The 55,379-nt window shown below is 46.2% G+C and carries 70 protein-coding genes, 1 rRNA gene and 2 other annotated features (1 of these 73 running past the window's edge); of the genes, 2 read left to right on the top strand and 69 right to left on the bottom strand.

Annotation, left to right across the window (positions count from 1 at the left end):
* On the top strand, positions 1-424 hold the 3' portion of the coding sequence (locus tag ACXAJH_RS19260; protein WP_474994934.1) for a helix-turn-helix domain-containing protein. Its footprint begins 92 nt before the window's first position; only the last 424 of its 516 coding nucleotides appear in the window; the start codon falls outside the window, past its left edge; its stop codon occupies positions 422-424.
* 53 nt (positions 425-477) lie between these two features.
* Positions 478-1,656: a site-specific integrase gene (locus ACXAJH_RS19255; RefSeq protein WP_474994933.1), complete on the top strand. Its 1,179-nt coding sequence runs from the start codon at positions 478-480 to the stop codon at positions 1,654-1,656.
* Between the two features lie 101 nt (positions 1,657-1,757).
* Here the strand turns inward: ACXAJH_RS19255 and rpsI are convergent, their stop codons facing one another.
* The 69 genes from rpsI to rrf form a co-directional block, all read right to left on the bottom strand.
* Complete coding sequence (gene rpsI, locus ACXAJH_RS19250; RefSeq protein WP_027953389.1) at positions 1,758-2,150, bottom strand: 30S ribosomal protein S9; 393 nt, start codon at positions 2,148-2,150, stop codon at positions 1,758-1,760.
* Positions 2,151-2,167: 17 nt separating this feature from the next.
* On the bottom strand, positions 2,168-2,605 hold the full coding sequence (gene rplM / locus ACXAJH_RS19245) for a 50S ribosomal protein L13 (RefSeq protein ID WP_474970253.1): 438 nt from the start codon (positions 2,603-2,605) through the stop codon (positions 2,168-2,170).
* A gap of 225 nt (positions 2,606-2,830) precedes the next feature.
* Positions 2,831-3,571, bottom strand: a complete 741-nt coding sequence (truA, locus tag ACXAJH_RS19240; protein WP_474970252.1) for a tRNA pseudouridine(38-40) synthase TruA — start codon at positions 3,569-3,571, stop codon at positions 2,831-2,833.
* Between the two features lie 15 nt (positions 3,572-3,586).
* On the bottom strand, positions 3,587-4,384 hold the full coding sequence (locus ACXAJH_RS19235; protein WP_474970251.1) for an energy-coupling factor transporter transmembrane component T family protein: 798 nt from the start codon (positions 4,382-4,384) through the stop codon (positions 3,587-3,589).
* The gene (locus ACXAJH_RS19230; RefSeq protein ID WP_474970250.1) at positions 4,377-5,246 is read right to left on the bottom strand and encodes an energy-coupling factor ABC transporter ATP-binding protein; all 870 of its coding nucleotides are present in this window, start codon (positions 5,244-5,246) and stop codon (positions 4,377-4,379) included. The genes ACXAJH_RS19235 and ACXAJH_RS19230 overlap by 8 nt, the downstream gene beginning before the upstream one ends.
* A complete protein-coding gene (locus ACXAJH_RS19225; protein WP_474970249.1) occupies positions 5,222-6,061 on the bottom strand; it encodes an energy-coupling factor ABC transporter ATP-binding protein in 840 nt (279 codons plus the stop codon). The genes ACXAJH_RS19230 and ACXAJH_RS19225 overlap by 25 nt, the downstream gene beginning before the upstream one ends.
* 183 nt (positions 6,062-6,244) lie before the next feature.
* Positions 6,245-6,604: a 50S ribosomal protein L17 gene (gene rplQ, locus ACXAJH_RS19220; protein WP_027953395.1), complete on the bottom strand. Its 360-nt coding sequence runs from the start codon at positions 6,602-6,604 to the stop codon at positions 6,245-6,247.
* Positions 6,605-6,645: 41 nt separating this feature from the next.
* Positions 6,646-7,590 (bottom strand): DNA-directed RNA polymerase subunit alpha, encoded by a 945-nt coding sequence (locus ACXAJH_RS19215; RefSeq protein ID WP_474970248.1) that lies wholly within the window; start codon positions 7,588-7,590, stop codon positions 6,646-6,648.
* Positions 7,591-7,770: 180 nt separating this feature from the next.
* Entirely contained in the window at positions 7,771-8,166 is a 396-nt protein-coding gene (gene rpsK / locus ACXAJH_RS19210) for a 30S ribosomal protein S11 (RefSeq protein WP_027953397.1), read from the bottom strand.
* 30 nt (positions 8,167-8,196) lie between these two features.
* A complete protein-coding gene (rpsM, locus tag ACXAJH_RS19205; protein ID WP_474970247.1) occupies positions 8,197-8,562 on the bottom strand; it encodes a 30S ribosomal protein S13 in 366 nt (121 codons plus the stop codon).
* A 24-nt stretch (positions 8,563-8,586) separates the two neighbouring features.
* Positions 8,587-8,700: a 50S ribosomal protein L36 gene (gene rpmJ / locus ACXAJH_RS19200; protein ID WP_002509257.1), complete on the bottom strand. Its 114-nt coding sequence runs from the start codon at positions 8,698-8,700 to the stop codon at positions 8,587-8,589.
* A 28-nt stretch (positions 8,701-8,728) separates the two neighbouring features.
* Positions 8,729-8,947 (bottom strand): translation initiation factor IF-1, encoded by a 219-nt coding sequence (gene infA / locus ACXAJH_RS19195; RefSeq protein WP_027953399.1) that lies wholly within the window; start codon positions 8,945-8,947, stop codon positions 8,729-8,731.
* Positions 8,925-9,260 (bottom strand): KOW domain-containing RNA-binding protein, encoded by a 336-nt coding sequence (locus ACXAJH_RS19190; RefSeq protein WP_027953400.1) that lies wholly within the window; start codon positions 9,258-9,260, stop codon positions 8,925-8,927. The genes infA and ACXAJH_RS19190 overlap by 23 nt, the downstream gene beginning before the upstream one ends.
* 16 nt (positions 9,261-9,276) lie before the next feature.
* Positions 9,277-10,023: a type I methionyl aminopeptidase gene (gene map / locus ACXAJH_RS19185; RefSeq protein ID WP_474994932.1), complete on the bottom strand. Its 747-nt coding sequence runs from the start codon at positions 10,021-10,023 to the stop codon at positions 9,277-9,279.
* On the bottom strand, positions 10,020-10,673 hold the full coding sequence (locus ACXAJH_RS19180) for an adenylate kinase (RefSeq protein ID WP_027953402.1): 654 nt from the start codon (positions 10,671-10,673) through the stop codon (positions 10,020-10,022). Before ACXAJH_RS19180 ends, map begins: the two co-directional genes overlap by 4 nt.
* Positions 10,674-10,715: 42 nt before the next feature.
* A complete protein-coding gene (gene secY, locus ACXAJH_RS19175; protein WP_027953403.1) occupies positions 10,716-12,008 on the bottom strand; it encodes a preprotein translocase subunit SecY in 1,293 nt (430 codons plus the stop codon).
* Positions 12,008-12,448, bottom strand: a complete 441-nt coding sequence (gene rplO, locus ACXAJH_RS19170) for a 50S ribosomal protein L15 (protein ID WP_027953404.1) — start codon at positions 12,446-12,448, stop codon at positions 12,008-12,010. Before rplO ends, secY begins: the two co-directional genes overlap by 1 nt.
* Before the next feature lie 30 nt (positions 12,449-12,478).
* Positions 12,479-12,661: a 50S ribosomal protein L30 gene (gene rpmD / locus ACXAJH_RS19165; RefSeq protein ID WP_027953405.1), complete on the bottom strand. Its 183-nt coding sequence runs from the start codon at positions 12,659-12,661 to the stop codon at positions 12,479-12,481.
* Between the two features lie 13 nt (positions 12,662-12,674).
* A complete protein-coding gene (gene rpsE / locus ACXAJH_RS19160) occupies positions 12,675-13,175 on the bottom strand; it encodes a 30S ribosomal protein S5 (RefSeq protein WP_027953406.1) in 501 nt (166 codons plus the stop codon).
* Between the two features lie 20 nt (positions 13,176-13,195).
* Positions 13,196-13,558, bottom strand: a complete 363-nt coding sequence (gene rplR / locus ACXAJH_RS19155; RefSeq protein WP_206936248.1) for a 50S ribosomal protein L18 — start codon at positions 13,556-13,558, stop codon at positions 13,196-13,198.
* A gap of 35 nt (positions 13,559-13,593) precedes the next feature.
* A complete protein-coding gene (gene rplF, locus ACXAJH_RS19150) occupies positions 13,594-14,130 on the bottom strand; it encodes a 50S ribosomal protein L6 (protein WP_474970244.1) in 537 nt (178 codons plus the stop codon).
* 30 nt (positions 14,131-14,160) lie between these two features.
* Positions 14,161-14,559 carry a 30S ribosomal protein S8 gene (rpsH, locus tag ACXAJH_RS19145; RefSeq protein ID WP_027953409.1) on the bottom strand — a complete coding sequence of 133 codons (399 nt, stop codon included), beginning with the start codon at positions 14,557-14,559 and terminating at the stop codon, positions 14,161-14,163.
* 30 nt (positions 14,560-14,589) lie between these two features.
* Complete coding sequence (locus ACXAJH_RS19140) at positions 14,590-14,775, bottom strand: type Z 30S ribosomal protein S14 (protein ID WP_027953410.1); 186 nt, start codon at positions 14,773-14,775, stop codon at positions 14,590-14,592.
* Positions 14,776-14,801: 26 nt separating this feature from the next.
* Complete coding sequence (rplE, locus tag ACXAJH_RS19135) at positions 14,802-15,341, bottom strand: 50S ribosomal protein L5 (protein WP_027953411.1); 540 nt, start codon at positions 15,339-15,341, stop codon at positions 14,802-14,804.
* Between the two features lie 26 nt (positions 15,342-15,367).
* The gene (rplX, locus tag ACXAJH_RS19130) at positions 15,368-15,679 is read right to left on the bottom strand and encodes a 50S ribosomal protein L24 (protein ID WP_027953412.1); all 312 of its coding nucleotides are present in this window, start codon (positions 15,677-15,679) and stop codon (positions 15,368-15,370) included.
* A 40-nt stretch (positions 15,680-15,719) separates the two neighbouring features.
* A complete protein-coding gene (gene rplN / locus ACXAJH_RS19125; protein ID WP_027953413.1) occupies positions 15,720-16,088 on the bottom strand; it encodes a 50S ribosomal protein L14 in 369 nt (122 codons plus the stop codon).
* Between the two features lie 42 nt (positions 16,089-16,130).
* Positions 16,131-16,394 (bottom strand): 30S ribosomal protein S17, encoded by a 264-nt coding sequence (gene rpsQ / locus ACXAJH_RS19120; protein WP_027953414.1) that lies wholly within the window; start codon positions 16,392-16,394, stop codon positions 16,131-16,133.
* 24 nt (positions 16,395-16,418) lie between these two features.
* Positions 16,419-16,619 (bottom strand): 50S ribosomal protein L29, encoded by a 201-nt coding sequence (gene rpmC / locus ACXAJH_RS19115; protein WP_027953415.1) that lies wholly within the window; start codon positions 16,617-16,619, stop codon positions 16,419-16,421.
* Positions 16,609-17,043 carry a 50S ribosomal protein L16 gene (gene rplP / locus ACXAJH_RS19110; protein ID WP_027953416.1) on the bottom strand — a complete coding sequence of 145 codons (435 nt, stop codon included), beginning with the start codon at positions 17,041-17,043 and terminating at the stop codon, positions 16,609-16,611. Before rplP ends, rpmC begins: the two co-directional genes overlap by 11 nt.
* Before the next feature lie 18 nt (positions 17,044-17,061).
* Positions 17,062-17,703: a 30S ribosomal protein S3 gene (gene rpsC, locus ACXAJH_RS19105; RefSeq protein ID WP_027953417.1), complete on the bottom strand. Its 642-nt coding sequence runs from the start codon at positions 17,701-17,703 to the stop codon at positions 17,062-17,064.
* Positions 17,704-17,706: 3 nt separating this feature from the next.
* Positions 17,707-18,048 (bottom strand): 50S ribosomal protein L22, encoded by a 342-nt coding sequence (gene rplV / locus ACXAJH_RS19100; protein WP_027953418.1) that lies wholly within the window; start codon positions 18,046-18,048, stop codon positions 17,707-17,709.
* Between the two features lie 20 nt (positions 18,049-18,068).
* Complete coding sequence (rpsS, locus tag ACXAJH_RS19095; protein WP_027953419.1) at positions 18,069-18,347, bottom strand: 30S ribosomal protein S19; 279 nt, start codon at positions 18,345-18,347, stop codon at positions 18,069-18,071.
* 57 nt (positions 18,348-18,404) lie between these two features.
* Positions 18,405-19,238 (bottom strand): 50S ribosomal protein L2, encoded by an 834-nt coding sequence (rplB, locus tag ACXAJH_RS19090; RefSeq protein WP_474970243.1) that lies wholly within the window; start codon positions 19,236-19,238, stop codon positions 18,405-18,407.
* A 33-nt stretch (positions 19,239-19,271) separates the two neighbouring features.
* Positions 19,272-19,559, bottom strand: coding sequence for a 50S ribosomal protein L23 (gene rplW, locus ACXAJH_RS19085; protein ID WP_474970242.1), 288 nt, complete (start codon positions 19,557-19,559; stop codon positions 19,272-19,274).
* Positions 19,559-20,182, bottom strand: a complete 624-nt coding sequence (gene rplD / locus ACXAJH_RS19080) for a 50S ribosomal protein L4 (protein WP_474994931.1) — start codon at positions 20,180-20,182, stop codon at positions 19,559-19,561. The genes rplW and rplD overlap by 1 nt, the downstream gene beginning before the upstream one ends.
* A gap of 21 nt (positions 20,183-20,203) precedes the next feature.
* Complete coding sequence (gene rplC / locus ACXAJH_RS19075; RefSeq protein ID WP_027953423.1) at positions 20,204-20,839, bottom strand: 50S ribosomal protein L3; 636 nt, start codon at positions 20,837-20,839, stop codon at positions 20,204-20,206.
* 31 nt (positions 20,840-20,870) lie between these two features.
* A complete protein-coding gene (rpsJ, locus tag ACXAJH_RS19070) occupies positions 20,871-21,179 on the bottom strand; it encodes a 30S ribosomal protein S10 (protein ID WP_027953424.1) in 309 nt (102 codons plus the stop codon).
* 371 nt (positions 21,180-21,550) lie between these two features.
* Positions 21,551-22,741, bottom strand: coding sequence for an elongation factor Tu (gene tuf, locus ACXAJH_RS19065; protein ID WP_474970604.1), 1,191 nt, complete (start codon positions 22,739-22,741; stop codon positions 21,551-21,553).
* A 121-nt stretch (positions 22,742-22,862) separates the two neighbouring features.
* Positions 22,863-24,941, bottom strand: a complete 2,079-nt coding sequence (gene fusA, locus ACXAJH_RS19060) for an elongation factor G (RefSeq protein ID WP_474970240.1) — start codon at positions 24,939-24,941, stop codon at positions 22,863-22,865.
* A 42-nt stretch (positions 24,942-24,983) separates the two neighbouring features.
* Positions 24,984-25,454, bottom strand: a complete 471-nt coding sequence (gene rpsG, locus ACXAJH_RS19055; protein ID WP_474970239.1) for a 30S ribosomal protein S7 — start codon at positions 25,452-25,454, stop codon at positions 24,984-24,986.
* Between the two features lie 58 nt (positions 25,455-25,512).
* Positions 25,513-25,932 (bottom strand): 30S ribosomal protein S12, encoded by a 420-nt coding sequence (gene rpsL / locus ACXAJH_RS19050; RefSeq protein WP_027953428.1) that lies wholly within the window; start codon positions 25,930-25,932, stop codon positions 25,513-25,515.
* A gap of 92 nt (positions 25,933-26,024) precedes the next feature.
* Entirely contained in the window at positions 26,025-26,276 is a 252-nt protein-coding gene (locus ACXAJH_RS19045) for a 50S ribosomal protein L7ae-like protein (protein ID WP_474970467.1), read from the bottom strand.
* A gap of 141 nt (positions 26,277-26,417) precedes the next feature.
* On the bottom strand, positions 26,418-30,029 hold the full coding sequence (gene rpoC, locus ACXAJH_RS19040) for a DNA-directed RNA polymerase subunit beta' (RefSeq protein WP_474970238.1): 3,612 nt from the start codon (positions 30,027-30,029) through the stop codon (positions 26,418-26,420).
* Between the two features lie 72 nt (positions 30,030-30,101).
* On the bottom strand, positions 30,102-33,629 hold the full coding sequence (rpoB, locus tag ACXAJH_RS19035; RefSeq protein WP_474970237.1) for a DNA-directed RNA polymerase subunit beta: 3,528 nt from the start codon (positions 33,627-33,629) through the stop codon (positions 30,102-30,104).
* A 312-nt stretch (positions 33,630-33,941) separates the two neighbouring features.
* On the bottom strand, positions 33,942-34,547 hold the full coding sequence (locus ACXAJH_RS19030) for a class I SAM-dependent methyltransferase (RefSeq protein ID WP_474970236.1): 606 nt from the start codon (positions 34,545-34,547) through the stop codon (positions 33,942-33,944).
* Between the two features lie 102 nt (positions 34,548-34,649).
* Positions 34,650-35,015: a 50S ribosomal protein L7/L12 gene (gene rplL, locus ACXAJH_RS19025; RefSeq protein ID WP_474970235.1), complete on the bottom strand. Its 366-nt coding sequence runs from the start codon at positions 35,013-35,015 to the stop codon at positions 34,650-34,652.
* Positions 35,016-35,064: 49 nt separating this feature from the next.
* Complete coding sequence (gene rplJ / locus ACXAJH_RS19020; protein WP_474970466.1) at positions 35,065-35,565, bottom strand: 50S ribosomal protein L10; 501 nt, start codon at positions 35,563-35,565, stop codon at positions 35,065-35,067.
* A gap of 45 nt (positions 35,566-35,610) precedes the next feature.
* Positions 35,611-35,759, bottom strand: a sequence feature (ribosomal protein L10 leader region).
* Between the two features lie 51 nt (positions 35,760-35,810).
* A complete protein-coding gene (rplA, locus tag ACXAJH_RS19015) occupies positions 35,811-36,506 on the bottom strand; it encodes a 50S ribosomal protein L1 (protein ID WP_027953435.1) in 696 nt (231 codons plus the stop codon).
* Positions 36,507-36,621: 115 nt separating this feature from the next.
* Positions 36,622-37,047, bottom strand: coding sequence for a 50S ribosomal protein L11 (gene rplK / locus ACXAJH_RS19010; RefSeq protein ID WP_027953436.1), 426 nt, complete (start codon positions 37,045-37,047; stop codon positions 36,622-36,624).
* Between the two features lie 151 nt (positions 37,048-37,198).
* Positions 37,199-37,735, bottom strand: a complete 537-nt coding sequence (gene nusG / locus ACXAJH_RS19005) for a transcription termination/antitermination protein NusG (protein ID WP_027953437.1) — start codon at positions 37,733-37,735, stop codon at positions 37,199-37,201.
* 128 nt (positions 37,736-37,863) lie between these two features.
* Entirely contained in the window at positions 37,864-38,040 is a 177-nt protein-coding gene (gene secE, locus ACXAJH_RS19000; RefSeq protein ID WP_027953438.1) for a preprotein translocase subunit SecE, read from the bottom strand.
* A gap of 39 nt (positions 38,041-38,079) precedes the next feature.
* Positions 38,080-38,229: a 50S ribosomal protein L33 gene (gene rpmG, locus ACXAJH_RS18995; protein WP_084162932.1), complete on the bottom strand. Its 150-nt coding sequence runs from the start codon at positions 38,227-38,229 to the stop codon at positions 38,080-38,082.
* A 78-nt stretch (positions 38,230-38,307) separates the two neighbouring features.
* On the bottom strand, positions 38,308-38,964 hold the full coding sequence (gene sigH, locus ACXAJH_RS18990; protein ID WP_474994930.1) for an RNA polymerase sporulation sigma factor SigH: 657 nt from the start codon (positions 38,962-38,964) through the stop codon (positions 38,308-38,310).
* A gap of 81 nt (positions 38,965-39,045) precedes the next feature.
* Positions 39,046-39,555 carry an NYN domain-containing protein gene (locus ACXAJH_RS18985; RefSeq protein ID WP_474970234.1) on the bottom strand — a complete coding sequence of 170 codons (510 nt, stop codon included), beginning with the start codon at positions 39,553-39,555 and terminating at the stop codon, positions 39,046-39,048.
* A 3-nt stretch (positions 39,556-39,558) separates the two neighbouring features.
* Positions 39,559-40,305 (bottom strand): 23S rRNA (guanosine(2251)-2'-O)-methyltransferase RlmB, encoded by a 747-nt coding sequence (gene rlmB, locus ACXAJH_RS18980; RefSeq protein WP_474990747.1) that lies wholly within the window; start codon positions 40,303-40,305, stop codon positions 39,559-39,561.
* Entirely contained in the window at positions 40,302-40,703 is a 402-nt protein-coding gene (locus ACXAJH_RS18975; protein WP_474970232.1) for a Mini-ribonuclease 3, read from the bottom strand. The genes rlmB and ACXAJH_RS18975 overlap by 4 nt, the downstream gene beginning before the upstream one ends.
* A gap of 5 nt (positions 40,704-40,708) precedes the next feature.
* On the bottom strand, positions 40,709-42,109 hold the full coding sequence (cysS, locus tag ACXAJH_RS18970; protein ID WP_474970231.1) for a cysteine--tRNA ligase: 1,401 nt from the start codon (positions 42,107-42,109) through the stop codon (positions 40,709-40,711).
* A complete protein-coding gene (gene cysE, locus ACXAJH_RS18965) occupies positions 42,099-42,758 on the bottom strand; it encodes a serine O-acetyltransferase (protein ID WP_474970230.1) in 660 nt (219 codons plus the stop codon). Before cysE ends, cysS begins: the two co-directional genes overlap by 11 nt.
* A gap of 57 nt (positions 42,759-42,815) precedes the next feature.
* Positions 42,816-43,033 (bottom strand) — a binding site (T-box leader).
* A gap of 44 nt (positions 43,034-43,077) precedes the next feature.
* Positions 43,078-44,547: a glutamate--tRNA ligase gene (gene gltX / locus ACXAJH_RS18960; protein ID WP_474970605.1), complete on the bottom strand. Its 1,470-nt coding sequence runs from the start codon at positions 44,545-44,547 to the stop codon at positions 43,078-43,080.
* Positions 44,548-44,605: 58 nt separating this feature from the next.
* On the bottom strand, positions 44,606-45,790 hold the full coding sequence (locus ACXAJH_RS18955) for a bifunctional 2-C-methyl-D-erythritol 4-phosphate cytidylyltransferase/2-C-methyl-D-erythritol 2,4-cyclodiphosphate synthase (protein ID WP_474994929.1): 1,185 nt from the start codon (positions 45,788-45,790) through the stop codon (positions 44,606-44,608).
* Between the two features lie 107 nt (positions 45,791-45,897).
* Positions 45,898-46,998 (bottom strand): PIN/TRAM domain-containing protein, encoded by a 1,101-nt coding sequence (locus ACXAJH_RS18950; protein WP_474970227.1) that lies wholly within the window; start codon positions 46,996-46,998, stop codon positions 45,898-45,900.
* A 153-nt stretch (positions 46,999-47,151) separates the two neighbouring features.
* Positions 47,152-48,225: a DNA integrity scanning diadenylate cyclase DisA gene (disA, locus tag ACXAJH_RS18945; RefSeq protein WP_027953448.1), complete on the bottom strand. Its 1,074-nt coding sequence runs from the start codon at positions 48,223-48,225 to the stop codon at positions 47,152-47,154.
* Positions 48,226-49,605: a DNA repair protein RadA gene (gene radA, locus ACXAJH_RS18940; RefSeq protein WP_474970607.1), complete on the bottom strand. Its 1,380-nt coding sequence runs from the start codon at positions 49,603-49,605 to the stop codon at positions 48,226-48,228.
* A gap of 153 nt (positions 49,606-49,758) precedes the next feature.
* Positions 49,759-52,221 (bottom strand): ATP-dependent protease ATP-binding subunit ClpC, encoded by a 2,463-nt coding sequence (gene clpC / locus ACXAJH_RS18935; RefSeq protein WP_474970225.1) that lies wholly within the window; start codon positions 52,219-52,221, stop codon positions 49,759-49,761.
* Positions 52,222-52,239: 18 nt separating this feature from the next.
* A complete protein-coding gene (locus ACXAJH_RS18930) occupies positions 52,240-53,310 on the bottom strand; it encodes a protein arginine kinase (RefSeq protein WP_474970224.1) in 1,071 nt (356 codons plus the stop codon).
* On the bottom strand, positions 53,310-53,858 hold the full coding sequence (locus ACXAJH_RS18925; RefSeq protein WP_474970609.1) for a UvrB/UvrC motif-containing protein: 549 nt from the start codon (positions 53,856-53,858) through the stop codon (positions 53,310-53,312). Before ACXAJH_RS18925 ends, ACXAJH_RS18930 begins: the two co-directional genes overlap by 1 nt.
* Positions 53,859-53,876: 18 nt before the next feature.
* Positions 53,877-54,341 (bottom strand): CtsR family transcriptional regulator, encoded by a 465-nt coding sequence (locus ACXAJH_RS18920; protein WP_474970222.1) that lies wholly within the window; start codon positions 54,339-54,341, stop codon positions 53,877-53,879.
* Between the two features lie 164 nt (positions 54,342-54,505).
* Positions 54,506-55,195: an MgtC/SapB family protein gene (locus tag ACXAJH_RS18915; protein WP_474970221.1), complete on the bottom strand. Its 690-nt coding sequence runs from the start codon at positions 55,193-55,195 to the stop codon at positions 54,506-54,508.
* A gap of 75 nt (positions 55,196-55,270) precedes the next feature.
* Positions 55,271-55,379: ribosomal RNA gene (rrf, locus tag ACXAJH_RS18910) — 5S ribosomal RNA — on the bottom strand; the annotation flags it as partial.

Raw genomic sequence — 55,379 nt, 5'->3', positions numbered from 1 at the left:
TGATTCATATTTATCTCAAATCGAGAATGGTTATAAAGATTTACCTAAACCTGCATTATTAAGAAAGCTCGCTATAGGGTTAGACGTTTCTCCTATTTATCTAATGAATTTAGCTGGCTACGCTGATTCTTACATAGATGTGGAGAATGGTTCTATAAAATATGAAAGAACTGACCGAGCTAGAGACGAAAAAACGTTACAAGAAATGAGGAATATAAATATTAATATTCCTTGTACTGAAGAAATAGAAGTTGGTTACGGGGAACAAGCTATCAAAGAATTATCGGATGACGAATTAAGAAGAAGGCTATTTGACCTTCACGATCTTCTAAATATGAATATTGACTTGTACTATAAGAATGCATTTTTAACAGATGAGAAACGCCAAAAAGTTATAACTATACTTGAATTAATTTTTGATTAAAGTACTTCCCTTTCCTATATATAGCCTGCCAGCGTATTGGAAAGGAAACTAATATGACAAATATTAAAAAGTACACTAAGAAAGACGGCACCACCGCTTATATGTTTAATGCGTACCTCGGCAAAGATTTGCTTACTGGAAAGAAAAAACGTACTACACGGCGGGGCTTCAAGACTAAAAAAGAAGCAAAGGTTGCGCTCTCTAAATTATTGGTGGAAGTCGATGAACTCGGGCTCCGCCAAAATGATCAGATGACCTTCCAGGAAGTTTTTGAGGAATGGTTTAAGCAGCACCGCAGAGAAGTAAAACCAACAACGGTTTATGCAATGGAGAGTAAATTCAACCGCAGAATCCTCCCAGTCTTCGGTTCATACAAAATAAAAGATATATCCCGCTCGCATTGCCAAAGAGTTATTAACGATTGGGCTCAGGAGCTTAAAACCTTCAATGATTATAAGATACAAGCGAACCTGGTTTTTCGATATGCCATGAAGATGGATATTATTAAAAGCAATCCGATGGAATATGTCACACTACCAAAACTAAAACATGAAATGGAATATGATCCGGAACTAGAAGAGAAGAAGTATTACTACACGCGAGAAGAGCTCAGGAGCTTCTTGGAGTCGATTCAGGATGATGACATGGCTTATACCATGTTTCGGCTACTCGCCTTCACAGGAGCTCGTAAGGGCGAACTGTGCGCCCTTCATTGGTCGGATGTAGACTTTAATCAAAAGAAAATCAGTTTTAAAAAGACACTGATCCACACGAGTGGTAAAAAACAGCTTCAGACATCAAAAACAAAGGCCTCTCGGCGTGTTGTTAGCGTAGATGATGAAACCCTAGCAATTTTAAAAAAATGGCGTAGCAATCAAATACAGCGCTATTTGACGTTAGATCTTCTCGATCCATTTAAATCTGATGAAAAACAACCCATTTTCACAGTCTATAATCACATAAAACAAGAAATGGATTATTGCCGACTGGCTTACTTGAATGAAAAGTTGGAGCGAATTTATCAAAAGAACCCGAAACTGCCTCAAATAAACGTGCACGCATTCAGGCATACACATGCTAGTTTGTTGTTTGTAGCCGGTGCCTCCATTAAAGATGTACAAGTTCGTCTCGGCCATACAGATATTCAAACCACGATGGATATTTACACTCATGTGACTGATGAAGCGAAGGAAAAGACAGCGGAGATGTTTCAGGAGTACATGAAATTTTAGCGTGGGGTATTCAATGGGTATTCAAATCCATATTTGGACATTAAAAAACCCTCTCTGCTCTATAAGAGCAAAGAGGGTAAACACTTGAGATACAAGGTTTATTAACGCTTGGAGAATTGTGGCGCGCGACGGGCACCTTTAAGACCGTATTTCTTACGCTCTTTCATACGTGCGTCACGAGTCAATAGACCTGCGCGTTTAAGTGGTGTACGGTATTCTGGGTCAGCTTTAAGCAATGCACGGGCGATACCGTGACGGATTGCTCCTGCTTGTCCTGTGAATCCACCGCCGTCTACGTTTACGTAGACATCATAGTTACCTTCAGTTTCTGTTACAGCAAGAGGCTGTTTAAGAATCATACGAAGGGTTTCATATGGGAAAAAGTCTTCAGCATCACGTTTGTTAACTACTACACGACCAGTTCCTGGAACAAGACGTACACGAGCTGTTGAGCTCTTACGACGACCAGTACCGGAGTATTGTACTTGTGCCACTAGATTACCTCCTTTAATTATCCGCGAAGTTCGTAAACTTCTGGTTGTTGTGCTTCATGTTTGTGCTCAGATCCTGCAAATACATGAAGTTTCTTGCCCATTTTACGTCCAAGACTTCCTTTTGGAAGCATGCCTTTAACAGCAAGTTCAAGCATCTGCTCTGGATATTTCGTACGCATTTCGTTAGCCGTACGGGACTTCAGACCACCAGGGTGGTTGGAGTGACGATAGTAAACCTTATCGTTGATTTTGTTACCTGTTAGTTCGATCTCACCAGCATTGATGATGATGACGTGGTCACCAGTGTCAACGTGTGGTGTGTATGTTGGTTTGTTCTTACCGCGAAGGATCGCAGCAACTTCGCTCGCTAAACGGCCGAGTGTCTGCCCTGCAGCATCCACAACATACCATTTACGTTCAACGTTGTTTTCATTTGCCATGAAAGTTGTGCGCATATCGGTTTCCCTCCTGAAATGTTTTATTATCACATAGACTGATTAACTGCTTTATCATTTATCTCAAAGTACGATTAGTTTTCCGGGGCTAACCGTGGTACAGAAATAAAATGCCATAGAATATAATATAACACTCTATATTCATGTGTCAAGGGAATGCACACCTGGATTCGTTGTTTTTTTCTGAGACAGAGGACCCAATGAATGGAAATTGTTCAGAACCTCTTAATAATCGACCTTCCATAGGAACAACCCTTGAGGAGGAGCCGTCCGGCCTGCCGCTTCCCGTGTGCGGGCTTTTAAGATAACAGGAATATCCTCCGGGGCACGCTCTCCTTTTCCTATTTCGAGAAGTGTGCCGACAAGAATCCTTACCATATTATATAAAAATCCGGATCCCTTAAAGGTGAACACCACTTCTTCTCCACGACTTTCTACATCCGCTTTGAAAATCGTGCGTACCTTGCTCCCCTTCAGATCTGTCTTCGGTGAACAGAAGGATGTAAAATCATGCTCTCCTTCGATATAGCCGCACGCCTTTTTCATAGCTGTGATGTCAAGGGGAGCTTTGACGTGAGAAGTGTAGTGACGGCGGAAAAGATCTGGATCAGGGTGATTCCTCACAAAATACCGGTATTCTTTTCCGGTTGTATCATACCTGGCATGAAAACCACCGGACGGCTGCTCAGCTTCTTTCACCTGAATGTCATCCGGCAGCATGGAGTTCAGCGCCCGCCGCCAGTTACTGACGGGAATCTCAAGCGGTGTATCAAAATGAATCACCTGCCCGACAGCATGCACACGGGCATCGGTTCTGCCCGAAGCCGTCACCTTTACGGTATTTCCTTTATGAATCTTTTTTAAAGCCTTCTCAAGCTCTGCCTGAATCGTGCCGCCATTCGGCTGAACCTGATAGCCTGCGTAACCGGTGCCATCATAGGCGATGGTCATACGTATACGATTCATACCCAGCACCTCCGATCATGAACGGGTCAGGAAGAGAGCTGCGGCCAGCAGAATGAAAACAGCAAAGAGCAGCCAGTCCCTCCGCTCCAGTTTTAATTCTCTCAGCTTCGTTCTTCCTTCGCCCCCTTGATACCCACGCGCTTCCATCGCCATAGCGAGCTCCTCTGCGCGTTTAAAGGCACTGACGAACAAAGGGACCAGCAGAGGTACAACGGCCTTCACACGGTCTTTAAAAGCGCCTGTGCGGAAGTCTACACCTCTTGAGGCCTGTGCCTTGGATATCTTTTCTGTCTCCTGCATCAATGTTGGGATGAAACGCAGGGAGATCGACATCATCAGCGCCAGTTCATGGACAGGGAATTTCACTTTTTTCAAAGGACCCAGCAGCTCCTCAATGGCATCGGTAATCTCAATCGGCGTCGTCGTCAACGTCAACAGGGAGGTAACGAGAATCAACAGGAAGAACCTCAGGGAAATCGCTGCCCCCTGGATCAACCCTTCCTCATAAACCGCCCAGCCGAACAGGCTGAACGCAACCTCCCCTTCCCTTGTCACGAACAAGTGAAGGAGAAACGTGAAGATGACCAGGAACCAGACCGGCTTCAATCCCTTCATGATGTAGGAAAATGGAACTTTCGATAAAACAGCACTCGACAGAGCGAACAAGGCGAGCACCCCATAACTCATAACAGAGTTAGCAAAAAAGACGATCACGACATAAAAAAAGATGACAGCGATTTTGGAGCGGGGATCCAGGCGGTGAATAACAGAATCCGATGGAATGTATTGACCGATAATCAGGGAACTACTCATGATCGCCGCCCCCCTTCACTTTCAGGGCTATTTCCTTTGCTAACTCCGCTATCGTCTGGCCTTCGTATTCAAGATCAAGGCCGTAATCCCGGGCCATTTTCAAAAAGGAAACGACTTCAGGTACATCCAGCTGCACATCTTCCAGTGCCTGCTGCTGCTTAAAAATCTCCAGCGGGGACCCTTCCCTGTAAACCTTCCCTTGATTCATGATGATAATATGATCGGCATAGGCAAGAGCATCCTCCATACTGTGGGTTACAAGCACGGTTGTAAGACCCTTATCCTGATGCAGGTGATAAAACATATCCATGATTTCCTTACGCCCGTTCGGATCAAGTCCGGCGGTCGGTTCATCCAACACAAGCACTTCAGGAGCCATGGCGAGAACACCGGATATGGCAACGCGGCGCATCTGTCCTCCGCTTAAATCAAAGGGAGAGCGTTCCAGAAGCTCTTCCGGCAGTTTTACCGCCTGGACCGCTTCTTTCGTCCGGCGTTTGATTTCGTCCTGTCCAACTCCGAAATTCTGCGGACCGAAGCCGATGTCTTTTTCCACAGTTTCTTCAAACAACTGGTGCTCAGGATACTGGAACACGACGCCGACGTTTTCCCGAAGCTTCATCAGCTGTTTGTTTTTCTGCCCGGCTGCCATCGTATACGGGCCCACCTGCACCTGCCCTTCTGTCGGCTGAAGCAGCCCGTTCAGGTGTTGAATCAATGTGGATTTACCTGACCCGGTGTGACCGATGACCGCTACAAAAGAACCGGATTGGATGGTAAAGGACAAATCATCCAAAGCTCTGTGTTCGAATGGTGTATTCGGCTGGTACGTATAACTTACATGATCGAACGTGATGTCCATAATTCCTCCAACAACTCCTGGTGATTCAATGGCTCACGGGTAAGCGGCACACCCTCTGCTTTCAGGTGGTCGGCCAATTTACTAACAAATGGAGTATCCAAGCCAATTTCTTGTAAGTGTTCTTTTTTGGAAAATACGTCTCTAGGAGATCCCTGCATCCAAACCTCTCCCTTATTCATGACAATCACCCTGGAAGACTGAGTAACCTCATGCAGATCATGAGTGATGGTAATCAGGGACAGGTCCCGTTCTTCCTGAACGCGGTGGACCGTGTTCATAATTTCCTTGCGCCCTTTCGGGTCGAGCATAGCAGTGGCCTCATCAAGAATGATGAACTTCGGTGACACGGCAAGGACACTCGCGATAGCTACCCGCTGCTTCTGTCCGCCTGACAGACGGTGCGGTTCCTGCTGCTCATAATCAGCCATCCCTACGGCTGAGAGGCTCTCTTTGATCCTTTCAAGCATCAACTCCCTGGGCATGCCGTGATTCTCCATACCAAAAGCGACATCATCTTTCACAGTAGTCCCGACAAACTGGTTGTCCGGATTTTGAAAGACCATGCCTACCTGTTTTCTAACATCCCAGATGGTTTCTTCGTTGACGGGCATCCCATCTACCAGGATTTCCCCTTCCTGTGGAAACAGCAGTCCATTCATTAATTTCGCTATGGTCGACTTTCCTGAGCCGTTATGACCGATTACAGCCACCCATTCATCCGGTCCGATTGTAAAGCTTACGTTCCTCAACACCCAGGGCATGTCCTCCTGGTAGCGAAAAGATACGTTCCGGAACTCGACTTGTCTCTCTCCCATCTCTGTTCCTCCTCTGCTCAGCTGACGATTTCCCGGGAAATATGACACCATTCCCCGTTATAAAGAGAATTTCCCTTTCATAACGGGAGGTATTCCCGCATCGGTATAAAAAAGTATAAAAAAAGGGCTGGATGTAACCTCATAATGAGATTCACTCCTGCCCTTTTACCCCGATGGTAATCATTATACTAGTTCGATGATTGCCATTTTAGCTCCATCACCTTTACGCTCGCCAAGCTTCAATACGCGAGTGTAACCACCTTGACGGTCCTCGTAGCGTGGGCCGATGTCAGAGAATAGCTTCTGCAGTGCAGTCTGCTCTCCTTCCTCATCAGCTTGTGCATTATATAGGAATGCTTCCGCTTGACGACGGGCATGAAGATCGCCGCGTTTACCTAGTGTAATCATTTTTTCTACAACAGACTTAAGCTCTTTCGCTTTAGCTTCTGTTGTTTCCAAACGTTCGTGTACGATCAGGTCAGTTGCCAAGCCGCGAAGCAAAGCCATGCGCTGATCTGTAGTACGTCCTAGTTTTCTAGCCATTGATAATCCCTCCCTTAACTGGATCTCTTAGATGTGTTCTATCAATCGTCTTTTCTTAGTCCAAGACCTAGTTCGTTCAGTTTATGCTTCACTTCTTCAAGTGACTTGCGGCCAAGGTTGCGCACCTTCATCATGTCTTCTTCAGACTTGTTGGCAAGCTCCTGCACAGTGTTGATACCTGCGCGCTTCAAGCAGTTGTAGGAACGAACGGAAAGGTCAAGTTCCTCGATCGTCATTTCAAGAACTTTTTCTTTTTGGTCCTCTTCTTTCTCGACCATGATTTCAGCTTTTTGAGCTTCATCAGTAAGGCCGACGAAAATATTGAGGTGCTCCATATAAATTTTAGCTCCAAGAGAGATCGCCTCTTCTGGACGAATGCTGCCATCCGTCCAAACATCCAATGTCAATTTATCAAAATTAGATGTTTGACCGATTCGAGTATTCTCTACTTGATACGTCACACGGGAAACCGGTGTGAAAATAGAGTCAACGGGAATCACGCCGATGGGTAGATCCTCATGGTTATTTCCTTCAGCCGGACGATATCCTCGACCGCGTTCTGCTGTAATGCGAGCACGGAAGCTGGAATTGCTGTCGAGTGTAGCGATATGAAGATCTGGATTTAGAACTTCAACGTCACTATCATGCGTAATATCAGCCGCGGTAACCTTGCCTTCACCCTGCACATCAATTTCTAAAGTCTTCTCTTCGTCAGAATAAACTTTCAAAGCTAGTTTCTTCAGGTTCAAAATAACAGTTGTTACGTCTTCAACGACGCCTTCAATCGTGGAAAACTCATGAAGTACACCGTCAATTTGAACAGAAGTGACAGCAGATCCGGGAAGTGAGGATAATAGGATACGACGCAAGGAGTTCCCTAGAGTTGTACCATATCCACGTTCTAGCGGTTCTACGACGAACTTACCAAAAGTAGACTCATCGCTGATCTCGACCGTTTCAATCTTTGGCTTTTCAATTTCGATCATTTACTCAAAACCCTCCTTCAAAACGTCGAAACCCCGGTTAGACGACAGGTCTAACCGAAATTCCTCAGGTAGGCAGTCCCGATATAAGATAACTGCTTAATGGCTCTGTCTACTGCGGTGCTGATTTAAAAGCTATCATAACCCATTATAGACAGGGTGACAAATTCTATTCAGAACTTATTATACGCGACGACGTTTTGGTGGGCGGCAACCATTGTGTGGTACTGGAGTTACGTCACGGATTGCCGTAATATCAAGACCTGCTGCCTGTAGTGAACGGATCGCAGCTTCACGACCTGCACCAGGACCTTTTACTGTAACTTCAAGAGTTTTCATGCCGTTGTCCATAGCATCTTTCGCTGCTGCTTCGGAAGCCATTTGTGCAGCGAATGGAGTAGATTTACGGGAACCTTTGAAACCAAGAGAACCTGCACTGCTCCAGCTGATAACATTACCTTGGACATCAGTGATCGTTACGATTGTGTTGTTGAATGTAGAACGGATATGAGCCATACCCGTCTCTATATTCTTTTTCACGCGGCGTTTACGACTGCGAGTGTTTCCTTTACGTGCCATAGGATGAGTTTACCTCCTTTGTATTAATTATTATTTACGTTTGTTAGCTACTGTACGACGTGGACCTTTACGTGTACGGGAGTTGTTCTTCGTCTTTTGTCCGCGAAGTGGAAGACCACGACGGTGACGGATTCCACGGTAAGAACCGATTTCAATCAGACGCTTAATGTTTAGAGAGTTCTCACGACGAAGATCACCCTCTACGTTGTGCTGTTCAACAGCTTGACGGATCTTACCTAGTTCGTCTTCTGTAAGATCGCGAACGCGGGTACTCTCAGATACACCAGCATCAGCCAGGATGTCTGCAGCAAGGGATTTACCGATACCATAGACATAAGTTAATGAAACAACCACGCGCTTGTCGCGGGGAATATCTACACCTGCAATACGTGCCATAAGTTACGTGCACCTCCTTTAAGATTAACCTTGTTTTTGTTTATGCTTAGGGTTTTCACAGATAACCATGACTTTACCTTTACGTTTGATGACTTTGCATTTTTCGCAAATTGGTTTTACAGAAGGCCTTACCTTCATCATCCATACCTCCTTTAAGATCGGAGTTTTATTTATAACGGTACGTAATACGTCCTTTTGTCAAATCATAAGGAGAAAGTTCTACCGTTACTTTGTCCCCAGGTAAGATTCGGATAAAGTGCATGCGAATTTTACCGGAAACATGAGCAAGAACGGTATGACCGTTTTCAAGTTCAACCTTGAACTGAGCGTTCGGTAAGGTTTCAACGACGGTCCCTTCTACTTCAATTACATCGTCTTTCGCCATCGAGTTGATCTCCCTTCTTCAAATCAGTCACTGCTTCATTGACATATTTTGCTACGGCAAATCGAAGCTTGCCATTTGTGACCCGACCAGTTTCCAGAAGGCTGTCCTGGACTTCCGGAGAGATGAAATCCATAAGCTCAACGTGCTGCAGATTCTTTTTCTTTGGTCGATCATACTTACGTTTCTCTCCGTCGGCAAGCAGCACAAAGCGGCCATCCAGCACACCGATCACCACTGCGTACTGTCCTGCCTCACGCCCCTGCACAATACGAACAATTTGACCTATTCGCGGACTCGACTCAGATTCGTTCAAAAACGATCACCTTCATTTAGGATTTTGTTAATATTTCGTAACCCTCATCCGTAATCGCGATGGTGTGCTCAAAATGTGCGCACATCTTTCCATCCTGCGTTACAACCGTCCATTGATCATTCAGGGTTTTCACATAACGTGAACCTGCATTGATCATCGGTTCAACAGCTAATACCATTCCAGGTTTCAATCGGGGGCCTTTGTTGGGAGGTCCATAATGAGGAATCTGTGGATCCTCATGAAGTTCCTGACCAACGCCGTGACCGACATATTCCCTGACTATGGAGAAACCTTCAGGCTCCACATAGCTTTGGATGGCATGCGATATATTTGAAAGGCGTTCACCTGGTTTTGCTTCATCAAGTCCTTTGAACAATGACTGCTCGGTAACTCTCAGCAGCTCCAATGTGCCCTCATCAACAGTGCCGACCGGATACGTCCAGGCCGAATCACCGTGATAGCCTTTATATTTTGCCCCAATATCGATACTGATAATATCACCATCGTTCAGGACCCTGTCTCCAGGAATACCATGAACAAGTTCTTCGTTGACAGATGCACAGATACTGCCACGGAATCCATTATAACCTTTAAAAGAAGGGATTGCATCCATACTGCGTATGAATTTATCAGCAATCTTATCCAATTCTCCAGTAGTTACACCTGGTCGGATGTTTTCTTTCATCTTTTGGTGCGTCAGGGCGACAATGCGACCTGCTTCACGCATAATATCTAATTCCCGCGGAGTCTTACATATAATCATTCAGCCAGTGCTCCAAGCTTTTGATCAATGTCAACAAATACTTCTTTGATGTCTTTATCACCTTCGAAGGAGACCAAGTAGCCTTGATCCTGATAGAAATCAAGCAGAGGCTGCTGCTGTTCTACGTTGACCTCGAGGCGTTTCTTAACGGTTTCAGGCTGATCGTCTTCCCGCTGAGTCAATGCTGAACCATCGTTATCACAGATCCCGTCCTCTTTAGGAGGGTTGAACACAACGTGGTACGTAGCACCGCAGGTCGGGCAGATGCGTCGTCCAGTCAGACGCTCGATAAGCTTCTCTTTTGGAACATCGATATGAAGAACATAATCCAGTGACCGTTCCATATCGGCCAGAAGGTTGTGAAGGGCTTCTGCCTGAGCGATGGTTCTAGGGAAACCATCGAGCAGAAAGCCTTTCTGACAATCCGGCTTGCTTAGACGTTCGCGAACGATTCCGATGGTAACTTCATCGGGAACGAGTTCGCCTTTGTCCATATATGATTTGGCCTCTTGACCAAGGGATGTTCCTTCTTTGATAGCTAAACGGAACATATCTCCAGTTGAGATATGAGGGATGTCATATTTTTCGACTATTTTCTCTGCCTGAGTACCTTTTCCGGCACCAGGGAGACCCATTAGGATTAAATTCAACGTCTTCCCCTCGCTCTCATTTATTCAATAGCAGGATGTTTATTATTTAATGAATCCTTTATAGTGGCGTTTTACAAGCTGACTTTCAAGCTGTTTCATCATTTCAAGGGCAACCCCGACAACGATGAGCAGGCTTGTTCCTCCAATTTGGACCGTCGGCGGCAGTTGCGCCAGGGAACCAAGGATGATTGGAAGGATGGAGACAGCTGCAAGGAAAATGGATCCTACAAAGGTTAATCGGTACATTACACGGGTCAGATACGTTTCAGTATTAGCCCCGGGACGAATCCCCGGAATGTAACCGCCCTGCTTCTTCAGGTTTTCTGCCATCTGTTCCGGATTAACCTGAACAAACGTGTAGAAATACGTGAAGGCAATAATTAACGCAACATAGATAATCATTCCCGGCCAGTTCTGGTAATCAAAGATATACTGGATAACAGAAGCTACTTCACTGTCTTCAAAGAAGCCGGCGACGGTTCTCGGAGCTATGATAAAGGATATCGCAAAGATGACCGGAATAACTCCTGCAGCATTCACTTTGAGTGGAAGGTGAGTGGAATGTCCACCTACAGGGGAACGATTCACTAAACGCTTCGCATACTGGATTGGGATTTTACGAAGGGCCTGCTGGATGAAGATAACTCCAACCACGACCGCAACGATGACCAAGGCAATCAACGCGATGATAACCAGATTGATGAACAGTTCGTCTCCTGCACCGGAGATGTACTGATCATACAACTGATTCACACCATTCGGAATCGCCGCAACGATACCTGCGAAAATCAGTATAGAAATACCATTTCCTACGCCATGTGCAGTGATTTGCTCGCCAAGCCACATTAGAAAAGCTGTTCCGCCTGTCAGCACAAGCGCAATGACTAAGAACTTGGTAACACCAGGATCCGAGATCAACTGACCTCCTGCCAAAGCGTTAAAACCAATGGACATACCAATGGCTTGAACGAAAGCGAGAACAATAGTTCCGTAGCGGGTAAACTGAGCTAATTTTCGACGGCCAACTTCACCCTGCTGTTTCCACTCAGCAAATTTCGGGACAACATCCATCTGCAGCAGCTGCATGATGATGGAGGCTGTAATGTAGGGCATGATCCCCATAGCAAAGATGGAGAAGTTCTGTAATGCCCCGCCTCCGAACGTATTCAGAAACCCAAATGCGTTCTGTTCATCCATGAAAGTGATGGCGTCTCTGTTTGTGAAAGGCACCGGGATGAAGGTTCCCAGGCGGAACACAACGAGCATCAGCAAAGTGAAAATGATTTTCCGTCGAATATCACCCACGCGCATAAAATTGGAGATTGTCCGGAACATTAAATCACCTCAGTTTGACCGCCCGCCGCTTCAATCGCTTCTTTTGCGGAAGCAGAGAATTTGTGAGCTTTCACTGTAAGTTTCTTCTCGATAGAACCTTTAGCCAATACTTTGATTCCTGCTTTTTGGTTGCTTACCACGCCGGATTCAAGTAGAAGCTCAGGAGTAACCTCTGTACCTTCTTCGAAACGGTTCAGGGCATCAAGGTTAACGATTGCGAACTCTTTACGGTGAATGTTTGTAAAACCACGCTTAGGCAGGCGCTGGAATAGTGGCATCTGTCCACCCTCGAAACCTGGGCGAGTTTTGCTGCCGGAACGCTGACCTTGACCTTTGTGTCCACGTCCGGATGTTTTACCATTACCAGAAGCCATACCACGGCCTACACGGTTACGCTCTTTACGAGTACCTTTAGCCGGTTTAAGTTCATGCAGTTTCATGCGTTGCACCTCCTTATTACTTTTCTTCTATTAAACTTCCTTAATCGTAACTAGGTGAGACACCTTATTAGCCATACCTCGGATCGCCGGGTTATCTTCAACTACGACAGTTTGTCGGATCTTGTTAAGACCAAGAGCCTTGACCGTAGCACGCTGATCTTGTGGTCTACCAATAACGCTGCGCGTGAGGGTAATTTCTAACTGATTAGCCATTTTATTTCCCTCCTTATCCTAGTTCTTGTACAGACTTACCGCGAAGTCTTGCAACGTCTTCTGCGCGCTTAAGCTCGCTAAGTCCAGTAAGTGTAGCACGTACCATGTTGATTGGCGTGTTAGAACCAAGAGACTTAGATAGAATGTCTTGAACACCTGCAAGCTCAAGTACCGCACGGACAGGTCCACCAGCAATAACTCCAGTACCTTCTGCTGCCGGCTTCATAAGAATGTTACCTGCACCAAAACGTCCGTTGATTTCGTGTGGAATCGTCGTGTTCTTCACTGGTACTGTGATTAGATTTTTCTTAGCATCATCAATGGCTTTTTTGATTGCTTCCGGTACCTCTTGGGCTTTCCCTGTACCGAAACCAACATGACCATTTTTATCTCCAACTACAACAAGCGCAGCAAAACGGAAACGGCGTCCACCTTTAACTACTTTCGCTACACGGTTGATAGTGACTACGCGTTCTTCAAGATCAAGTTTGTTAGGGTCGATGTTTAAATTCATTTGTGTCCCTCCTTTAACTATTAAAATTCAAGTCCGGTTTCGCGGGCTGCTTCAGCTAGTGCTTTGACACGGCCGTGATACAAGTAACCTCCGCGGTCGAATACAACAACTTTAAAGCCGTTATCGATTGCGCGTTGTGCTACCATTTCACCGACTTTCTTAGCAGCTTCCACGTTACCAGTCTGGTCAAGGTCAAAACCTTTATCTACAGTAGATGCACTTGCTACTGTTACCTGGCTCTCATCATTGATGAGTTGAGCATAGATGTGATTGTTAGAGCGGTATACGTTCAAGCGTGGGCGTTCAGCTGTGCCGACAACATTTTTACGAACGCGGGCGTGGCGCTTCTTACGTACGACATTTTTATCTGCCTTCGTGATCATCTTGGTCACTCCTTTCTATACGTTACCTTAGAACCTTATTTAGCTGTTTTACCTTCTTTACTGCGTACACGTTCGCCTTCGTAACGAATTCCTTTGCCTTTGTAAGGCTCTGGAGGACGGATAGCACGGATGTTAGCAGCAACAGCACCAACTAGTTCTTTGTCGATACCTTTAACAGTAACTTTTGTGTTGGAAGGAACTTCGATTTCGATTCCTTCGCGTTTTTCGATTTCTACAGGGTGGGAATAACCAGCGTTCACAACAACTGTTTCGCCCTGCTTCTGAGCACGGTAACCGACACCGATGATTTCAAGGTTCTTCTCGAAACCTTTAGATACACCTTCAACCATGTTGCCGATCAGGCTGCGTGTTGTACCGTGAAGAGCGCGGTGCTCTTTGTGATCGCTTGGACGCGATACAGATAGAACGTTATCTTCAACTGTAACAGTGATGTCCTCGTGGAACGTACGAGTCAGTTCCCCTTTTGGACCTTTCACTGTAATCGTTTGGTTGTCCTGAATGATTTCTACACCTTCAGGAATCTCAAGAGTTTTTAATCCTACGCGAGACATATTTTTGCACCTCCTGTCTTGTTCGTTTTATTACCAGACGTAAGCTAGAACTTCGCCGCCGATGGCTTGTTCACGAGCTTCTTTATCTGTTAGGACACCTTTTGAAGTGGATACAACGGCAATACCAAGTCCGTTAAGAACTTTAGGAAGCTCTTCGGAGTTCGCATACACACGTAGACCTGGCTTACTGATACGTTTAACACCAGTGATTACGCGCTCGTTGTTCTGGCCGTACTTAAGGAAGATGCGAAGAACACCCTGCTTGTTGTCTTCTACAAATTCGTAGTCACGTACGAAACCTTCACGCTTAAGGATATCAGCGATTTCTTTTTTCACGTTGGAAGCTGGAAGTTCAAGCTTCTCGTGGCGAACCATATTCGCATTACGGATACGAGTCAGCATATCTGCAATTGGATCTGTCATTGTCATAACTCTTTTACCTCCTTCCCTGTTACGGGTTTACCAGCTGGCTTTTTTGACACCAGGGATTTGTCCTTTGTATGCAAGTTCACGGAAACAAATACGGCAAAGCTTAAACTTACGTAGTACGGAGTGCGGACGTCCGCAGCGTTCACAACGAGTGTATTCGCGTACTTCGTACTTCTGTTTACGCTGTTGCTTCGCGACCATTGATTTTTTAGCCACTATTTTCCCTCCTTAATGTCAGCTCATTATTTTTGGAACGGCATGCCGAATTGAGCTAATAGTTCACGCGCTTCTTCGTCAGAGTCAGCAGAAGTGACAATAACGATATCCATTCCACGCACTTTGTTTACTTTATCGTAATCGATCTCTGGGAAAATCAATTGCTCTTTAACACCAAGAGTGTAGTTTCCACGACCATCAAAAGCTTTCTTAGAAATACCACGGAAGTCACGCACACGTGGTAGTGATACGGCGATCAGCTTTTGTAGGAATTGGTACATACGCTCTCCGCGAAGGGTTACTTTCGCACCGATCGGCATACCCTCACGTAGACGGAAGCCTGCGATTGATTTCTTAGCTTTCGTAATCACTGGTTTCTGACCAGTAATCATTGTTAGTTCTTCAACAGCTGTATCAAGTGCTTTCGCGTTTTGAACAGCATCGCCTACACCCATGTTGACAACGATTTTCTCAACTTTTGGTGTCTGCATGATGGACTCATATTCAAATTTGCTCATCAGGGATGGAACAACTTCTTCTTTATATTGTTTCTTTAGTTCGTTCATCGTGTGGCCCTCCTTTCATCTATGGGTTATTTGTCCAGCGCTTCACCGGATTTTTTCGCGATACGAACTTTCTTATCGTCTTCGACTTTGTAACCAACACGGGTCGGTTCGCCAGTCTTAGGATCAATCGGCATTACGTTTGATACGTGGATCGCTGCTTCCTGAGTCAAGATTCCACCCTGTGGGTTTTCTTGAGACGGCTTCGCGTGTTTTTTCACTTCGTTCACGCCTTCAACAAGAACACGATCTTTCTTTGGATAAGCTTCAAGGATTGTACCTTGCTTGCCTTTATCCTTACCGCTAATGACCATTACTTTGTCACCTTTTTTTACGTGCATTCTACGCGCACCTCCTTAACAAGGCATTTCATTCAGGCTTTTATAATACTTCTGGAGCTAGAGATACAATCTTCATGAATTTAGCATCACGAAGTTCACGAGCTACCGGTCCGAAGATACGAGTACCGCGTGGTCCTTTGTCATCACGAACGATTACTGCTGCGTTTTCGTCGAAACGGATATAAGAACCATCTTTACGGCGCATACCGCTCTTAGAACGTACGATAACAGCTTTAACTACTTCACCTTTTTTAACAACGCCTCCTGGTGTTGCCTGTTTCACAGTAGCAGTGATGATATCACCAATGTTAGCTGTTTTACGGCCGGATCCACCCAAGACTTTGATCGTTTGGATTTCACGTGCACCAGAGTTGTCTGCAACTTTCAGACGAGATTCCTGTTGAATCATACCATGTAACCTCCCTTCGGATCATCTCCGAGCGAACTTTATTTAGATAATAACAGACTCTTCAACAACTTCTAGAAGACGGAAACGCTTGGATGCGGACAATGGACGAGTTTCCATAATGCGCACGATGTCGCCGTTTTTCGCCTGGTTGTTTTCGTCATGTGCTTTGAACTTTTTGGAATACTTTACGCGTTTGCCATAAAGCTTGTGGAACTTATAAGTTTCTACCATAACAGTGATTGTTTTGTCCATTTTGTCAGAAACAACACGGCCGGTATAAACCTTACGATTATTACGTTCAGTCATGTGAGGGTGACCTCCTCTCATCTATTAGTTATTTACGCCTAGCTCACGTTCACGAGCAACAGTCTTCATACGGGCGATGGACTTGCGAACTTGACGGATACGTGCAGTGTTCTCAAGTTGACCTGTTGCCAATTGGAAGCGTAGGTTGAAAAGTTCCTCTTTAAGAGATTTAACTTTTTGTTCAATTTCGGCAGTGGTTAATTCACGGATCTCATTAGCCTTCATTGATTTCACCACCAATTTCTTCACGTTTTACGAATTTCGTGCGGATCGGAAGTTTGTGGGAAGCAAGACGAAGTGCTTCGCGGGCTACCTCTTCAGAAACTCCTGCGATCTCAAACATAATTTTCCCTGGTTTCACAACTGCTACGAAACCTTCTGGAGCACCTTTACCGGAACCCATACGTACTTCTAGGGGCTTAGCAGTATAAGGCTTATCAGGGAAGATTTTGATCCAAACTTTACCGCCACGCTTCATGTAACGAGTCATCGCGATACGCGCTGCCTCGATCTGACGGGCTGTGATCCAAGCTGGATCGATAGCTTGCAAACCATATTCACCGAATGCAACTTCAGTACCGCCTTTTGCACGGCCTTTCAAGCTTGTACGGTGTTGACGACGATATTTAACACGTTTAGGCATTAACATAATGCTGTTCCCCCTTCCTTATTTATCAGTTTTAGTTGGAAGGATTTCACCACGATAGATCCACACTTTAACACCAAGCTTACCGTAAGTGGTGTCTGCTTCAGCAGTACCGTAATCGATGTCTGCACGAAGTGTATGAAGTGGTACAGTTCCTTCACTGTAGTATTCAGCACGAGCGATATCTGCGCCACCTAGACGACCAGATACCTGGGTACGGATACCTTTAGCTCCTGCACGCATTGCGCGTTGTAGAGTTTGTTTCTGAGCACGACGGAAAGATACACGGTTTTCCAATTGACGTGCAATATTGTCAGCTACAAGTGTAGCGTCAAGATCTGGCTTTTTCACTTCAACGATGTTGATGTGAACTCGTTTACCAGTGAGTTGGTTAAGAGCTTTACGAAGTGCTTCGACTTCAGAACCGCCTTTACCGATAACCATTCCTGGCTTAGCTGTGTGCACAGTAATGTTTACACGGTTTGCTGCACGTTCGATTTCGACCGTGGAAAGAGCAGCATCTTTAAGACGAGTTTCAACATATTCACGAATCTTAATGTCTTCATGTAACAAGTCTGCGTAGTCTTTACCAGCGTACCACTTGGACTCCCAGTCACGGATAACGCCGATACGAAGACCTACCGGATTAATTTTTTGACCCACTGATTATCCCTCCTTTTTTTCTGATACGACCACAGTGATGTGGCTTGTGCGTTTGTTGATCTGGCTTGCGCGGCCCATTGCACGAGGACGGAAACGTTTAAGTGTTACGCCTTCGTTTACAAACGCTTCGGAAACATATAGGTTTTCCGGATCCATTTCATAATTGTGTTCAGCGTTGGCGATCGCAGAGTTAAGAAGTTTCTCAACTACTGGAGATGCGCCGCGGTTTTTCAGGCGAAGTGTAGCTAGAGCTTCACCCACATTTTTTCCTCGAATTAAATCAATTACAAGACGAGCTTTACGAGGAGCGATACGAACGGTTTTAGCAACTGCTTTAGCTTGCATTAGAGTGCCTCCTCTCTATATTAGCGTTTTGTTTTCTTGTCATCGCCAGAGTGTCCCTTGAACGTACGGGTTGGCGCGAATTCACCTAGTTTATGACCTACCATGTCTTCTGTAACATAGACAGGTACGTGTTTGCGACCATCATAAACAGCAATGGTGTGTCCTACGAAGTTAGGGAAGATAGTTGAACGACGAGACCAAGTCTTCACGACCTGCTGTTTGCTATCTTCATTAAGCTTCTCGATTTTCTTCATCAAATGATCATCTACAAAAGGTCCTTTTTTCAGGCTGCGGCCCATGAATAAACCTCCCTTCGCGATTGAGAGACGGGTCCTACTGCCCGCCCGACAATCCCGTTATTTTTTACCGCGTCTACGTACGATATATTTATCAGACGGCTTGTTGCGTTTTCTTGTCTTGTATCCAAGAGTTGGTTTACCCCATGGAGATACAGGAGATGGCATACCGATTGGTGCGCGTCCTTCACCACCACCGTGTGGGTGATCACTAGGGTTCATTACGGAACCACGTACAGTAGGGCGCTTGCCTTTCCAACGAGAACGTCCAGCTTTACCAACACTGATAAGTTCGTGCTCAAGGTTACCAACTTGACCGATTGTTGCACGGCAGGTAGATAGTACCAGGCGGACCTCACCAGAAGTCAGGCGTACTAGAGTGTATTTGTTTTCACGGCCAAGGATTTGTGCAGAAGCACCAGCAGAACGAACAAGCTGTCCGCCGCGTCCCGGCTTAAGTTCTACGTTGTGTACGATTGTACCAACTGGAATATCTTTAAGTGCAAGAGCGTTACCAGGTTTGATATCCGCACCTTCACCTGAAATGATTTCTGTGCCAACCTTAACACCTTTAGGAGCAAGGATGTAGCGTTTTTCACCATCAACATAGTTGATTAGTGCAATGTTAGCGGAGCGGTTCGGATCATATTCAACTGTAGCAACGCGTCCAGGTATTCCATCTTTGTCGCGTTTGAAGTCGATCATACGATACTGACGCTTGTGGCCTCCGCCCTGATGACGAACTGTCAGCCTACCCTGGTTGTTACGTCCACCTTTTTTGTGAAGTGGAGCGATAAGGGAGCGTTCAGGTTTGTCAGTCGTAATTTCAGCGAAATCAGAAACTGACATGTGTCGACGACCGTTAGTAATCGGTCTGAACTTTTTAATCGCCATCTTTATTTCCCTCCTTCATTATCAATTAGTCAATTATACTTCAAAGAATTCTAGTTCTTCACTGTCCTGAGTCAACTTAATAACTGCTTTCTTACGATCAGAACGATAGCCGCCGTAACGACCCATACGCTTGAATTTACCTTTAAGGTTCATTGTGTTGACAGATTCAACCTGAACGCCAAAGATTTCTTCAACTGCATTTTTAATTTCAGTTTTGTTAGCTTTCGGGCTAACTTCAAACGTATATTTCTTTTCTCCCATAAGATCAGCAGAATGTTCAGTAATGACAGGGCGCTTAATAATATCGCGTGGTTCTTTCATTATGAGAGCACCTCCCCTGCTTTTTCAGCTGCTTCCTTAGTAAGGATCAGCTTGTCATGCGTCAGCAAGTCTAACACACTTACCTGCTCTACAGGGAGAGCATTTACTGTAGGGATGTTATTAGAAGATAGAGCTACGTTCTTATCTTCTCCTGCTGTAACGATCAAAGCCTTCTCGTTTACGTCTAGTGCGCTAAGCATATTTACAACTTCTTTAGTTTTTGGAGCGTCTAGAGACAAGCTCTCAAGAACGATTGCGTTACCTTCCTGTACTTTAGAAGAGTAAGCGGACTGAAGTGCAAGACGACGAACTTTTTTCGGCATCGTGTAGCTGTAGCTGCGTGGTGTAGGACCGAATACAGTTCCACCGCCAACCCATTGTGGTGAACGGATAGACCCTTGACGTGCACGGCCTGTACCTTTTTGACGCCATGGTTTACGGCCACCGCCGGATACTTCAGAACGTCCTTTTACTTTGTGTGTGCCTTGGCGAAGATTCGCGCGCTGCATCAACACTGTTTCGTGTAATACGTGAGTATTAGGTTCAATCCCAAATACGGCTTCATTCAGTTCGATTTCACCAACATTAGTACCGCTTTGGTTTAATAGTGCTACTTTAGGCATGACATATCCTCCCTTCGTTGATTATTTGCTAGCCTTATTTGCACTTGTAATCTTAACGTAAGATTTTTTCGCGCCTGGTACATTACCTTTGACTAGAAGCAGGTTACGCTCAGCGTCTACTTTAACTACTTCAAGGTTTTGAAGAGTTACCTGCTCGCCACCCATTTGTCCTGCAAGACCTTTGCCTTTGAAGACTTTAGATGGGTCTGCACCTTGTCCCATAGAACCGGAACGGCGGTGGAAACGGGAACCGTGTGTTTTAGGTCCAGTGGATTGGTTGTGGCGCTTGATTGCACCTTGGAAACCTTTCCCTTTTGAAGTACCTGTCACATCGATTGCGTCACCAGTTTCAAACATATCTACCTTAACCTCTTGACCTAGTTCAAAGTCATCAAGGTTCGCATTACGGAATTCACGAACGTAGCGCTTAGGTGTTGTGTTTGCTTTGTCAGCGTGCCCTTGAGCAGCTTTCTTCAAACGGTTGGACTTTTCATCAGCAAATCCAAGCTGGATCGCTTCATAACCATCATTTTCTGTAGTTTTCTTTTGAAGAACTACGTTCGGCTCAGCCTGAATAACAGTTACAGGGATCAATTCACCGTTGTCTGAGAAAATCTGTGTCATGCCGACCTTGCGTCCTAAGATTCCTTTCGTCATCCGTTACACCTCCTATTATCTTAACGATATATTATAGTTTAATTTCGATATCCACACCAGATGGTAGATCCAAACGCATTAGTGAATCAACGGTCTGTGGTGTTGGATTAACAATGTCAATCAGACGTTTGTGCGTGCGCATTTCGAACTGCTCACGAGAGTCTTTATACTTGTGAGTCGCACGAAGTACTGTATATACAGAACGCTCAGTTGGAAGCGGGATCGGACCAGATACTTCCGCGCCGGAACGCTTAGCTGTATCAACGATCTTCTCTGCTGACTGATCAAGCACTCTGTGATCATACGCTTTTAAACGAATACGAATTTTTTCTTTTGCCATGATATTCCCTCCTTCTTCGCCCATTTTTAAAATAGACATTCTCCGCGAAAAAACTTGAACACCAGCCATGGCAAAGGGGCCGGGTGTGTCAACAACCTTTCGCTTCATCGCCTTTTATGACCAACATTACTCATTATATAGAATAATTCGGGTCAATGCAAGGAAAATCCATAAATAATTTATCTACGGACACTTTTACTATTATACTGATGTTTGCGGCACATTTCAACCATCTCTTCTATATATAATCCGATCGATGCACCACGAAAATTCCATAATACATTAAAACAAATTCAGCCGGTTCTTTCAAGTGATAACATAAAAAAAGCAGCAGCCGGATGGCTGCTGCTTCCTATAAAATAAGAGAAATCTTATTTAGTGATTGTAGATACAACGCCTGAACCTACAGTACGTCCACCTTCACGGATGGAGAAACGAGTTCCGTCCTCGATCGCGATTGGAGCGATAAGTTCAACTGTCATTTCAACGTTGTCCCCAGGCATAACCATTTCTACGCCTTCAGGAAGTTGAATAACACCAGTTACGTCCGTTGTACGGAAGTAGAACTGTGGGCGGTAGTTAGAGAAGAATGGAGTGTGACGTCCACCTTCGTCTTTAGCTAGTACATAAACTTCAGCTTTGAAGTTTGTGTGTGGTGTGATGGAACCAGGCTTAGCTAGTACCTGACCACGGTTGATGTCTTCACGCTTAACACCACGTAGAAGAGCACCAATGTTATCGCCAGCTTCTGCATAGTCAAGAAGCTTACGGAACATTTCAACACCAGTTACGGCAGTCTTGAAGGACTCTTCAGCCATACCGATGATTTCAACTTCGTCACCGACTTTAACTTGACCACGCTCAACACGGCCAGTTGCAACTGTACCACGGCCAGTGATGGAGAATACGTCCTCAACAGGCATCATGAATGGCTTGTCAGTGTCACGGTCTGGAGTTGGGATGTGCTCGTCAACAGCGTCCATAAGGTCATAGATCGCCTGCTCGTATTTCTCTTCACCTTCAAGAGCTTTAAGAGCAGAACCGCTGATTACTGGTACATCGTCACCAGGGAAGTCATATTCAGATAGAAGATCACGAACTTCCATTTCAACTAGCTCAAGAAGCTCTTCGTCGTCTACCATGTCAACTTTGTTCAAGAATACAACGATAGCTGGTACACCTACGTTTTTAGAAAGTAGGATGTGCTCACGAGTTTGTGGCATTGGACCGTCAGCTGCAGATACAACCAAGATCGCGCCGTCCATTTGAGCAGCACCAGTGATCATGTTCTTAACGTAGTCAGCGTGACCTGGGCAGTCAACGTGTGCATAGTGACGAGATTCAGTTTCGTACTCAACGTGTGCAGTGGAGATAGTGATTCCACGCTCACGCTCTTCAGGAGCACCGTCGATCATGTCGTAGGCCATAGCTTCACCAGAACCAGATTTCTTATGAAGTACAGTAGTGATCGCTGCAGTTAGAGTAGTTTTACCGTGGTCAACGTGTCCAATAGTACCAATGTTAACGTGGGACTTGGACCGGTCAAATTTTTCTTTACCCATTGTATATTTCCTCCTTTAGATAAGTAACAATTATTAGTTTAAGATTTATATGCAGCCAAGGAGTGACAAGCACTCCTAAGCTTACATTACAAGTTATACTGTAACTTGTTTAAAAAATCAATTATTGTCCGGAATTTTTCTTGATGATTTCCTCAGAGATGCTCTTCGGAACTTCTTCGTAGTGGTCGAAGTGCATGGTGTAAGTTCCGCGGCCCTGAGTGTTGGAGCGCAACGCTGTTGCGTAACCGAACATTTCAGATAGTGGAACGAATGCTTTAACCACTTGTGCATTACCACGAGTTTCCATACCTTCAACACGTCCACGACGGGAAGTTACGTCACCCATGATATCGCCCATGTATTCCTCAGGAATAACAACTTCTACTTTCATCATTGGTTCAAGTAGAACAGGCTTACACTTGTTTTTAGCCTCTTTAAGTGCCATGGAAGCAGCAACTTTAAAGGCCATTTCGTTGGAGTCGACATCGTGGTAGGAACCATCATAAAGAGTTGCTTTGATGTCTACCATTGGGTAGCCGGCCAATACACCATTCTCCAAGGATTCTTTAATCCCTTGTTCTACAGATGGAATGTATTCACGCGGTACAACACCACCAACAATCTTGTTGACGAATTCGAAACCAGCGCCTTCTTCGTTTGGTTCGAACTCAACCCATACGTGACCGAATTGTCCACGACCACCGGATTGACGTACGAACTTACCTTCCACTTGTGCACTAGCGCGGAATGTTTCGCGGTAGGCAACCTGTGGAGCGCCAATGTTCGCTTCAACTTTGAACTCACGTTTCAGGCGGTCAACGATGATGTCAAGGTGAAGCTCACCCATACCAGCGATGATCGTTTGTCCTGTTTCAACGTTTGTTTCCGTTTGGAACGTTGGATCTTCTTCAGCAAGCTTACCAAGGGCAATGGCCATTTTATCTTGGTCAGCTTTGGATTTAGGCTCGATAGCTACAGAGATTACCGGTTCAGGGAACTCCATAGATTCAAGGATAACAAGGCTCTTCTCATCACATAGAGTGTCACCTGTACCCGTGTCTTTAAGACCTACCGCACCAGCGATATCACCAGCGTATACTGTGGAAATCTCTTCACGGGAGTTTGCGTGCATCTGCAGGATACGACCTACACGCTCACGCTTATCCTTCGTGGAGTTTTTCACGTAAGAACCAGCGGAAAGTGTTCCGGAATATACGCGGAAGAATGTCAGTTTACCTACATAAGGGTCTGTGGCAACTTTGAAAGCCAGACCAGAGAATGGCTCGTTGTCATCAGCCTTACGGACAACATGCTCTTCCGTTTGTGGTACGTGACCTTCAATTGGAGGTACATCCAATGGAGATGGTAGATAATCAATAACACCATCAATTAGAAGTTGTACACCTTTGTTCTTGAAGGCAGACCCACAGAAGACTGGGTAGAAGTCTACAGTTAGAGTAGCTGTACGGATAGCCGTCTTCAGCTGCTCGTTCGTGATTTCTTCTCCTTCCAGATACTGCATCATCAAGTCTTCATCAAGTTCAGCAACAGCTTCTACAAGCTTGCCGCGGTACTCTTCAGCCTGATCTTTGTAGTCATCCGGAATGGCACGTGCTTCTGCACGAGTCCCAAGGTTATCCATGTAGTAGTAGGCTTCCATCGTTACAAGGTCGATGATTCCTTCGAATTCATCTTCTGCACCGATAGGAAGTTGAACAGCTGCGGCATTTGCACCAAGGCGGTCTTTCAATGTGCCAAGGGAGTAAATGAAGTCAGCCCCTACTTTGTCCATTTTGTTAACGAACACGATACGTGGAACACCGTACGTGGTAGCCTGGCGCCAAACAGTTTCTGTTTGAGGCTCAACACCGGATTGGGCGTCAAGAACAGCTACAGATCCATCAAGTACACGCAGGGAACGCTCAACTTCAACAGTGAAGTCTACGTGTCCAGGAGTGTCGATGATGTTAATACGGTGGTCTCTCCACTGAGCAGTCGTAGCGGCGGAAGTAATTGTGATTCCGCGCTCCTGTTCCTGCTCCATCCAGTCCATTTGGGAAGCTCCTTCGTGAGTTTCACCAATTTTGTGGATACGTCCTGTGTAGAAAAGAATACGCTCAGTCGCCGTTGTTTTACCAGCGTCGATGTGAGCCATGATCCCGATATTCCGAGTCTTTTCCAAGGAGAACTCTCTAGCCATGAATCTTTCTCCTTCCTGTTTGAACAGTTATTTTTTTGGTGATTACCAACGGTAGTGAGCGAATGCTTTGTTCGCTTCTGCCATTTTGTGCATTTCTTCGCGGCGTTTAACGGAAGCACCAGTGTTGTTCGATGCATCAAGAATTTCGTTAGCAAGGCGCTCTTCCATCGTTTTCTCTCCGCGTAGACGCGCATAGTTTACGATGAAACGAAGACCTAGAGCCTGACGACGTTCCGGACGAACCTCAACTGGTACCTGGTAGTTGGAACCACCCACACGGCGTGCGCGAACCTCCAATACAGGCATAACATTCTTCATTGCTTCGTCGAATGCTTCCATTGCTTCGTTTCCGCTGCGCTCCTGAACAAGTTCAAAAGCTTTATAAAGAATCTTTTGAGCTTTTCCGCGCTGACCGTTCACCATGATTTGGTTGATCAAACGAGTAACAAGCTTAGAGTTATACATTGGATCTGGCAACACATCACGTTTTGCTACTGGACCTTTACGTGGCATATGTTCCCCTCCCTTCTCACAATTGTTTTAGTTTATTTAAGCGATATATTCATATCGTTTATTTTTTAGCTTTTGGCTTTTTGGTACCGTACTTGGAGCGACCTTGCATACGGCCGTCAACACTTGAAGTATCAAGCGCACCACGTACGATGTGGTAACGTACACCTGGCAAGTCTTTAACTTTACCGCCACGGATAAGAACAACACTGTGTTCTTGAAGGTTGTGGCCGATACCAGGGATATAAGCGTTAACCTCAAGCTGGTTAGTCAAACGAACACGTGCATATTTACGAAGTGCAGAGTTCGGTTTCTTCGGTGTCATTGTACCAACACGTGTGCAGACACCACGTTTTTGTGGAGCAGCAAGATCTGTCATACGCTTTTTCATGCTGTTATAGCCTTTGTTCAAAGCTGGAGAGTTCGTCTGCTTTGTCTTGCTCACGCGACCTTTACGTACCAATTGGTTAATAGTTGGCATGGTTGTATCCTCCCTTCATTTTTTAATACCACACATCCAGGTGGTTCATAAAAAGGCAAAAAACAAAGCTTTCGCGTTGAAACGCCAAAACTTTATTGCTTTATCGCCACTGTAGCCGCACCAACGTCAATACCGCATGCATTCCCGAGCTCTTCCATGGAAGGAACCCGTGTATGGGGAATGTTCAGTTGCCGGGCCAGTTCAGCTACTTTAAATGTCATGGACTGATCGGCATCGTCAGCCGTTATGACTTCGTTCACTTCACCATTTTTCATGGCTTTCAGTGTCTGCTTTGTTCCGATAATGATATCGAAACCTGCCTGTGCTACTTTTTCATAAGACATCTTCATATCCTCCAAAGTAACAAGGATAAATGGAAGCACCTTGATAATATTATCACTCACCCAAATGCATGTCAACTGCATTCGGGTGAGATTTTTAGTGCTTCCTTATTTTTTACCCTTTGTTAACATCTACTTCTCTTTTTATGGCTGCGTAACCTCTTCGGGTGTTACCGAAGTTTCGGTCTGCGCACCCTCGGCTTGAGCCTGTATCTTGCGGTAGCGGGTCATGCCCGTACCTGCAGGAACAAGTTTACCGATAATGACGTTCTCTTTCAAGCCAAGCAGCTCGTCGCGCTTGCCTTTAATAGCTGCATCAGTCAGGACACGAGTCGTTTCCTGGAAGGACGCGGCGGACAGGAAGCTGTCTGTTTCAAGAGACGCTTTCGTAATACCCAGGATGACTGGACGGCCGACTGCCGGCTGACCACCTTCCATGAGCACTTTTTGGTTCGCTTCTTTGAATTGGTGAATTTCAAGAAGGGATCCAGGTAGAACATCTGTGTCACCAGAGTCAAGAACACGGACTTTGCGGAGCATTTGACGGACCATAACTTCTACGTGCTTATCAGAAATTTCTACACCCTGCATACGGTATACTTTCTGAACTTCTTTAAGAAGATATTCCTGAACTCCGTCGAGACCTTTGATGGTTAACAGTTCCTTCGGATCGATGGAACCTTCCGTCAACGCATCACCGGACTTCACTTCGTCACCGACACTTACTTTCATACGGGCACCGTATGGAGCAGTATAGGAGCGGGACTCAACCGCGCCCTGGACGACGATCTCCTGTTTCTCTTTCACTTCATTCACTTCGTGGACAGTACCATCGATTTCAGTGATGACAGCCTGACCTTTCGGATTACGAGCTTCCACGATCTCCTGGATACGAGGAAGACCCTGTGTGATATCGTCTCCGGCTACCCCGCCTGTGTGGAAGGTACGCATAGTAAGCTGTGTACCAGGCTCACCGATGGACTGCGCTGCGATGATTCCGACAGCTTCTCCAACTTCAACCTCATCACCAGTGGCAAGGTTGCGGCCATAACATTTCTTACATACGCCGTGCTTCGTATTACAAGTGAAGGCAGTTCGGATGACAACTTCCTTAATACCGGAATCTTCAATCTGTTTCGCAGTATCTTCGGAAATAACTTCATTTCTTTCTGCAAGAACACGACCTGTTTCAGGGTGTTCAATTTTCTGGAACGCTGTACGACCAATGAGACGGTCGATCAGCGGCTCAATGATTTCAGAGCCTTCCTGAAGGGCGGCAACAGTCAAGCCGCGGTCCGTTCCACAATCATCTTCACGGACGATGACATCCTGCGCAACGTCTACAAGACGACGAGTCAGATAACCTGAGTCGGCTGTCTTAAGGGCTGTATCAGCAAGACCTTTACGTGCACCGTGTGTGGAGATGAAGTATTCAAGTACAGTCAGACCTTCACGGAAACTGGACTTGATTGGTAGTTCAATGATACGTCCAGCCGGGTTGGCCATCAGACCACGCATACCAGCGAGCTGCGTAAAGTTAGAGGCGTTACCACGGGCTCCGGAATCACTCATCATGAAGATCGGGTTACGCGGATCAAGGGATTTCATCAGACGGTTCTGAATATCATCCTTGGCTGCTCCCCAGATTTCAATGACGCGGTCATAACGTTCTTCTTCGGTAATTAAACCGCGGCGGAACTGTTTCATGACCTTATCGACTTTCTTCTGACCTTCATCAAGAATTTCCTGTTTCTCTGGAAGTACGACAACGTCGGATACACCGACTGTAATACCGGCCTTCGTAGAGTAAGCAAAACCAAGATCCTTCATACGGTCAAGCATCTTGGACGTTTCACTGATGGAGAAGCGTTTGAACACTTCTGCAATGATGTCTCCAAGAATTCCTTTTTTGAATGGAGCGACTTCGTCGCGCTTCGCAATTTCCGCACGGATATCTGTTCCATTTTCAATAAAGTAATGATCCGGAGTCTTGATCTCCAGGTTTTCTTTTGTTGGTTCATTGATATAAGGGAAAGAACTAGGCAGCATTTCGTTGAAGATCAACTTACCGACCGTAGTCAGAAGAAGCTGCTGGTTCTGTTTTTCTGTGAATGTTTCGTTATTCAAGGAACTCGCCTGAACAGCTACACGTGTGTGCAGGTGGGCATAACCATTCTGGTAAGCCATCAGCGCTTCGTTCAAGTCCTTGAAGAACATACCTTCTCCTATTGCGTTGGTACGCTCAAGAGTGAGGTAGTAGTTACCAAGTACCATATCCTGTGACGGCGTAACAACTGGTTTTCCGTCTTTCGGGTTCAGGATGTTCTGAGCCGCAAGCATCAGAATACGCGCTTCAGCCTGAGCTTCTGAGGATAACGGTACGTGTACAGCCATCTGGTCACCGTCAAAGTCGGCGTTATAAGCCGTACATACGAGCGGGTGCAGACGAATGGCGCGTCCTTCTACAAGCGTCGGTTCGAACGCTTGGATACCAAGACGGTGAAGCGTTGGTGCACGGTTAAGAAGAACCGGGTGCTCTTTAATGACATCCTCAAGAACATCCCATACTTCATGGTGAACGCGTTCAATCTTACGTTTAGCTGACTTGATGTTGTGTGCAAGTCCGCGGGAAACCAATTCCTTCATAACGAAAGGCTTGAACAACTCCAGAGCCATTTCTTTCGGAAGACCACATTGGTACATCTTTAACGATGGTCCTACAACGATTACGGAACGTCCGGAATAGTCAACACGCTTACCAAGAAGGTTTTGACGGAAACGTCCCTGCTTCCCTTTCAACATGTGGGAAAGAGATTTAAGTGGACGGTTACCAGGACCTGTAACCGGTCGGCCGCGTCGGCCGTTATCGATCAGGGCGTCAACAGCTTCCTGAAGCATACGCTTCTCGTTCTGAACGATAATCGTAGGGGCTCCAAGATCCAATAGACGCTTCAGACGGTTATTACGGTTGATGACACGACGATAAAGGTCGTTCAAATCAGATGTGGCGAAACGTCCACCATCCAGCTGCACCATTGGGCGCAGTTCCGGAGGGATGACAGGAAGAACATCCAGGATCATCCACGAAGGATCGTTACCAGAGTGACGGAAGGACTCCAACACTTCCAGGCGCTTGATCGCACGTGTGCGTCGCTGACCCTGGGCAGTTTTCAATTCTTCCTTCAGTGTGTCTACTTCTCCATCCAAGTCGATGTCGAATAGAAGTTTACGGATGGCTTCCGCTCCCATAGCAGCCTGAAAGCCTTGTCCGAATTTCTCACGGTATGAACGGTACTCTTTTTCAGAAAGCAGCTGCTTCTTCTCAAGAGCTGTCTCGCCTGGATCGGTCACGATGTAAGCGGCGAAGTAAATAACCTCTTCAAGCGCTCTTGGCGACATATCCAATACAAGACCCATACGACTCGGGATACCTTTGAAGTACCAGATGTGAGAGACAGGGGCAGCTAGTTCAAGGTGCCCCATACGCTCACGGCGTACTTTCGCTTTTGTTACTTCAACGCCACAGCGGTCACAAACGACGCCCTTGTAACGGACGCGTTTGTATTTTCCACAGTGACATTCCCAGTCTTTTTGAGGCCCGAAGATACGCTCACAGAAAAGACCGTCTTTCTCTGGTTTCAACGTACGATAGTTGATGGTTTCCGGCTTTTTAACTTCACCATAGGACCAAGAACGAATCTTATCCGGTGAAGCGAGGCCGATTTTCATATACTCAAAGTTGTTAACATCTAGCAAGGGGCCTACCTCCCTTTCAGTATCCAGGTTTTACCCTAAGCTTAGAACACGAGCGACAGCAGTGTTTCTAACTTAATCGTCTAAGTTCAAATTCTCGGATTCTTTGGTTTGCTCTTCCTCAATATCCCGCATCTCAATCTCTTCCTCATCACCGGAGAGAATCTTCACATCCATACCAAGACTTTGAAGTTCCTTGATAAGAACCTTGAAGGATTCCGGCACACCAGGTTCCGGTACGTTGTCACCTTTGACGATGGCTTCGTATGTTTTCACACGGCCAACAACATCATCGGATTTAACCGTCAGGATTTCCTGCAGGGTATAGGCAGCACCATATGCTTCAAGGGCCCATACCTCCATCTCACCGAAACGCTGACCACCGAATTGGGCTTTACCACCAAGTGGCTGCTGGGTAACGAGAGAGTAAGGTCCAGTTGAACGGGCGTGGAGTTTATCATCAACCATGTGTGCCAGTTTGATCATGTACATGACACCGACAGATACACGGTTATCAAACGGATCCCCGGTACGTCCATCATACAGGATCGTTTTCGCATCACGAGCCATGCCTGCTTCCTGTAATGTTTCCCAAACATCTTCCTCGCGGGCACCATCAAAGACCGGGGTGGCAATTCTTTCACCCATCAAACGGGCGGCCATACCCATGTGCAGCTCCAGCACCTGACCGATGTTCATACGAGATGGTACACCAAGTGGGTTCAACATGATATCAACCGGTGTTCCATCTGGAAGGAACGGCATGTCCTCTTCCGGAAGAATCTTGGAAATAACACCTTTGTTACCGTGACGTCCAGCCATCTTATCCCCTTCAGAAATCTTACGCTTCTGAACGATATAAGCACGGATCAGCTGGTTCACTCCTGGTGGAAGCTCATCTCCGTCTTCACGGTTGAAGATTTTCACATCAAGAACGATACCACCGGCACCGTGAGGAACACGAAGAGACGTATCGCGGACTTCACGAGCCTTTTCACCGAAGATAGCGTGAAGAAGGCGTTCTTCTGCAGACAGTTCTGTTACCCCTTTAGGTGTAACTTTACCGACAAGCAGATCTCCGTCACTGACTTCTGCTCCGACGCGGATAATTCCACGGTCATCCAGGTCACGAAGAGCATCTTCACCGACGTTAGGAATATCACGAGTGATCTCTTCAGGTCCAAGCTTCGTATCACGGGCTTCTGATTCATATTCTTCAATGTGGATGGAAGTGTATACATCGTCTTTAACAAGGCGCTCACTCATAATGATCGCATCCTCGTAGTTGTAACCATCCCATGTCATGAAGGCCACAAGCGGGTTCTGTCCAAGAGCCAGTTCACCCATATCCATGGATGGACCATCAGCTAGGATTTCCCCTTTTGTAACACGGTCACCTTTAGAAACGATTGGACGCTGGTTATAACAGCTTCCCTGGTTGGAACGGATGAATTTCTGAAGACGGTAACGGTCAAGATCTCCCTCAACCTCTTTGCCATCTACTTCAGAAATACGGCGGACGCGGACTTCTTTCGCTTCCACGCGCTCAACAATTCCTTCGTGCTTACAAATAACGGCAGCACCGGAGTCTTTACCAGACACATATTCCATACCAGTACCCACAAGAGGCGCATCCGGCTTCAGCAATGGTACTGCTTGACGCTGCATGTTCGCACCCATAAGGGAACGGTTGGAGTCATCATTCTCAAGGAATGGGATACAAGCTGTCGCAGCAGATACTACCTGCTTCGGAGATACGTCCATGTAGTCAAGGCGGTCACGGGCTACGACCGTGTTTTCCCCGCGGAAACGTGCGATAACTTCTTCATCTGTGAATCCACCGTCATCATCAAGCTTCGCGTTCGCCTGGGCGACCACGTAGTTATCTTCCTCATCGGCAGTCAGGTAGTCGATTTGAGCCGTTACTTTGTTTGTATCCGGGTCGACACGACGGTATGGCGTTTCAATAAATCCGAACTCATTCACTTTCGCATAGGAAGAAAGGGAGTTGATCAGTCCAATGTTTGGACCTTCCGGTGTTTCGATCGGACACATACGCCCGTAGTGGGAATAGTGTACGTCACGAACTTCAAATCCTGCGCGTTCACGAGTTAAACCACCTGGTCCAAGAGCGGATAGACGGCGTTTGTGCGTCAATTCCGCAAGCGGGTTGGTCTGGTCCATGAACTGTGAAAGCTGCGAGCTTCCGAAGAACTCTTTAATGGACGCAATCACAGGCCGGATGTTAATCAACTGCTGTGGCGTGATGGACGATGTATCCTGGATGGACATACGCTCACGAACGACACGCTCCATACGGGAAAGACCAATACGGAACTGGTTCTGAAGAAGTTCACCTACAGAACGCAGACGACGGTTACCAAGGTGGTCAATATCGTCTGTACCGCCTACATCATGCAGCAGGTTGAAGAAGTAACTGATAGAAGAAAGAATATCAGCAGGAGTAATGTTCTTCACATCACGGTCAATGTTGGCATTGCCGATAACGTTGATGGAACGCTCCCCTTCCGGGTCAGTTGGATCAACGATTTTCACAGACTGTACTTGGATCGGATCTTCAAGAACGCCTTCAACGGGTTCAAGTGTTTCTTCACTCAATGTACCTTCCTGATCATCGAAGTAAGGGATCAGTTTATTCAGGAGACGGCGGTCAATCTTATCGCCTTTTTCAGCGATGACTTCGCCTGTTTCCTCATCGACCAGCGTTTCCGCCAGTGTCTGATTGAACAAACGGTCCTTAATATGAAGCTTTTTGTTCATTTTATATCGTCCAACGCGCGCTAGGTCGTAGCGTTTTGGATCGAAGAAACGGGAAACCAACAAGCTTTTCGCATTTTCTACTGTAGGCGGCTCACCAGGGCGTAGACGCTCGTAGATTTCAAGCAGCGCTTTCTCTGTAGTCTCCGTATTATCTTTCTCAAGCGTGTTTTTCAAGTATTCGTTGTCGCCGATAAGATCAATGATCTCCTGGTCGGTTCCGAATCCTAAAGCACGCAGCAGAACTGTAATCGGCAGCTTACGCGTACGGTCAATACGTACGTGTACGACATCTTTGGCATCTGTTTCAAATTCCAGCCACGCTCCGCGGTTTGGAATGACGGTTGCCGTATAGCCGCGTTTACCGTTTTTATCTATTTTCTTGTTAAAGTACACGCTTGGAGAGCGGACGAGCTGAGATACAATGACACGCTCAGCACCGTTGATTACGAAGGTACCTGTGTCTGTCATCAATGGGAAGTCACCCATGAAAACTTCCTGCTCTTTTACTTCACCTGTCTCGTTGTTTAGAAGGCGTACTTTCACTCGAAGCGGTGCGTTATATGTTACATCGCGATCCTTTGACTCATCGACTGGATACTTTGGTTCGCCAAGGCTGTAGTCTACGAATTCAAGCGATAGATTACCTGTGAAATCTTCAATCGGGGAAATGTCCTGGAACATTTCCTTCAAACCTTCTTTTAAGAACCAATCGTAAGAAGCGGTTTGGATTTCAATCAGGTTTGGTAATTCCAATACCTCACTGATACGTGCATAACTTCTGCGCTGGCGGTGTCGTCCATACTGAACTAGTTGACCTGTCAACTGATTCACCCCTCAAATCAAGCATTTTAATAACGAAAAAAGGGTCCGGCAAGACATGCCGAACAGGCTTGCGGTTGATCTTGCCACAAGCATATTTAAACATCTGCGGCAATTGCAGATGGTGATTCTTCATTTCTCTCTAACGTTAGACAAAAAAGAAAAAGGCTTTTCATACATTAAAAACCTCATTTACTTTCAGCGTTCGATTTTACCATTCTGACCAGTCCGCAAGTTTTTTATACTATTTTGTAAAAAAGACTTGACAGATATCAGATATATTGGCATTTTTCAATACTAGCACAAGTGGGTTTGCTAGTCAATCTTTTTTGCTTTGAGAATGTAGTAACCTTTCTTTTTCAAAACGACTTCAGATGAACCGAACCATTCATCGAGTTTCTGCTTAGCAGATGGCGCCCCCTGCTTTTTCTGAATCACAACCCACAACTCCCCGCCTGGCAGCAGCGCTTCCGATGCTTCTTCAAACATCGCATGCACAACAGACTTACCGGCACGAATCGGTGGATTGGTTAAAATAGCAGCAAACTTCCTGCCCCGGACACCCTGAAGGCGGTCACTCTCCAGAATGGTTACATTATGAATGTGATTGGCAGCCGCATTCTTTCCCGCCAGATGGAGGGCCCGTTCGTTTACATCCACCATCACAAAACGGCGGTCACTGAAAGCTTTAGCCAGAGACAACCCGATAGGGCCATACCCACATCCAAGATCAAGGATTTCCCCTTCCACTTCAGGGAGTTGAAAGGCATCAATCAAGACCCTTGAGCCGTAATCCACTTCATTTTTGGAAAAGACGGCATGATCTGTTGTGAAAGAAAATGGAAACCCCTTCAATTCAAAGGACCATGTTTTCTCTTCACTAGCCGTTGATGTCTTTTTTGAATAATAATGCTCCGACATATCCGAACACCTTCTCCATTGTCTGAATTTTAGAGAATAAAATGTCTATTAAGAAAAAGAAAGCCCGCCGATATATCAGCGAGCTTTTCTCCAAGGTTTTCCTTACTTAAGTTCGACAGTAGCGCCTGCTTCTTCAAGCTGAGATTTGATCTCTTCAGCTTCTTCTTTAGAAATGCCTTCTTTGATTGCGCTTGGAGCACCATCAACCATTTCTTTAGCGTCTTTAAGACCAGCACCAGTGATTTCGCGTACAGCTTTAACCACTTTGATCTTAGAAGAACCAGCAGATTCTAGTACTACATCAAATTCAGTTTGCTCTTCAGCAGCTTCTGCACCACCGGCAGGAGCACCAGCAGCAACTGGAGCTGCAGCAGATACACCAAATTCTTCTTCAATTGCTTTAACTAGGTCGTTAAGCTCAAGAACAGACATTTCTTTAATCGCTTCGATAATTTGTTCGTTAGACATGAGAAATTTCCTCCTTAGTTTTGTTGGTTTATTTTAAACGAATGCTAACTTACGCACTTTCTTCTTCTTTTTGATCCGCGATTGCTTGTGTAGCATAAGCGAAGTTGCGGATTGGAGCTTGTAGTACGCTTAGGAACATAGATACAAGACCCTCGTAGTTCGGAAGGTTGGCAAGCTCTTGGATTTGCTCAAGAGTTGCGACCTGACCTTCAACTACGCCACCCTTGATTTCAAGATCTTCATGATCTTTAGCGAAGTTGTTCAAGATTTTAGCAGGAGCTACCGCATCATCTGTGTGGAAAGCTATCGCTGTTGGTCCTTGTAACACTTCATCAAGGTCAGATAGTTCAACTTCTGCAGCCGCACGGCGAATCATCGTGTTTTTATGCACTTTGTATTCTACGCCGGCTTCACGAAGCTGATTACGAAGTTCAGTGACTTCAGCTACATCAAGACCGCGGTAATCTACTAATACAGCAGATTTACTGTTGCGGAACTTTTCAGCTAGATCAGATACAATCTGTTTCTTCTGTTCGATAATACCGCTCATCGTTCCACCTCCTATTGACTTTTCATCATACCGTTCGAAGGTTTTCTTAATAAAGAAAAACACCTCCACATAGACATGGAGGTGTTTTTCATAGAGCAGGGCAGATGGCGCTGCTCTATGATATATCACACACCTCGGCAGGACTTTAAGCGGAAAACCGCCCCTGCTGTCTACGGTATAACGTATTCTTTTTATACAACGCTACTTAGTATATAACACTAATAGCGGAAAGTCAACACTTTTTATTACTTCGTGTAAGCAGAAACGTCTACTTTGATTCCAGGACCCATAGTAGATGAAACAGCAGCGTTACGCATGTAAGTTCCCTTAGCAGCCTGCGGCTTCGCTTTAACCAACGCATCTGTAATCGCTGCGAAGTTTTCAGCAAGTTTCTCTTCATCGAAAGAAGATTTACCGATCGGAACGTGGATGTTTGCTGCTTTATCAACGCGGTATTCAACTTTACCAGCCTTGATTTCATTGACAGCTTTTTCAACTTCGAACGTTACCGTGCCGGTTTTAGGGTTTGGCATAAGACCTTTTGGCCCAAGTACACGACCAAGTTTACCAACTTCAGCCATCATGTCTGGAGTTGCAACAACTACATCAAAATCGAACCAGCCTTGGTTGATTTGGTTGATCAGGTCCTGCTCTCCTACGTAGTCTGCACCAGCTGCTTCTGCTTCTTTCGCTTTATCACCTTTAGCGAAAACAAGCACACGCTGGGATTTACCTGTACCGTGTGGAAGCACCATCGCGCCACGGATCTGCTGATCCGCTTTTTTAGGGTCTACACCCAGACGGAAAGCTGCTTCAACAGTTTCATCAAAGTTAGCTTTTGAAGTTTCTTTTACAAGCTTGATCGCTTCTTGTACATCGTAAGCTTTTGTACGGTCAACAAGTTTTTGAAGTTCTTGCTGCTTTTTCGTTTTTTTAGCCATTTCAATTTCCTCCTCTTGTGGTTTTAACGGATTTTCCTCCCACGAATAAAGGTTGCGAAAGAGTCACAAGCTCCATTTCCGCAACCTTCTCCTATCTCCATGTGACGCTGTGGGATTAGTCTTCGATTGTGATTCCCATGCTGCGCGCTGTACCTTCAACCATGCGCATAGCAGCTTCAACGTCAGCCGCATTTAAATCAGGCATTTTTGTTTCTGCGATTTCGCGAACTTGGTCACGTTTAACAGAAGCAACTTTGTTACGGTTTGGCTCACCGGAACCTGATTCGATACCAGCCGCTTTCTTAAGAAGAACAGCAGCAGGTGGAGTTTTAGTAACGAATGTAAATGAACGGTCCTCATATACCGTAATTTCAACCGGAATAATCGTACCCGCCTGTTCCTGTGTACGAGCGTTAAACTCTTTACAGAAACCCATGATATTGATACCTGCTTGACCTAGTGCCGGTCCTACTGGCGGCGCTGGGTTTGCTTTACCCGCAGGGATTTGAAGCTTAACTACGTTAATTACTTTTTTAGCCACGAGACACACCTCCTTAAAGTCCGTGATGTGGTAATAGGGATTCACCCTCCCACTCCATTGCAATATGCAGAAACCTGTATTTTACAGGGCGCATATAGAACATAAAAATTCTAGCATCTTTAACTCTAATATGCAAGGGGAGAGATGAATTTTATAATTTTTCGATTTGAGTAAAGTCCAACTCGACTGGTGTTTCACGTCCGAACATATTCACGTGGACTTTGACTTTCTGTTTATCCGTGTCAATATATTCGATCGTACCTGTGAAGTTGGCAAAAGGCCCATCTGTTACTGTAACACTTTCCTTCACCTCAAAGTCAACCTCTGCCTTCGGCTCTTCATTCATGCCCATCCGCTTAAGCACCGTTTCTACTTCTTCAGGGAGTAGAGGAATCGGCTTGGACCCTGAACCTGTGGAACCGACGAAGCCGGTCACCCCCGGCGTATTACGAACAACATACCAGGAATCATCCGTCATCACCATTTCCGCAAGAACATAGCCTGGGAAGACCTTTTTCTTTGCGATTTTCTTTTTGCCGTTTTTAATCTCAGCTTCTTCGTCCTCCGGAACAAGGACACGGAAAATCTTATCTTCCATACCCATTGATTCCACGCGCTTTTCAAGGTTTGTCTTAACCTTATTCTCATAACCTGAGTACGTGTGCACTACATACCATCTTTTTTCCATAATCACAGGACAAGTGCTTGCCCTTCCCTCCCTTGTATTAGAGTGATGAAAATTTCTCCAACATGAAAAAACCCGCGGAACGGGTTTTTTGTAAGTCTATCTCCTATTATAGCATAAAATCCACTCTACTATTCTTGAGCAATGAGTTCAAGCACTTGGGAAATCCCAAGATCTACAATAGCAAAGAACACAGCTACGAAAGCGACCGTTCCGAGAACGGTGATGGTGTAACGTGTCAGTTCCTGACCCTTCGGCCAGCTTACCTTCTTCATCTCCCGAGCTACATTCTTGAAGAACTTAAACATGCTGCAATACCCCCAAACTTGCGCCATCCGGCTGCTTCTCTACTTTGTCTCCTGGTGCAACGTATGTTTCCCGCAGTTTTTGCAGAACTTCCGTACCTCGAGACGTTCAGATTGGTTGGAACGATTTGTATATGAACTATAATTTCGATTGAGACATTCTGTACAAGCTAATATCACTTTTTTCCGCATTTCCGTCGCCTCTCTTTTAAGAGGTTTACACATACTCATTTAATGTAGCATTCAAAGGTTACCGTGTCAATGCAGCGTTCAGAGGGTGATTTCACTCACTTCCAAATACTTTTCGAGCTTTCTCTTCACCCGCTGCAATGCATTATCAATAGACTTCACGTGTCTGTCGAGCTCTATTGAAATTTCCTGATAGGAACGTCCATCCAAGTACAGCGTGAGAACCTTTCTTTCCAGATCGCTCAGCAGCTCGGACATCTTCTCTTCCATATCGGCGAATTTTTCTTTATTCACAATTAATTCCTGAGGGTCAATGGCTTTGGAACCGGCGATAACATCAAGCAGAGTCCGGTCTGACTCTTCGTCGTAAATCGGCTTGTCCAAAGAAACGTAGGAGTTTAAAGGGATATGCTTCTGTCTGGTGGCGGTTTTAATGGCGGTGATAATCTGACGGGTGACGCACAGTTCTGCAAATGCTTTAAAAGACGAGAGTCTGCCTGCACGATAATCGCGGATCGCTTTGTAAAGGCCTATCATACCTTCCTGAACAATATCTTCCCTGTCTGCTCCAATAAGAAAGTAGGTTCGAGCCTTTGCGCGAACAAAATTTTTGTACTTATTGATCAAATAGTCAAGCGCCTGGACCTGTCCTTGATTGATCCTTTCAACGATCGCTTCATCATCAAGCTTGCTAAGATCCAACTCACTGCTGCTTTTCTCCGTTTGTAAGATGCTCACACAGGATCCCTCCGACCGTGCTACCTAAATATAGCAATATTATACAGTAAGCGCTTGAAAAGCGTCAACAAGTTGTCAGAATTATTTATCTCCTCGCCGCCATTTCTCAAAGATTTCCCGCATCTCTTTGTCGATGGGAATCTTGGACTGGTACGGGTATAGATTATGATTTTCTACATCTTTCTCAATCTGGTTTTCTATATTTCTCATTTCAATATAAAGTTCCCGGGCCGACTTCCGGAAAGCTCCCTGCCCGAAGATCGTCCGCTGCTCGGCATAATCCGATGTCGCCACATAGACCTGTGTGCGGACATCATTCAAATCACCGGCTAATTTTTCAATACGCTCATCAGCAGTTTCGTTTTCTTTTGTAAAGATGACTTCCACTTTGTAATTTTTTTGTTTTTTTTCGAGGCCGCGCACATGATAGGCGTCAAATACAATGATGATCCGGTCACCTGTATAGGATTGGTACTCAGCCATCATCTCAATTAATAGATCCCGGGCCTGTCCGAGATCCTTATCCCTTAATTTCACGAGTTCCGGCCAGGCTCCGATCATGTTATAGCCATCAACAATTAGTACAACCATCTGTTACTCACCCAGCGGATGCCGTTTGCGATGGACTTCATACATAAGGAGGGATGCGGCAACAGAAGCGTTCAGGGAGGTTACTCTGCCAGCCATCGGCAGACTGACGGTCCAGTCACACTTGTCTTTGGTGAGACGACTCATCCCCCGGCCCTCGCTTCCGATGACAAGGGCAATCGGCATACCGCCATCCAGCTGTCTGTAATCCTCCGTACCCTCTGCATCTGTGCCGACAACCCAGACGAACCGTTCCTTTAATTCATCAATGGTACGGGCAAGGTTCGTTACACGGGCCACAGGAATGTATTCAATCGCTCCTGTCGACGTTTTCGCAACAGTCGCCGTAAGAGCAACGGACCGCCTTTTCGGAATGATCACTCCGTGAGCTCCTGCTGCGTCTGCTGTCCGTAGAATCGATCCCAGATTATGAGGGTCTTCAATCTCATCACAGATGATGAAAAACGGCGCCTCCCCTTTTTCCTCCGCTTTAGCAAAAAGATCTTCAAGGTCTGCATATTCGTAGGCGGCTACAGAAGCAGCCACCCCCTGGTGGTTTCCGTCCACAAGCTGGTCGATTTTCTTTTTCGGTACCTTCTGAACGTTGACGCCCTGTTCTTTAGCCAGCTGCTCCAGCTTTTTAAACGCCTGGTACTGGAGCTGATCGGATACCATCACCTTGTTGATGGAGCGTCCGGCTCTCAGCGCTTCCTGCACCGGATTCTTTCCTATGATCCATTCTCCGTTTGTCATGAATGCTCGCTCCTTTCTTCTACGTGCTTAATGGAATAGTCGATCAGAGTTTCCAGTCTTTCAGTACGACCGGACAAATACAAAAAGCCAAGTACAGCTTCAAAAGCTGTGGAATAACGATAGGTCTGGACATTCGTGCTTTTCGGTACGGAGCCGGATTTGGCATTGCGCCCCCGGCGCAGCACCCCTTCTTCTTCCTCCGTCAAAAGTCCGTCCGCCTGCCAGGCTTGGACAACAGCGGCCTGCGATCCAGCTGATACGAACTGGACCGCCGCCTGATGTAGCTGCTGTGGTTTCACTTCTCCTTTTTCCAAAAGGTGATGCCTGACATACAGTTCATACACGGAATCCCCCATATAGGCGAGGGCGAGACTCTTCATCTGTTTAACATCCTTCATGGTCTTCAGCCCCGCTTCCAGCGCGTTCCCTGTGATGTATCCTCCAGGATAATATGACGGTCTTTCAACTCATCACGGATTTGGTCGGCACGCTCGAAATTCCGGTCTTTCCTTGCCTGTTTACGCTCTTCGATTAAAGCATCGATTTCTTCATCAAGAAGGTCTGTTTCTTCTCCAATTTGAATACCAAGCACACGCAGCAATTCTTCCAGCGTCTGTTCGAATGCATCAAGCACATCGACATGTGTCTGACTTTCCTGAAGGTAAAGGTTGGCGGCCTTGGTCAGGTCGAAAATGACAGAAATTGCATTCGCTGTATTGAAGTCATCATCCATTTCTTTAATGAACTGATCCTTGAATCCCTGTACTTTCTCCATCCACTCGTCACGGTCGGCCTGCAGGCTCACCGACGTTTCTTTACGGTGACGAAGGTTTTCATAAGCATTCTGAATTCGTTCAAAGCTGCTCTTTGCGCCCTTCAATAATTCATCACTGAAATTGATCGGATGACGGTACTGGACACTCAGCATGAAGAAGCGGATGACTTTTGGATCATGCTTTTTCACAAGATCATGAGCAAGAATAAAGTTTCCGAGGGATTTCGACATTTTTTCGTTGTCGATATTAATATACCCATTATGCATCCAGTAACGAGCAAAGGATTCTCCGTTATGGGCTTCTGACTGTGCTATTTCGTTTTCATGGTGGGGGAAGGTAAGGTCCTGTCCGCCTGCATGAATATCAATCGTATCTCCAAGATACTTTTTCGCCATAGCCGAGCATTCAATATGCCAGCCCGGACGTCCGGTGCCCCAGGGACTATCCCATGTAATTTCCCCCGGCTTCGCATTTTTCCAAAGGGTGAAATCAAGCGGATCTTCTTTCTTATCTCCAACCTCAATACGCGATCCGGAACGAAGCTCATCGACGGATTGATGAGAAAGCTTTCCGTAGTTGTCAAAGGAGCGGGTGCGGAAATAAACATCTCCGCCTGCTTCATAGGCGTATCCTTTATCAACAAGTCCTTGAATGAAACTGATGATTTCTTCCATGTTTTCTGTTACCCGGGGATGATCGACGGCTTCTTTAACTCCAAGGGCACCGACATCTTCCTTATAGGCATCGATAAACCGGTTGGCGATTTCTGTCACACCTTCGCCCATTTCGTTGGCCGCTTTAATCAATTTGTCATCCACATCAGTAAAGTTGAGCACATAGTGCACATCGTAGCCTCGGTATTCAAAATAACGGCGGACCGTATCGAAGACGATGGCCGGGCGCGCGTTTCCGATATGAATGTAGTTGTACACGGTGGGTCCGCACACATACATTTTTACCTTGTCTTCTTCAATGGGTGTAAATGGTTCTTTCTTACGCGTTAAAGTGTTGTATACATTAATCGCCATTAGTCTTCACTCCTTCTTTCGCTTTCAGCTGATCACGCAGCTGCTGTAGTTCTTTTTCCAGATTGTTCAGCCGGTCATAAACAGGATCCGGCAGTTTATGGTGGTCGAGGTTTTTCTGGACTTTCCTGCCGTTCTGGATAACGACATGACCAGGGATTCCGACGACTGTGGAATTATCAGGGACATCTTTCAACACGACAGACCCAGCCCCTACCTTGGAATTCTCTCCTATAGTGATGGATCCAAGAACCTTCGCTCCTGTAGCAACAAGGGAGTTATCGAGCAGCGTTGGGTGCCGCTTCCCTTTCTCCTTCCCAGTCCCTCCGAGGGTCACGCCTTGGAATATCGTCACGTTATCACCGATTTCGCACGTTTCCCCGATAACGACTCCCATGCCGTGGTCAATGAAAAAACGGCGGCCGATCTTCGCGCCCGGATGAATTTCAATACCGGTTAAGAAGCGGCTCCACTGGGAAATCAGCCGGGCAGGAAAAAAGAATTTCCTTTTGTGAAACGCATGGGCCACCCGGTGCCCCCAGATGGCGTGGAGGCCGGAATAGGTAAGAATGACTTCAATGTAAGAACGAGCAGCAGGATCCTGATCAAACACCACATCCACATCTTCCTTGAACATCTTAAAAAGCCCCATACTTGCTCCCTCCTTTGAATAACACAAAGCAGAAAAAAAGCGCCCCTGTGCCTTAAGCACAGAGACGCTTGAACGTGGTTCCACTCTGTTTGGGAAACATGAAATCCTTTCCCCTCTCGAGCCTTGATAACGGAAGGCAGCCGCTTCCGCCTACTGATATTCAGCGGAAGACTCCGAGGTGCATTTCAAGGAACTCTCTCCAAATCACTTCCAGCCAAAGGTGATTCTCTCTGCAGAAGAGTGGTTCCTTTACTTCTCCTCATCAACGTTTCGTATAGGTAACTCTACTATATGATATTATTTCCTTCCTGTGAACGATTTAAGCTTGTCCTTTGCTTAATACATCGTTCAGTCGGACCGTAACGGTATCAAGTCCAAGCAGATGAATCGCGTTAGGCAGCTCCGGACCGTGTGTCTGACCGGTTGTAGCGACACGGATCGGCATGAAGAGTTTCTTCCCTTTATGGCCGGTTTCCTTCTGCACCGCTTTAATTTGTGCCTTGATATTGGCCGGTGTGAACTCTTCCAATTGCTGAAGGTTCTTTTTGAACGTTTCAAGCACCTCAGGCACCTGCTCGCCCTGAAGCACTTCCATAGCCGCTTCATCATACTGAATTTCCTGCTTGAAGAAGAGCTCTGTCAATTCGACAATTTCCGCTCCGTAGTTCAACTGCTCCTGATAAAGGCCGATGAGTTCCTTCACCCATTGGCGATCCTCATCACTCATGTCTTCCGATACACGGCCGGATTCCACGAGGTGAGGAAGAGCCAGTTCAACGACGTGATCAAGGTCAGCCGCTTTAATATACTGGTTGTTCATCCATTTCAGCTTGGCTGCATCAAATACAGCCGGGGACGTGGAAAGGCGCTCAGCATCGAAAATATCGATCAGCTGATCCTTCGTAAAGATCTCCTCTTCACCTACAGGGGACCAGCCCAGCAGGGTGATGAAGTTGAAAAGCGCTTCAGGCATATACCCCAGATCGTTGTATTGGGAAATGAACTGAAGAATGTGCTCATCACGCTTGCTCAACTTTTTACGGTCTTCGTTCAGGATCAACGTCATATGACCAAATTTCGGAGCTTCCCATCCGAATGCTTCATAAACCATCATCTGCTTTGGTGTGTTGGAAATGTGCTCTTCTCCGCGCAGCACGTGAGTGATTTTCATTAGATAATCATCGATGGCTACAGCAAAGTTGTACGTCGGTGTACCGTTTTTCTTAACGATGACCCAGTCTCCAAAGTCGCCGGATTCAAACGTGATGTCTCCGCGTACAATGTCGTTGAACGTATACGTATGGTTCTCCGGCACACGCAGGCGGATACTCGGCTCACGGCCTTCGGCTTCAAATGCCGCCATTTGTTCCTCTGTCAGGCTGCTGTGTGCGCCGGAATACTTAGGTGCCTCCCCGCGGGCCATCTGCGCCTCACGTTCCGCTTCCAGTTCTTCAGACGTCATGTAGCACTTGTAGGCTAGTCCGCGCTCCATCAGTTCATCGACATATTTCTTGTAGATGTCCAGGCGTTCCATCTGACGGTAAGGTCCGTATTCCCCACCAAGGTTCGGACTTTCTTCCCATTCAATCCCGAGCCATTTCAAATAATCCAGCTGGCTTTGCTCGCCGCCTTTGACATTCCGCTTTTCATCCGTATCCTCAATACGAACGACCATTTTCCCCCCTGCATTTTTAGCAAACAGGTAATTGAACAGAGCTGTTCGGGCATTTCCGATATGAAGATACCCCGTTGGACTTGGTGCATACCGCACACGTACTTCGTTTGTCATAATTGTTCTCCTTTCCGGTAACCGGTCATAATCCTTGACTCATTTTATCATTTTTTGCTTAGGATTGTGGATTCTTTTGCAACAGAACAACCGCCTGGGCCGCAACTCCTTCTTTTCGTCCGGCAAAACCAAGCTTCTCTGTTGTTGTGGCTTTGACATTGATGAGATCTTTTTCGGTCTGGAGCAGATCCGCAATGTTTTCTCTGATTTGTTCAATATAAGGGGCCATTTTCGGTGCCTGGGCGATCACAGTACAGTCCATATTCCCAAGCGTATACCCTTTTTTCTTAATGATTTCCCATACATGCTGGAGAAGACGGCCGGAGTCTGCATCCTTGAACTCCGGATCGGTATCCGGAAAATGCCTGCCGATATCTCCTTCTCCTACCGCTCCAAGACAAGCATCCGCGATGGTATGAAGCAGAACATCGGCATCCGAGTGTCCGAGGAGTCCTTTTTCATAAGGGATTTCAATTCCCCCGATGATACATGGACGACCTTCTGTCAGCTGGTGCACATCAAAACCTTGTCCGATTCGAAACATTGAATGTGCCTCCTTTTCCTTTTGGTTATTCAAATAGGCTTCTGCCTTATGTAAGTCCTCAGGAGTTGTCAGCTTAATATTGTCATAACTTCCCTGCACGACCGCCACTTCTTTACCAGACTGTTCCACTAACGATGCATCATCTGTACCATAGTATCCACGTTCCTGCGCTTCTTCATGCGCTTCGGTAATCAGATCATACTGAAAAGCCTGCGGCGTCTGGGCAGCCCACAGTTTGTTACGGTCGAGGGTTGTAAGCGTCCTTCCCTCTTTCTGTTTAATCGTATCCGTGACCGGAACAGCCAGCAGCGCCGCTCCTTTTTCCACAGCTGTTTCTGCTAATTGATGAAGACTTTCCTCCATGACAAAAGGACGCGCCCCGTCATGGATCAGTACAGGGATGTCTTTCCTCTGCACGACAGATAGTCCGGCATGTACACTGTCCTGCCGTTCTGCTCCCCCATTCACAGCCTTGATGGGTGTGGTTGAAGGAAATCGCTCAAGCAGTCTCTCCATCTGGTCCTGCTCCTGTTCATTCGTAACGAGAACGATTTCCCCACACCACTCATCTTGTTCAAAGACAGACAGAGTATGAAGGATCAGAGGTTTATCATTGATGTTAATGAATTGTTTATTGTGACCTGCACCCATCCGCTTTCCTTGTCCGGCCGCAAGCACAATCGCTGTGTATTTTATCATAATAGCCACCTTGAGCGGGATAGTGTTGTGAAATTCCCCATAAAAGAACAAAAGCGATAACATACGCGTTATCACTTTTGTATTTCTCTATTTAGTTTATACCGTTTTTAAAGGGCTTTTTCAAGTGATTTAGGCTTTGCGAAAATCATGCGGCCCGCTGATGTCTGAAGGACACTGGTGACCACAACTTCAATCGTCTTACCGATAAAGTCCTTCCCTTCTTCAACGACAATCATTGTTCCGTCATCCAGATAAGCGACACCCTGATTCTGCTCTTTCCCGTCTTTGATCACCTGGATGGTCATTTCCTCACCAGGGAGCACAACAGGCTTCACAGCATTTGCAAGATCATTGATGTTCAGCACTTGAACATTTTGAAACTCACAGACTTTATTTAAGTTGAAGTCGTTGGTCACGACAATACCGTCCGTGACTTTAGCGAGTTTGACAAGCTTGCTGTCCACTTCCTGAATCTCTTCAAAGTCACCTTCATAAATCTCCACATTAACAGGAAGATCCTTCTGCAGCCGGTTCAGAATATCCAAACCTCTGCGTCCGCGGTTTCTTTTCAGTCCGTCAGAGGAATCAGCAATGTGCTGAAGTTCTTCAAGAACAAACTGGGGAATCACGATCGTACCTTCCAGAAAGTGAGTTTCACAGATATCTGCGATTCTACCATCAATAATGACACTGGTATCAAGAATCTTCTGCTTTGGAATCAACGACTCATCCACCGCTGTACCGGAAGAGCTTTCCGCGTCCTCGTCCGCTTTTTTATCCTTTTTGGAAACAAGATTCAAGAATTCATCTTTACGTTTGAATCCGACCTGAAAACCGAGGTAGCCAAGCAGAACGGTAAGAGCAATCGGTACGACCTGGTTGATGACCTGGATTTGAATATCCTGGACAAACACATTAATCAAATACGCGATCAGCAGTCCAACAATTAAACCTAAACTTCCGAACAGTAAATCAGCGACAGGGGCCCGGACAAGAGAATCCTCCACCCATCGAATGAAATCGACAATATAATCTACGATCCAGAATGTTAATAAAAATAAAATAAGTGCTCCTATTACAGCTCCCATGACAGCTTGAATCCAGGTCTGCCACGTAAGCCCCATGGTTGTAAACAGTTCAGGGAAATAGAGGTAACCGATGGTTCCGCCGGTAATAACAATAAACAACTGTACAATACGTTTAAGCACTTGTATTCACCTCCTCAAACACAGTATGACCAAACCTCACAACCATTAATCATATAAAAAGGAATGATGGTCTTAAACTTAGCACAACTTCCATTTTTAGTCAATGAGCAAAACATTCATCATACCACATTTATTTTAAATAAGTCAATGTTCTTATATATGACGGTCTACAAACAGTTGTTCCTGTATGCGGTCGAGTCCGTCTCTGATTTTTGCTGCCCGGATTTCCCCGACGCCATCGACTTTGACAAGCTCTTTGGGGGAAGCCTGGATGAGATCATCAAGGGTGCTGAACCGCTGCACCAGGTGTTCAATAATTAAAAACGGAAGACGCGGGATCCGGCTGAGAATCCGGTAGCCTCGTGGATGAACGGCATCAGAAAGCTTCGTTCCGGTTGAATACCCCAGTAGTTTTAATACCTGCTCATCAGAAAGAAGTTCCGGATTGGACACTTCCTGCATCTTCTTTAACATATAGTAAGGTTCGTAATCAGGCCGGCGGCTGTAATCCTTCATGAGAAGCTCTGCCTCTTCCTCAATGTTGGAGACCAGTTCCGTGAGCTGAAGCTGGATCAGACGTCCTTCAATTCCAAGCTCATTCACATAATTTAAGATTTCTGTCTTTGTGCGGAGAACCATTTCAATCCGGTGTACAACCTGGACCACTTCGGAAAAGGAAACCATGTTCTCGAATTCCATGGCTCCAAGGTTGGTGACGCTTTGGTCGAGCACATTTTTATACTTTTCCAATGTCTGAATCGCTTGATTCGCCTTCGTCAGGATGACGCCGATGTCTTTCAAGGAATAACGGAGCGATCCTTTATACAGCGTTATGACATTCCTCCGCTGGGAGATGGCAATCACAAGTGAACCTGTCTGCTTGGCCACCCGCTCAGCTGTCCGGTGACGCATCCCTGTTTCATTGGAGAGGATATCAGGGTTCGGCATCAACTGGGCATTCGCGTATAAAATTTTCGTACCTTCATCATTAAGGATGAGCGCTCCGTCCATTTTGGCCAATTCATATAAGTGCGCCGGTGTGAAGTCTGACTGGATGTGAAAACCACCATCCACGAGTTCCCGCATACCGTCTCCATAGCCCAGGACGATTAAGCCCCCCGTATTTGCACGGAGGACGTTGTCAATGCCGTCCCTAAGTGGCGTCCCCGGAGCCACCAGCTTCAAAATGTCTCCAATTCCGTTTTCCTTGATTTCGTGCCATTCCATTTATGTGTCCCCCAATGTGACCTTCATAGCTTCCTGGACGGTGCTGACTCCGATCACTTCAATCTGGGAGGGCGGTGTCCAGCCATCCATGTTCTTCTTAGGAATGATGACCCGCTTGAAGCCAAGCTTAGCCGCTTCCTGAACACGCTGTTCAATCCTTGCTACACGACGGATTTCACCGGTCAGACCCACTTCCCCTACTACGACATCATCCCCATTGGACGATTGGTTGCGGAAGCTTGAGGCAATGCTGATCGCCACGCCAAGGTCAATAGCCGGTTCATCCAGTTTGACACCACCGGCGACTTTGACATACGCATCCTGGTTTTGGAGCAGAAGACCGGCCCGTTTCTCAAGAACCGCCATAAGCAGCGGCACCCGGCTGTTATCAAGTCCTGTCGCCATACGCCTCGGATTCCCGTAGGCCGTTGGTGAAATGAGGGCCTGAATTTCCACAAGCACGGGTCTCGTTCCTTCCATGGAAGCAACAACAATTGAGCCGGCTGCCCCCTGGGACCGCTCCTCAAGAAAGATCTCCGAAGGGTTGAGCACTTCTTCAAGTCCTTTTTCCTTCATTTCGAATATACCCATTTCGTGCGTGCTTCCGAAACGGTTTTTCACACTTCTCAAAATTCGGAAGGTGTGATGGCGCTCTCCTTCAAAATAAAGGACGGCATCCACCATATGCTCCAGAAGCCGCGGCCCCGCGATGGATCCTTCTTTCGTAACATGCCCCACAATAAAAATCGGGATACCTTTGCTTTTGGCAATTCTCATCAGCTGACTCGTACATTCCCTCACCTGGGAAACGCTCCCCGGGGCAGATGTGACATCCTCTTTGAATATCGTCTGGATCGAGTCAATGACGACGAACTTCGGATCGATCTGTTCAATCTGGTTCGTCACGTCCTGGAGATTCGTCTCCGACAGTACATAAAGCTCGTCAGATGTGATGTCTAAACGTTCCGCCCTCAGCTTCGTCTGCCGGGGAGATTCTTCCCCTGATATGTAGAGGACCGGAAAATCCTTATCAGCGATCTGCGCGGAAACCTGAAGGAGTAATGTTGACTTACCGATACCCGGGTCTCCCCCGATTAAAACTAAGGAGCCTGCTACAATACCACCGCCGAGCACGCGGTTGAATTCAGGCATATCTGTCGGCAGCCGTGGCTCTTTCTGTGATTTGATCTGTGTAATTTTTTCAGGTTTTGTCGTTGCAGAAGTGGAACTGGTCTGGAAAACGTGACGGGAATTGGCAGCCGGAGCCGACATTTCCTCCACGAGCGTGTTCCATTGATGGCACGCAGGGCATTTCCCCATCCATTTCGGTGTTTCATATCCACATTCCTGGCAGACAAACTTTGTCTTTCTTTTTGCCAAGAGATCACCTCTTCTATTCCTATGAGTGTATACGAAAAAGATTGTGAGGAAGTTTCACAGTCTTATCATTTTTATTAAATGTTGTGATTCAAATCATACCGGAATAAGAAAAAAATCGGAAGGCAGACACCTTCCGATTCTTTACTCATGCAGTCAGCTTGTTGAAGACTCCTGCTGCTTATGAACGACGAAGTTCTTTTCATCGTCCAGATCAATTTTAACTTTTTGGCCTTTAGCGATGTTTTCCTTAAGAAGCTCTTCAGACAACAGATCTTCGACGTTTTTCTGAATGGAACGTCGCAGTGGTCTTGCACCGTACTCCGGATCAAAACCGGAATCTGCAATATAGGTAATGGCTGCGTCTGTGAGCGTAAAGTCGATTTCCTGTTCCAACAGGCGTTTTCTGAGTTCTTCAGCCATAAGAACAACGATGTCTTTCATATGTTTCTTCTCAAGAGAATGGAAGACGATTGTCTCGTCGATACGGTTCAGGAATTCAGGACGGAAGGCTTTCTTCAATGCATCCGTAACCTTGGACTTCATGTCCTTGTAATCCTGGCCCGATTCTCCCATAGAGAATCCAACATATTTATTCTGCTTAAGCTCCTGGGCTCCAACGTTGGATGTCATAATCAGCACCGTGTTACGGAAATCAACGACACGGCCCTTGGAATCTGTCAAACGACCATCTTCCAGAACCTGGAGAAGGATGTTGAAGACTTCCGGGTGCGCCTTTTCGATTTCATCCAGCAGAACGACGGAGTAAGGCTTGTTACGCACTTTCTCAGTCAGCTGGCCGCCTTCTTCGTAGCCGACATAACCTGGAGGAGAGCCGACCAGACGGGACGTGCTGTGTTTTTCCATGTACTCGGACATGTCAATACGGATCATGGCATCTTCCTCGCCGAACATGCTTTCTGCAAGGGCGCGGGCGAGTTCTGTTTTACCGACACCTGTAGGTCCAAGGAAAATAAAGGAACCGATTGGACGCTTCGGATCTTTCAAACCGGCACGGGCACGGCGGATCGCCTTGGAAATGGCCTTAACGGCTTCTTCTTGACCAATGACACGGTTGTGAAGCGTCTCTTCAAGGTTCAACAGACGCTCACTTTCATCTTTCGTCATCTTGGAAACAGGAACGCCGGTCCAAACAGAAACGACGGCTGCGATATCTTCAACAGTTACCTCAGAGTCTTCCTGTCCCTGCTTTTCCTTCCATTCGTCTTTCGTCTGCTCCAGTTCATCACGAAGGCGCTGCTCGCTGTCACGCAGGGAAGCGGCCTTTTCAAATTCCTGGCTTTGTACCGCTGCATCTTTCTCCTTGCGAACTTCCTCAAGCTTCTGTTCGAGCTCTTTTAAGTTCGGTGGAGCCGTGTAGGAACGCAGCCGCACTTTGGATGCTGCTTCATCAATCAAATCGATCGCTTTATCCGGAAGGAACCGGTCTGTGATGTAACGATCAGAAAAACGGACGGCAGAATCAATGGATTCATCTGTAATCGTTACACGGTGGTGCGCTTCATAGCGGTCACGCAGTCCTTGAAGGATCTGAACAGACTCATCAAGCGTCGGCTCATCCACCTGAATCGGCTGGAATCGGCGCTCAAGAGCCGCATCCTTTTCAATATACTTACGGTACTCATCAAGTGTCGTAGCTCCGATACACTGCAGCTCACCACGGGCAAGCGACGGTTTAAGGATGTTGGAAGCATCAATGGCACCTTCAGCACCACCGGCGCCGATCAGCGTGTGAAGCTCATCAATGAATAAAATGATATTGCCGGCCTGACGGATTTCCTCCATCACTTTTTTCAGACGGTCTTCAAATTCACCGCGGTATTTCGTGCCAGCGACAACGGTTCCCATATCAAGCGTCATGACGCGTTTTTCACGAAGGATTTCGGGCACTTCGTTATTCATGATCTGCTGGGCAAGGCCTTCAGCGATAGCGGTCTTACCAACACCAGGCTCACCTACAAGAACAGGGTTGTTCTTCGTACGGCGGCTTAATACTTGAATCACGCGCTCAATTTCCTTACTGCGGCCGATGACCGGGTCGATATTACCTTCCTTGGCAATTGCTGTTAAGTCACGGGCAAGGGAGTCAAGGGTCGGCGTATTCGCATTCGCCGCCTGAGCTCCTGAGCCGCCGCCTCTGCGATTCTGACCGCCGGTGGACTCATTGTTCCCAAGCAGCTGAAGAACCTGCTGACGGGCTTTATTCAAGCTTACACCAAGGTTGTTCAATACACGGGCCGCAACTCCTTCTCCCTCGCGGATCAAACCGAGAAGAATGTGTTCGGTTCCGACATAGGAATGACCAAGCTTGCGTGCTTCATCCATGGAAAGCTCAATCACCTTTTTCGCACGCGGCGTATAGTGAATCGTCTGGGATACTTTCTCTCCCTTGCCGATTAACTTCTCGACTTCCTGCTGGATTTTAGAGGATTCCAGACCTAAAGCCGTCAAAGCTTTGGCTGCAATGCCTTCCCCTTCACTGACAAGTCCAAGCAGAATGTGTTCTGTTCCAATATTGTTGTGTCCTAAACGGACAGCTTCTTCCTGCGCTAAAGCAAGTACTTTCTGTGCTCTTTCTGTAAATCGCCCAAACATCATGGACATTCCCTCCTAACATTATTCTTTATGCTCAAGCTGGAGCCTCTCACGGATAAGCGAAGCTCTCCTTACATCCCTCTCATCAGGGGATAACGATGTTTCAGCGTATTGCTGAAGGAAGCCCGGCTGTGTCAAAATCACCAATTCATTCAAAATGGTTCTTGGAATATGATCAATGAGACCAAGATCGATACCGAGCCGCAGGTCGGACAGACATTTCGCCGCCTCTTTCGATTCGATGATGCGGCTGTTTGTCAACACCCCGTACGACCGGAAAATCCGATCCTCCAGACGGATACTGGAGCGGTGCATCAACGTCTTTCTTGCTTTCCTCTCCTGGTCGATCAGCTGCTTCACGACACTATGGAGATCTTCCACAATGTCCTCCTCCGACTTTCCGAGAGTAATCTGGTTGGATATTTGAAAAATGCTCCCCAGTGCTTCACTGCCTTCCCCGTAAATACCTCTTACCACCAGCCCCAGCTGGTTGATCGCCGGAATCATCCGGTTGATCTGCTGAGTCATCGATAAAGCAGGGAGGTGCATCATTACGGAAGCCCTCATCCCCGTACCTACGTTTGTAGGACAGGCCGTAAGATATCCTCGATTTTCATCAAAGGCATAATCTACTTTTTCCTCGAGCCAGTCATCAAGCTGACTCGCCTGTTCCAGTGCTTTATCAAGCTGAAAACCCGGGAAATATAATTGTATGCGTACATGGTCTTCTTCATTAACCATGATGGAGACCTGTTCATTTTGAGAAATCAGTGAGGCTGAGTTTTCTGAGTGCTCAGCAAGGTGAGGGCTGATCAAGTGCTTTTCTACAAGCACCCTTTTCTCTACAGGTTGAAGGTCCCGCATCCGGACCAATTCAAAATCCTTATAGTCCCGGAAAGACGTCTGCTGAAAATTTTCTTCAAAATGAGCCAGGACCTTACTTAAGGTGTCCTCCTTTGCGATGATAGGAAAAGGATGTTCTGCAAAATTCCGGGCGAGGCGTATGCGGCTGCTCATCACAATATCGCTGTCCGGTCCCTCCTGTTTCATCCATGGACTGATGGCTTCATTGATAAACTGCTTCAGGGACATTACTCTTCACCACCCTCATCCTGATGAAGTTCGTTCTCTAATGAACGTATCTTATCTCTACATTTCGCTGCTTCTTCAAATTCTTCCTGCTCGATTAATTGTCGAAGATTAATTTTATATTCTTCGATTTCTTTTTTCAGATGAAGGTTTCCGCCTTCTCTCTTTGGAATCTTCCCATCATGACGGGTATTCCCGCTGTGTACACGTCTTAAAATCGGGTTAAGCCGATCATTAAATGTTTCATAACAGACGGCGCAGCCAAATTTGCCGATTCTAGCAAATTCATTATAAGTAAGTCCGCAGTTCGGACATTTTAGAGTTTCTTTTTTAGGATACGTTTGAGGACTCTGCCCCTTAAATGGAGAAGGGCCCTCAGAATGAAAAAGACCGGAAAGCAGATCGTTCAGCGAAAAATTTTCTTCACCATAGTTCATATAGCCATTTTCCTTTGCACACTGCTCACAGACGTGAATCTCTGTCTTCTGACCATTCACAACCTGCGTCAGATGCACCGTTGCCGGACGCTGATGACATTCCTGGCATTCCATCTGAATCTCTCCCTTCAGTCAGCATTTGTATTTAAGGGTAAATAACATCGCCTTCATAATCCGCGATCGAATTTCATCCCTGACAGGCAGAGGAAAAGCCAGCACATCGCGGTCAATGACACTCTGGAGAAGTTTCCCTTCTCTTAACGTAATCACATCAAATTCTACGAGACGCGCAAGAACGTCCTCCGCCTGAGACTGAGAGACACGTGGGTGAATGAGGTGCATCACATCTTCGATCATTTCAGAATCCTTGCGATGCTGGATCCGGCTGATGCGGATATACCCTCCACCTCCACGTTTACTTTCTACGATATAACCCTTTTCCACTGTAAAACGTGTCTTAATCACATAATTGATTTGAGATGGAACACACTGAAACCTTTCCGCCAGTTCGCTTCGCTTAATTTCAATGATCTGCTTTTGACTTTGATCCAGTATATCTTTTAAATAATCCTCAATGACATCGGATATGTTCCGCATCGCCCCTCCCCCTTCTTCTGACTTTGACTATCTTTGACTTTAATTTTATTATACTCAAATTTTATCCGTACGCAACTATCTTGTTTGTTTGATACACACCATCTATGTTTCCCCGATTGAACTTGAATTAAAACAAAAAATCTACACAGATGTCTGTGTAGATTTCATGACCGATCATGACCGCAGCCTTCCACTCCATTAATAGATGTAATCTCCGCCAGCAGCTTTGAACGATCGAGGCCGGGCTTTTTTTCAATCTGAACGGTCACTCTCTTCTGCTCGCCATCAAGAGCCGTTACATCCAAACTGCGGATGTCCAGGTCCTCCTGTTCAAACAAAGAAAGCAGCTGATGAATCTGCAGATCTTTTTTTATTGTAATATGGTACGTAGGACCGCCATTCAATTTCTCTTTTTCTACTTTGTTTAAAAGAATCAGACTGATCAGCACAAACAGTGTGGTTACTGTTGCAACATCGTACATTCCCGCTCCAACAACGAGACCGATGCCAGCAACCGTCCAAATAGAGGCAGCTGTTGTCAGCCCCCGGATGGTCATGCCGTTGACGATGATCGTACCCGCTCCCAAAAAGCCGATCCCACTGATTACATAAGATGGAATACGGGCGGGATCAAAGCGCACTTGATCATATTCCTCTATGAACGCTTGAAATCCATATAAAGAAAGGAGCATCATCATACAGGCACCCACCCCTACAAGGATATGCGTCCGGAATCCAGCGGAATGATTTTTCAATTCCCTCTCAAAACCTATGAGTCCTGCTAATAGTAACGCGAAAAATAATCGAAAGATGAACATAAGTATATCTTCATGGAAAAAGTAGGACCAGTTCATGGATAACCTCCTTTATTCAACAATATATTCTTAATAGAAAAAAACCAGAAGTAAATACTTCTGGTTTTTTGGTTGACGTGGCAGCGTCCTACTCTCACGGGGGTAAACCCGACTACCATCGGCGCTGAAGAGCTTAACTGCTGTGTTCGGCATGGGAACAGGTGTGACCTCTTCGCCTTCACCA

This window comes from Halobacillus sp. ABD4_316, assembly GCF_056161385.1.
Note: the sequence above shows the minus strand (reverse complement) of the source record. Positions and strands in the feature narration are given on the sequence as shown.

What these genes read in the sequence shown, in the direction of transcription:
- ACXAJH_RS18920 (WP_474970222.1), bottom strand. Translation starts at nt 54,341, where the DNA reads ATGCGGAACATATCCGATGTCATTGAGGATTATTTAAAAGATATACTG.
- rpsH (WP_027953409.1), bottom strand. Translation starts at nt 14,559, where the DNA reads ATGACAATGACAGATCCAATTGCAGATATGCTGACTCGTATCCGTAAT.
- ACXAJH_RS19235 (WP_474970251.1), bottom strand. Translation starts at nt 4,384, where the DNA reads ATGAGTAGTTCCCTGATTATCGGTCAATACATTCCATCGGATTCTGTT.
- rplJ (WP_474970466.1), bottom strand. Translation starts at nt 35,565, where the DNA reads ATGAGCGGTATTATCGAACAGAAGAAACAGATTGTATCTGATCTAGCT.
- rpmC (WP_027953415.1), bottom strand. Translation starts at nt 16,619, where the DNA reads ATGAAGGCTAATGAGATCCGTGAATTAACCACTGCCGAAATTGAACAA.
- ACXAJH_RS19255 (WP_474994933.1), top strand. Translation starts at nt 478, where the DNA reads ATGACAAATATTAAAAAGTACACTAAGAAAGACGGCACCACCGCTTAT.
- rplR (WP_206936248.1), bottom strand. Translation starts at nt 13,558, where the DNA reads ATGATCACGAAGGCAGATAAAAATGTCGTACGTAAGAAGCGCCACGCC.
- disA (WP_027953448.1), bottom strand. Translation starts at nt 48,225, where the DNA reads ATGGAATGGCACGAAATCAAGGAAAACGGAATTGGAGACATTTTGAAG.
- rplO (WP_027953404.1), bottom strand. Translation starts at nt 12,448, where the DNA reads ATGAAACTGCATGAACTTAAACCGGCTAAAGGTACTCGTAAAGAGCGT.
- ACXAJH_RS19230 (WP_474970250.1), bottom strand. Translation starts at nt 5,246, where the DNA reads ATGGACATCACGTTCGATCATGTAAGTTATACGTACCAGCCGAATACA.
- cysS (WP_474970231.1), bottom strand. Translation starts at nt 42,109, where the DNA reads ATGGCGATTAATGTATACAACACTTTAACGCGTAAGAAAGAACCATTT.
- truA (WP_474970252.1), bottom strand. Translation starts at nt 3,571, where the DNA reads ATGAATCGTATACGTATGACCATCGCCTATGATGGCACCGGTTACGCA.
- ACXAJH_RS19045 (WP_474970467.1), bottom strand. Translation starts at nt 26,276, where the DNA reads ATGTCTTATGAAAAAGTAGCACAGGCAGGTTTCGATATCATTATCGGA.
- clpC (WP_474970225.1), bottom strand. Translation starts at nt 52,221, where the DNA reads ATGATGTTTGGGCGATTTACAGAAAGAGCACAGAAAGTACTTGCTTTA.
- fusA (WP_474970240.1), bottom strand. Translation starts at nt 24,941, where the DNA reads ATGGCTAGAGAGTTCTCCTTGGAAAAGACTCGGAATATCGGGATCATG.
- rpmJ (WP_002509257.1), bottom strand. Translation starts at nt 8,700, where the DNA reads ATGAAGGTAAGGCCTTCTGTAAAACCAATTTGCGAAAAATGCAAAGTC.
- secY (WP_027953403.1), bottom strand. Translation starts at nt 12,008, where the DNA reads ATGTTCCGGACAATCTCCAATTTTATGCGCGTGGGTGATATTCGACGG.
- rpsL (WP_027953428.1), bottom strand. Translation starts at nt 25,932, where the DNA reads ATGCCAACTATTAACCAATTGGTACGTAAAGGTCGCGTGAGCAAGACA.
- rplW (WP_474970242.1), bottom strand. Translation starts at nt 19,559, where the DNA reads ATGAAAGAACCACGCGATATTATTAAGCGCCCTGTCATTACTGAACAT.
- rpsJ (WP_027953424.1), bottom strand. Translation starts at nt 21,179, where the DNA reads ATGGCAAAAGAAAAAATTCGTATTCGTTTAAAAGCGTATGATCACAGA.
- rpmD (WP_027953405.1), bottom strand. Translation starts at nt 12,661, where the DNA reads ATGGCTAATCAGTTAGAAATTACCCTCACGCGCAGCGTTATTGGTAGA.
- gltX (WP_474970605.1), bottom strand. Translation starts at nt 44,547, where the DNA reads ATGACAAACGAAGTACGTGTGCGGTATGCACCAAGTCCAACGGGGTAT.
- ACXAJH_RS18930 (WP_474970224.1), bottom strand. Translation starts at nt 53,310, where the DNA reads ATGTCCCTGAAGCAGTTTATCAATGAAGCCATCAGTCCATGGATGAAA.
- nusG (WP_027953437.1), bottom strand. Translation starts at nt 37,735, where the DNA reads ATGGAAAAAAGATGGTATGTAGTGCACACGTACTCAGGTTATGAGAAT.
- rpmG (WP_084162932.1), bottom strand. Translation starts at nt 38,229, where the DNA reads ATGCGGAAAAAAGTGATATTAGCTTGTACAGAATGTCTCAATCGAAAT.
- rplX (WP_027953412.1), bottom strand. Translation starts at nt 15,679, where the DNA reads ATGCACGTAAAAAAAGGTGACAAAGTAATGGTCATTAGCGGTAAGGAT.
- rplV (WP_027953418.1), bottom strand. Translation starts at nt 18,048, where the DNA reads ATGCAAGCTAAAGCAGTTGCTAAAACCGTTCGTATCGCTCCTCGTAAA.
- cysE (WP_474970230.1), bottom strand. Translation starts at nt 42,758, where the DNA reads ATGGGGCTTTTTAAGATGTTCAAGGAAGATGTGGATGTGGTGTTTGAT.
- rplC (WP_027953423.1), bottom strand. Translation starts at nt 20,839, where the DNA reads ATGACGAAAGGAATCTTAGGACGCAAGGTCGGCATGACACAGATTTTC.
- ACXAJH_RS18925 (WP_474970609.1), bottom strand. Translation starts at nt 53,858, where the DNA reads ATGGAATGCCAGGAATGTCATCAGCGTCCGGCAACGGTGCATCTGACG.
- rplQ (WP_027953395.1), bottom strand. Translation starts at nt 6,604, where the DNA reads ATGGCTAGAAAACTAGGACGTACTACAGATCAGCGCATGGCTTTGCTT.
- rplE (WP_027953411.1), bottom strand. Translation starts at nt 15,341, where the DNA reads ATGAACGAACTAAAGAAACAATATAAAGAAGAAGTTGTTCCATCCCTG.
- ACXAJH_RS19215 (WP_474970248.1), bottom strand. Translation starts at nt 7,590, where the DNA reads ATGATCGAAATTGAAAAGCCAAAGATTGAAACGGTCGAGATCAGCGAT.
- ACXAJH_RS19030 (WP_474970236.1), bottom strand. Translation starts at nt 34,547, where the DNA reads ATGTCGGAGCATTATTATTCAAAAAAGACATCAACGGCTAGTGAAGAG.
- rplM (WP_474970253.1), bottom strand. Translation starts at nt 2,605, where the DNA reads ATGCGCACAACTTTCATGGCAAATGAAAACAACGTTGAACGTAAATGG.
- rplP (WP_027953416.1), bottom strand. Translation starts at nt 17,043, where the DNA reads ATGTTAATGCCTAAACGTGTTAAATATCGTCGTCAACACCGTACAAGC.
- rplN (WP_027953413.1), bottom strand. Translation starts at nt 16,088, where the DNA reads ATGATTCAACAGGAATCTCGTCTGAAAGTTGCAGACAACTCTGGTGCA.
- secE (WP_027953438.1), bottom strand. Translation starts at nt 38,040, where the DNA reads ATGTTTAAGTTCTTCAAGAATGTAGCTCGGGAGATGAAGAAGGTAAGC.
- rplB (WP_474970243.1), bottom strand. Translation starts at nt 19,238, where the DNA reads ATGGCGATTAAAAAGTTCAGACCGATTACTAACGGTCGTCGACACATG.
- rpsG (WP_474970239.1), bottom strand. Translation starts at nt 25,454, where the DNA reads ATGCCACGTAAAGGTCCAGTAGCAAAACGTGATGTGTTGCCAGATCCA.
- infA (WP_027953399.1), bottom strand. Translation starts at nt 8,947, where the DNA reads ATGGCGAAAGACGATGTAATTGAAGTAGAAGGGACCGTCGTTGAAACC.
- rplF (WP_474970244.1), bottom strand. Translation starts at nt 14,130, where the DNA reads ATGTCTCGCGTAGGATTAAAAACTCTTGAGATTCCTGAAGGTGTAGAA.
- rpsE (WP_027953406.1), bottom strand. Translation starts at nt 13,175, where the DNA reads ATGAATTTAAACATCGACCCTAACAAACTTGATCTTGAAGAACGCGTA.
- ACXAJH_RS18985 (WP_474970234.1), bottom strand. Translation starts at nt 39,555, where the DNA reads ATGGTTGTACTAATTGTTGATGGCTATAACATGATCGGAGCCTGGCCG.
- rlmB (WP_474990747.1), bottom strand. Translation starts at nt 40,305, where the DNA reads ATGACAAACGGAGAATGGATCATAGGAAAGAATCCGGTGCAGGAAGCG.
- rpsQ (WP_027953414.1), bottom strand. Translation starts at nt 16,394, where the DNA reads ATGACTGAACGTAATAATCGTAAGGTTTATACCGGCCGTGTTGTTTCT.
- rplA (WP_027953435.1), bottom strand. Translation starts at nt 36,506, where the DNA reads ATGGCTAAAAAAACGAAAAAGCAGCAAGAACTTCAAAAACTTGTTGAC.
- ACXAJH_RS18955 (WP_474994929.1), bottom strand. Translation starts at nt 45,790, where the DNA reads ATGATAAAATACACAGCGATTGTGCTTGCGGCCGGACAAGGAAAGCGG.
- ACXAJH_RS18915 (WP_474970221.1), bottom strand. Translation starts at nt 55,195, where the DNA reads ATGAACTGGTCCTACTTTTTCCATGAAGATATACTTATGTTCATCTTT.
- rpsM (WP_474970247.1), bottom strand. Translation starts at nt 8,562, where the DNA reads ATGGCACGTATTGCAGGTGTAGATATTCCCCGCGACAAGCGCGTGGTT.
- tuf (WP_474970604.1), bottom strand. Translation starts at nt 22,741, where the DNA reads ATGGGTAAAGAAAAATTTGACCGGTCCAAGTCCCACGTTAACATTGGT.
- rpsS (WP_027953419.1), bottom strand. Translation starts at nt 18,347, where the DNA reads ATGGGCCGCAGCCTGAAAAAAGGACCTTTTGTAGATGATCATTTGATG.
- rplD (WP_474994931.1), bottom strand. Translation starts at nt 20,182, where the DNA reads ATGCCTAAAGTAGCACTATTAAACCAAAGCGGTACTAATGTTGGTGAA.
- map (WP_474994932.1), bottom strand. Translation starts at nt 10,023, where the DNA reads ATGATTATATGTAAGACTCCGCGGGAATTAGATATTATGCGTGAAGCA.
- rplL (WP_474970235.1), bottom strand. Translation starts at nt 35,015, where the DNA reads ATGTCTAACGAACAAATTATCGAAGCGATTAAAGAAATGTCTGTTCTT.
- rpsK (WP_027953397.1), bottom strand. Translation starts at nt 8,166, where the DNA reads ATGGCACGTAAAGGAAACACTCGCAGTCGTAAACGCCGCGTGAAAAAG.
- ACXAJH_RS19225 (WP_474970249.1), bottom strand. Translation starts at nt 6,061, where the DNA reads ATGGGAGAGAGACAAGTCGAGTTCCGGAACGTATCTTTTCGCTACCAG.
- ACXAJH_RS18975 (WP_474970232.1), bottom strand. Translation starts at nt 40,703, where the DNA reads ATGAAGGATGTTAAACAGATGAAGAGTCTCGCCCTCGCCTATATGGGG.